Source organism: Intrasporangium sp. (genome assembly GCF_035280925.1).
GTDB lineage: Bacteria > Actinomycetota > Actinomycetes > Actinomycetales > Dermatophilaceae > Intrasporangium.
In genome coordinates this window covers 1-52,011 of the sequence record NZ_DATEEY010000114.1, presented here as the reverse complement: position 1 = coordinate 52,011, position 52,011 = coordinate 1, and the positions used below count along the sequence as shown (strand labels likewise).

Sequence of the window (52,011 nt, the reverse complement as noted above, 5' to 3'; positions counted from 1 at the left end):
GTCGTCGAGACCGGATGTCGGCCAGTTCGAGCATCCGCCTGCTGAAGAACCGGGGCTCGCACTCGTCCAGCGTCAGCGCCTCTCTGGGGACGCTCAGCAGTCCCGCGATGCGCAGGACGAGCTCCCGGCGAGCGTCGGTTGAGTGGACGTCCTCCTTCCAGACCAGGACGACCTCCCAGTCGTCATCGCGGAACCCGGAGTGTCGCGCGTCGTCCCGTTCCCGGTCCTTCTGCTCCGTGTGAAACGCTTCGCCCTGGTACTCGATGAGCACCCTGTGATCGCGCCACATCAGGTCGGGCCGCCCCAGCCAGATCCGTTCGGAGGTGATGATCGGTTGGTTCAGCACTGGTTCGGGCAGCCCGGACCGAACGAGGACGAGTCGGGTCCGCGTCTCGCCCGGTGACTGCGCGCCGTATCGGATCCACTCGAGCGCCTCGATCAGGGTGAGCTTGCCCCGGGGTCGTACGCGCTTCTCGAGCGCAGCTCGCAGCGGCTGCACGGAACCGAGACGGAGTGCGATGGCGTCACCGAGAATGATCAGGTCGTCGAGCCCGACCGACTTGCCCGGGCCGATCAGCTCGCCCATGTCGACCCAGGTGTCAGCAAGGCCGGTCACCGGGACTCCTTTGACCTGGCACACTCCCCGGGCCTCGAGGCCTCGGTGCCCAGCGACGCCGGGGCGGCGCGTGCTGCCGTCGAGAGTGTCTCGAACCACGTGGAGTCGCTGATCGTCTTCCATGCCACGGGAGATCGGCAGGTTGTAGAGGCGCGCTGCGGTCAGGTGCGAGAAGGCGAAGCGGTCTTGCAGGGCGGTTGCCAGCGCCAGACACCTGTCGCTGAGCGAGGTCGGCTCCTTCGCACTCCGAACCCCCCACGCAGGCGTGACCAACGCTGTCGACCGAAGCTGATCCGGGGAGAGGCCAAGGGCGACAGCTTCTGCAACGGTGAACGGCCTACCTCGAAGAGCGGCTGACAACGCATCAGGCAGCGGGATCTCTGACATGTGCCGAGGGTCGAGCGCGCTGGCCAGTGGTGAAAGGGTGTCCACACCGCCTGTGGAAAGCCGCGGGACACCGTGAACGGATGTGGACGACACGCCCGAAACATGTTCACTCGATCGGCAGCGCGCCCGAAAGCTGTTCACTCGATCGGGAGGGCGCCCCGAAAGGTGTTCACTCGATCGGGAGGGCGCCCCGAAAGGTGTTCACTCGATCGGGTGCCTGCCCCGAAAGGTGTTCACTCGATCGGGAGGGCGCCCCGAAAGGTGTTCACTCGATCGGGAGCGCGCCCCCGAAAGGTGTTCACTCGATCGGGAGCGCGGCCCCGAAAGGTGTTCACTCGATCAGGATGTGGGGCGGCGGGCGACGAGTGCCCGGCTGACACTGCGGGTCATCGCGATGAAGACGAGCAGCCAGGCAGTGACGGCGACCCAGAGCCAGCTCGACCCGATGGCCTCGACGATCGGCAGCCGGTCGGCCCGTCCCAGGTAGATGCCCGCCACGGCGTACATGCCCAGCGGGAAGATGATGCTCCAGAGCGTCGGGACGTAGACCAGCGGCACCTTGCGGACGTAGTGACGCCACACTCCCGCGGCGACGAGCACCGGGATGAGCCAGGTCGCGAAGGCCCAGAACACCACCGACAGCCCCGCCACCAGCCCCTGCGTCGCGTCCGCCATCGGCGCGGACTCCATCTCGACAATGCGCGCGCCGGCGACCACGGTGATGGCCACGGCCCCCATCGCCACCCAGTACGGCGGGTCGAAGTCCTTCGGGTCGAGCTCGTAGAGCATGATCCGCAGGGCCACGATGATCGCGGAGGCCGCATAGAGGAAGACGCCGACCGACCACGAGAGCACCGCCAGGATGGCCAGCCAGGCCCGGGCATCCTCCATGACCACCTCGAGCGTCGCGGCCGACACCGCGACCGACTGGCTCGCGACGACCCAGATGAACCATGTCCCGTTGGCGAGCGCCACGGCGGGCCGCTGCGCTCGACTGAGCACGGCGCTCCAGGGGATCACGTAGCCGAGAACCAGCCAGACGCTGAACGAGACGACGAGCAACCAGGCAGTCAGCGAGTACCAGCCCTCGGCGGCTGCTCGCGCACCGAGGACGTTGGTGCCTGCCACGAACGTGAAGAATCCGAACGCCCGCTTCGGGTCCTTGAAGTCCTCGACCATGGCGTGCCGGAACGACGCGAACCGCCACAGGTTGAGACCGAGCAGCACGACGTACGCGACGATGCAGACCGCGAAGAGCAGGACGGAGAGAAGGCGGAAGCCGGTGAGTCCCAGTCCGATCGAGATGATGCCGCTGGCCATGACCAGCGCGAAGTAGCCCGGGGTGAGCTTCTCGACCAAGCCACCCACACGACCCGGCGACGTCTGCGGGAGCGAGCCCAGCGGCATACGGCTCATCGCTCTGGCTCAGCCCACCGCGTCCCGGGCGGCGGCGAACGCGTCGACGCACGCGCGGACGTCGTCCTCCGAATGGGCCGCCGAGAGCTGGACCCGGATCCGAGCCTTCCCGCGCGGCACCACGGGGTAGCTGAACGCGATGACGTAGACGCCGTTGCCGAGCATGTGGTCGGCGATCTCGGTCGCGCGGCGAGCGCCGTCCTCCCCGGGGAACATGACGGGACGGATCGGGTGCGTCCCGGGCAGCAGCTCGAAGCCGGCCTCGGTCATGAGCTGGTGGAACAGCTCGGTGTTGCGGCGCAGGACCTCGCGCTTCTCTCCCGAGGACTCGATGAGCTCGAGCGCCCGCATCGAGCCGGCCACGACGGGCGGGGCGACCGAGTTGGAGAAGAGGTAGGGCCGGGAGCGCTGCCGCAGCAGGTCGACGACCTCCTGGTGACTGGCCACGTAACCCCCCGACGCGCCGCCGAGGGCCTTGCCCAGGGTGCCGGTGATGATGTCGACGCGGTCCATCACCCCGAAGAGCTCCGGCGTGCCGCGCCCACCGGTCCCGATGAAGCCGACTGCGTGCGAGTCATCCACGAAGACCAGGGCGGCGAACTCGTCCGCAAGATCGCAGATCCCCTCGAGCGGTGCGTACGACCCGTCCATCGAGAAGACGCCGTCGGTGACGATGACCTTCCGCTTGGCCCCGGCGGCCACGGCGGCATCCAGCTGCGCGCGAAGGTCGCCGAGGTCGGCGTTCTTGTAGCGGTAGCGCATCGCCTTCGACAGCCGGATGCCGTCGATGATGGACGCGTGGTTGAGCTCGTCGCTGATGATCGCGTCCTCCGCGCCGAAGAGGACCTCGAAGACGCCCCCGTTGGCGTCGAAGCACGACGAGTAGAGGATCGCCGCCTCCATCCCGAGGAAGTCCGCGATCCGGCGCTCGAGGTCGGTGTGCTGTCGCTGGGTGCCGCAGATGAACCGCACGGACGCCATCCCGAAGCCCCACTCGTCGAGCGCCCGCTTGGACGACTCGATGATCGACGGGTCGTCGGCCAGCCCGAGGTAGTTGTTGGCACAGAAGTTGATCGCCTCGGCCTTGAGCGTCGTCACGTGCGCCGACTGCGGCGAGGTCAGCTCGCGCTCGTTCTTGTAGAGACCGGCGTCCTCGATCTCCTGCAGGGCCGCGGTGAGCTCGTCCTTGACGGTTCCGTACATCGCTGTCCTTCGCGGGTGGGTCGGGTGACAGAGGTCAGCGTATGCCGCTGAGCTCGCTTCGCGTCAGAGTCCGGTACCAGCGTGGCGGCCTGCCAGACGCGTGGGATCGACCACGACGATGCGTCCTCGGGAGAGCTGCACGAATCCCTGCGCCGCCAGGGCGCGCAGGACCCGGTTCACCGTGGGACGGGTGGCACCCGCGAGTTCCGCGAGGTCGGTCTGCGTCAGTGGGATCAGGACCTGCCCCGATCCGTCGTTCCCGTACTGCTCACACAGGTCGAGCAGCCGACGGACAACACGCTGGTCGCTCGGCACGAACAGTGCCTCCAGCAGGTGGTTCGACAGGCGCTTGACCCGCGCCGCGAGCAGGGTCGCGAGGAGGAGCTGGACACCCGGGTGCTCGGCACAGAGCGCCCGGAACTCGGCGAAGCTGAGGACCAGTGTGGTGGTCGGCTCGAGCGCCACGATCGTCGACGAGCGCCTCGGGTCGGCAGAGACCACGGCGACGTCCCCCAGCACCCGACCCGGCCCGATGACCCGGAACGCCACCGAGTCGCCCGACGCCGTCGTTCGTCGCGCCATGACGCGGCCCTCGGCAACGAAGTGGACCGTGTCAGCGGGGTCGCCCTCGTGGAAGAGGATCTCGCCACGAGCGAACAGCTGTCGCCGGGCCCTTGAGAGGACGGCCCGACGCTCCTCGTCGGTGAGCTCCTGGAGCAGCTGCCACCTCATGGCCCACCGCACCACGCCGGCGTCAGTGTCACGGCGGACACACAGCCACCGTGCCCGGGAGAACAGACCGGAGCGCTCAATTCCCGGATCGTCGAAGCCGGGACGGTTCCGGGATGTTCCGGCTCCGCACGACATGAGGAGGGGCTCATGGACGGCAGGCACAGGCGACGTGACATCGCGCATCACCACCCACAAGTGAGGAAGCACGGCAGCGAGTGGACGTGGACGTGCGACTGTGGGTCGACGTCCTTGCTGTACACGCAGGCTCGCCGCACCTGGCGCCGGGCCATCGTCGAGGCACTCGGGCACTCGACCCAGATCGCCGCGTGAGCCGGAGGGACAGGACCTGGCTCACGCGCGCTCAATCCCGGAGGGCACGCGGGGAGGCCGCCGAGCGGGCCTCCGCAAGGAGGACCCGCTCGGCGCGAGCATAGACGTCGTGTGCTCCCGCGCGCGTGTCACCGACGGCGGTCAGACCGATCCGGCCCGCCTCCGTCACCGAGCTGATCATGTGCAGGACGACACCGGTCTGGGCTGCCGGATCGAAGTACAGGCCCGTCCTCGCGATGACGTCGAAGAGGTCGCTGACCCGCAGTCCACGAAGCGCCGGATCCTCGAGGTGGTCGGTGGCGACGAGATGCTTCTCCCGACCGGCCGGTGTGGCGAAGATCGCCACATCCGCCTGGTACCGGCCGTTGGTCAGGAACTGGAGCGTGAGGAACGGGTGCGTCGTGCCGCCTTTCCGGAGGTTGATCTCGATGGCGTGAGCGCTCCATTCGCCACCGCGCCGAGTCACGACGAAGTCGACCGCGAACCTTCCGAGCACACCCAGCTCGGCGAGGCGGGAGCCGATGGCCTCCGCCTGCCGAGTGATGAGACGCGAGTAGGCGGCAGCCGCTGGGAACACACAGCCGAGGTAGGACTGGCCGGACGGACCGCCGAGGATCTGGTCGTGGGTGGACAGCACCTCGACGGCGCCCAGCGGCGTCACTCGCAGCTGCACGCTGGGGCTGAGCACCTCCTCGCCGAGGAGCCGCTCCTCCACGATGCCGCCATGCTCTGCATACTTTGCGAAGAAGAGCTCATGAGTGACGGCCTCACCCTCGAGCGCCATCGCCTGCACCCGCGCCGCGACCGCTGGACGCTCCCCCGCCGACCCGGGACCCGGCAGGCCGCGCAGGTCGACGACGGCGTTCCCGGCACCGGAGACGCCCTCGTTGAGCTTGACCATGGCTTCCGCGACGTCCCGAGCTCGGCGAAGGCGGAGGAGCGCCTCGACGATGTCGTCGAAGCTGCGCAGGTTCTCCTCGCCGGCAGGGTGGTCCACGCCAGCCTCATCGAAGATGCGGCGGCAACCCGACTTCGTGCCCAGCGCGAGGTGACGCGGGTCCGCGCCGAACATCGGGACGCCGAGCTCGATCGCGAGGTCACGTTCCAGCGTCGTCGTCGTGTAGGGAATGAGGTGACAGCGGGCGCGGTTCGGGATCAAGCCCGCGATCTCGGACAGGAGCCGGGGCCGCTCGAGCAGCTTCTCGGTCAGCGGGCGTGGAGTGCTGTCCCCCACGGAGACCATGAACAGACGGGCCTTGGCATGGCTGGGCACCACCCCGGGCAGGAGCGCCAGGTAGTACTCGACGATGGACGGGTCCACGGGCCCTGATGTCACATAGATCATCCGCAGCCGTGGTTGTCGGAGCAGGAGCAGGAGGAACAGGTAGCGCTCCTCCAGGGCCTGGTTCATCGCCCCGGCCTTCGTGACGAGGCGGTCGAGCGACACGGACGGAACGACGACGACCGACTCGTCGGGCTCGTTCAGCCGCATCGCGCGCCATGCGTCCGGCAGCCGGCCCTGCAGGCGGTCGAACTCCGCGTCCCGCTGCCCCTCGCTCAGGTCGCTGAGGAAGACAGGCGAACGGTTCGGGTCGGCTGCGGCGCCCGCGGTCAACAACGTCATGGCACGCTCCGCGCCGCGTCGAGGCCCAGAACCTCGACCACCTCGATCCTCCGGCTCATGCCACGAAGCTCCAACGGACCGAGCGACCGGGTGACCGCAACGTCGGCGGCTCCGGACTCGACCCGCTGCGTGATGAGGATCTGCCCCGGTTCCGCGTACGCGCACAGGCGGGCACTGAGATTCGTCACGGTGCCGATCGCGCCATAGTCATATCTGCCCTCGAACCCGATCCGGCCCAAGGTGGCGTAGCCCTGGGCGATTCCCACGCCGAAGCTGAGATCGTGTCCGCGGCGACGCCATCCCTCCGCCAGCTCCGCCACCCGGCTGCGCATCGCCACGGCCATGCGCACCGCACGCTCCGGAGCGTCGGGGCACGGGATGGGGTCGTTGAAGAAGACGAGCAGGCCGTCTCCTGCGAAGTGCTCCAGTGTGCCCTCATACCTGAAGACGAGGTCGCCGAGCGCCTCGTGGTAGGCGCGCAGGACCGCCATGACCTCCTCCGGCTCCGCGGTCTCGGCGAAGGCCGTGAAGCCGCGCATGTCGCAGAAGACCGTCGTGATCTCCGCACGGTGGCTCCCAAGGAACGAGTCGTCGCCGCTCTCCATGACGAGCCGCGCGATCTGGGGCGAGAGAAATCGGCGGAGCCGCCCCACCCGTTCCAGCTCGTCAACCTGGGCGGCAACCTTGTTCTCCAGCTGCAGGTTCCAGTCTGCCAGCTCGGCCGCCTGCCGCTCGACCGTGTCGTGGTAGCGCTTGATCCGGACCAGCGACCGGACCCGGGCGAGCAGCTCGGCCTGGTCGAAGGGCTTCTGCACGAAGTCGTCGGCGCCCGCCTCGATCGCACGGAGCTTCTGCTCATTGCCGCTCGCGGTGACCATGACGACGGGAAGGAAGCGGGTCCGGTCTGCCGCGCGAATCCTGCGGCAGGTCTCGTAGCCGTCGATGCCCGGCATCTGGATGTCAAGCAGGACGAGATCGGGGACTCGCTGGTCGAGCCAGACCAGTGCGGAGTCGCCGGAATCGGCGGTGTGCACCTCGAAGCCGCGGGGGGTGAGGATGGCCTCCATCAGCTTGAGGTTGGCCGCGAGGTCGTCCACCACGAGGAGGACCGGAGCTGTCTCAACTGCCTGCTGCTGATCCATCATCACTCCGTCCGAAGGTGTGCCCTGACCTGGTGGGGAAACTGCCGCACGTCGATCGGCTTGACGAGATAGCCCTCGAAGCCGGCGCCGCTCGCGCGTTCCCTGTCCTGCTGCATGGCAAACGCCGTCAACGCGACCACCGGGATCGTCGCGGTCGCGTCATCGCCGCGGAGCCGACGGAGCACCTCGAAGCCGTCCATGCCCGGCAGCTGGAGGTCCATGAGGACGAGATCGGGAAGGGCCTCCCGCGCGCGCAGCACGGCCTCCTCACCCGTCATCGCCACCAGGACGCGGAAGCCGGCGAACTCGAGGACGTCTCGTGCCAGCTTGAGGTTCTTGTCGTTGTCCTCCACGAGCAGGACCACTGCGTCCCTCATGGCCGTCCCTCCGTCCGGCCCGCCGGGGGCCTTGCGATCTCGGCCAGCCTTCCGGCGAGCAGCTTGAGCTCGACGGCATGCTTCGACGTGACGAACTCGATGCGCCCCTCGAGCAACGCCCTGTCGTCGGCGGTCAGGGTCCTGGCGGTGATGACGACGATGGGCACGTCAGCGGTCTGTTCGTCGGCCCGCAGCCGGTCGATCACCTCGAACCCGTCCATCTCCGGCATGAGTAGGTCGACGAGCACGACGGCAGGCTGCGTCTCCCGGACGAGATGAAAGACCTCCTCCGCCCGCTGGCACGCGTGGACCGTCCACCCCGCAGGCTCGAGGGCCAGACGCGCGAGCTCCAGGGCCGCGGGGTCGTCGTCCACCATGACCGCCACCCGGTGGGCCGCCCGGGTGCCGGGCAGGGGCAGGAGGCGTCCAAGGGCCGCCAGCAGCTCCTGTCGCGCCACCGGCTTCACGAGGTACTCCGAGGCTCCGAGCGCCATGCCGCGCCGGCGATCCGGCAGCACGGACACGACCATCACCGGTGTCGCGGCGGTCGCCGGGTCTGCCTTGATCTCGGTCAGCACCTCCCAACCGTCCATCCCGGGCAACCGGATGTCGAGGACCACGGCGTCGGGGGAGACATCCCGGACGGCTTGAAGGCCCTCAGGACCGGAGGTGCAGGTGATGGTCTGCAGACCTGCTGCGCCCAAGTGCAGCGTCAGGAGCTCGGCGGAGCTCGGGTCATCTTCGATGATCACGACCGTGGGCCGCTCGTCGTCCCCAATCCCGGCCCGGAGGCCATCGCGACCGGCCTGAGCGCGGTCCCCGCCGTCGAACGGGATGGTGAATCCGAACGTGCTGCCGTGACCCACCTCGCTGCGGACCCACACCTGTCCGCCGTGCAGCTCCACTATCCGTCTCGTCAGGGTGAGGCCAAGACCGGTGCCCTCAGCCTTCCGCGTGGTGCGCGTGCCCTGCTGGAACGACTCGAAGATGCGCTCCTGGTCCGACGGTGAGATCCCCACCCCCGTGTCGGTGACAGTCACCTCGAGGTCGTCGTCGACGACGCGGGCCGCGACGACGACGGACCCGCCGTCCGGGGTGAACTTCACGGCGTTGCTGAGCAGGTTGAGCAGCACCTGTTTGAAGCGCAGCTCGTCGGCCTGGACGAGGCTCACGTCCGGAGCGATCGTCGTGCGGATCGCGATCCGATGGTTGAGCGCCCGCTCACGGACCATGGCCAACGCGTAGGTGACCGCCTCCTCAACCGAGAAGCTGGTGCGATCGAGCTCCATCTGGCCCGCCTCGACCTTGCTCAGGTCGAGGATGTCGCTGAGCAACGCAAGGAGGTGCCGCCCCGAGCTGAGGATGTCGTTGAGGTAGTCCTCCTGTCGCTCGTTCAGCTCCCCGAACATCCGCTCGAGGAGGACTTCGGAAAAGCCGATCACGGCATTGAGGGGCGTCCTCAGCTCGTGCGACATGCTCGCCAGGAACTCGGACTTGTGGTGGCTCGCCTCGGCCAGCTGAGCACGCTGTGCCTCCAGCTGCTGGTAGAGCCGGGCGTTGGACAGGGCGATCGCCGACTGACTGGCGAAGGCCTCGAGCACCGTACTCGTGACGTCACTGAAGATTCCGCGCCTCCTGCGCTGCACGACGAGGGCACCGATGATGACTCCGGAACGGACCATCGGGACGGCCGCAACGGAGCGCCAGCCGCCATCGCGGAGGATCTCGAGGTGCGGGTCCAGAGGGACGTTCTCCAGGTCACGGACAAGAAGGGTCCGGCGTTGCCGGCAGGCGCGCCCCACCAGCGACTCGTCGATGTGGATACGGCTGCCGCGGAGCTGGTCGAGCAGCTCCGGACTCGTTCCCGTCGCCATCCTGACGCTGAACAACCCGGTCTCTTCGTCGAAGTCGAGCAGGGACCCACCATCAGCACCCGAGAGCTGGACGGCGAAGGCCACGATGGTGCGCAGGACCTCGTCGACGTCGAGACTCGAGTTGAGCGCCTCACCGACCTCCGCCAGAGCCTCGAGCTGGTCCACTCGGCGGGCGAGCTCGGCGGACCGAGCCTCGAGCGATCGCATCAGCTCGACGTTGCGCACTGCGAGTGCTCCCTGTGCCGCGAAGGTGGTCAGGAGGTCGCAGGTTCGTAGGTCGAACGGGGACACGGTGGTGCGCCACACGGACAACACCCCGACCACCTCGTCCCCCACCAGCATGGGGGCGCCGAGGATCGTGCGATATCCCGCCAACCGCTGGATGTCAGGGCGGTGGTACTCGGGGTCCGCCGTCACGTCCACGATCTGCTGGGTCCGCCGCTCGAGCCACACGCGGCCGACGAGGGTGGTCCGGTCCCTGTCGACGGGGCTCTCCTCCTGCAGGTCCACCAGGGCATCGCTCAGCCCCACTCCACTGGTGAGCCGGAAGGCCCCGTCGCGATGGAGATGGACCTGCGCGGCATCCGCATGGCAGAGCACTCTGGCGTGCTCGACAATCGCAGCGAAGACATCCTCTGGTGCGGAGGAGGCTGCCAGGATGGCGAGGATCTCGGAGGTGGCGGCAAGCTCGTCCTGAGTTGCGCGCAGCCGTGTCTCCAGCGCGGAGGTTGACTGTCCCCTCGCTGCTGCGCTCTCGTTCGACGTCTCCACCGAGGCCTCCGCCCGTGGCCCATACCGCGATCAGCTGCGCTGGTGTCTCTCCTGCGAGTGTCCACCGAAGCACCGCACACCTCAGCCGAACGGAGAAATCCGATGGCGGCTGGGTGACTGGCGTCTGTCGCTTGTGGGTGCTGTGAAGGTCCAATCGGTGGGTCGGGATGATCGACTTCGAGACCCGCGATCCGAGCGCCATCGAGCGCGCCACTTTGAGGCAGCCGCAGCCGGCGGGTGACGTCGGCGGGTCTCTCGGTCCGGTCGGGCTCAGCCCCTGTGAGCCGCGTGGAGCCGGGCGAGGGCGGGTGTGGCGTCGACTCCGGCGGTCTCGGCCACGAGGGCGACGAGGGACTCTGCCTCCTCGGCGCAGGCTGGGCACGCGCTCAGGTGGACGAACATCGGGCCCATCGCCTCCGTCCGCGGATCGGCCAGCACGAGCTCGGCGAACTCGTCCGAGAGCGCGAAGCAGTCCTCGCAGGAGAGCCAAGGTTCTGTCGACAGGGTGAGGGCGCGGACGGCCTCGTCGCTGAGATGGCTTCGGTTGGTGCTCATGACACGCCTCGAGAGGTGGGATTCGGCTGTAGGTGGCCGCTCGCGATGAGATGCGCCCGGATCCGGGACCGGGCCACGTGCAGCGTCTTGTAGAGCGCGCCGCGGGTGGTGCCGAGACGGTCCGCCAGGACGTCGATCGGCACCTCGTCGACGAGCAGGGCGATCGCAATCCGGCGCTGGTAGCCGGTCAGGGCGACGTGCATGGCCAAGCGCACGGCCTGCGCCAGATCCGTCGCCTCGGCGATCGCCTCTGGTCCGGCACCCCTCGAGTCTGGGGCGTCGTCGCGCAGCTCCACCTCGCGGACTGACCACGCTTGGCGTCGGACTTCGTTGGCGGCTTGAAGGATGGCGAACTTGTAGGCCCACGTCGTGAAGCGGCTCCGACCCTGGAACGTGCCGACCTTGCCCAGCAGGATCGTCAGCGCATCATCCGCCGCGCAGTTGGCAAGGTCCTCCAAGGACTCCGGGCCGAGCGCAGGCAGCAGGCCGCGCATGCGCCACACCTGGTGCCGTGCCGCCCCCAGGAGGAGGCGGTGCAGGTCCCGCAGGGCAACGTCGCGGTCCCGCCCGGTCGAGGCAAGCGTAGTGAGCCAGTCCCGCTCGACAGGGGCACTGGTCTCGTCGGGTGCGAGCGTGATCGGGTCGCCGTCGGGGACCTTGGCCGGGATCATGACGCAGTCACAGGGGCGCCAGGATCCGGACGGCCAGCTCTGGGGGACAGCCGCGATCGACGAGGTCGAGCAGGGCGTGGACGTCCATCGCCGGGTCCGCGGCAACTCGTCGCGCCAGCTCCTCGTCGAAGCCGGCCTCCACGAGCCGGCATCGCCTCCACTCGATGACGTCCACCGGCGGTCCGAATCCTCGACAGGGACGGGTCGCGCCCACTGGCTGCTTGGGGTGCGCGATGTTCGTGGTCATACCGAGTTCGTGTACGTCGCACCCCACCGTCTTACCGCATGTGGCCTCCCGCTGTCCGCTGTGCTTCCAGGTGACCGGTAAGGAGCGCCGCCCCACCCGACACGAACCCGGCGTCAGGGACGACCGGAAGGACCAACCATGGAAGCCACCCCGACCCGAGGGCCCGTCACACGGACCGTGACGCTCGTGCTCGTCGCGCTCCTCAGCGCCTTCTTCGCGTGGACCCTGCCGAGAGCCGATGCCCAGCCCGTCGTCTCGGCGGCATCCCATGCGCATGCCGGAGCGCAGGCAGCACCCGGCCCCCGGACGGTCGCACAGCAGGCCTTCCACGACGAGATGCGCAAGCTCTGGGAGGACCACGTGACCTGGACGCGCCTGGCCATCGTCACCTTCGCGGCCGAAGGGCAACCCGGCTTCGGGCCCACCGCAGCCCGACTGCTCGAGAACCAGGTCGACATCGGTGATGCCATCAAGCCGTTCTACGGCGAGGCTGCCGGGAACGCCCTGACGGCTCTGCTGACCGACCACATCACCATCGCCGTCGAGCTGCTCCAAGCCGCCAAGGAAGGCGACACGTCAGCCTTCGCCGACGCACAGGAGCGCTGGTACGCCAACTCCGACGACATCGCGGACTTCCTCGCGGAGGCCAACCCGCGGTTCTGGCCCCAGTCCGAGATGCGCGCGGGGATGCGGATGCACCTCGACCAGACCTTGGCCGAGGCGGCACACGAGCTCGGGGGCGACTACGCGGCCAGCGTCGCCGACTACGACGAGATCCACGAGCACATCCTCGACATGGCTGACCTCCTGAGCAACGGGCTCATCGGCGCCTTCCCCAAGCTCATCCGGTAGGGCGCCGGGCCTGCGGGTTTGCCGTTAGCGTGGCCCGGTGGACTCCGAGCTGCGGCCGCGCTTCGAGGCCGCCCGGGTGGCCCGGCTCGGCACCGTCGCCCCGGACGGCGGGCCGCACCTCGTCCCGGTCGTGTTCGTCCTGGCGCCGGACCGCGACGTCGTGTGGACCGCCGTCGACGCCAAGCCCAAGTCGACGCGGAGCCTGAGGCGCCTGGCCAACATCGCAGCGAACCCACGCGTGAGCATCCTCGTGGACCATTACGACGAGGACTGGACACGGCTCTGGTGGATCCGGGCTGATGGCCACGCGAGGACCATGGTCCACAGCGATCCGGAGGCTTCGGCCGCGCTCGACGCGCTCGCTGCGAAGTACCCGCAGTACTACGACGACCGACCGGGCGGGCCGGTCATCCGCATCGAGATCCACACCTGGCGGGCCTGGGCGTCCGCCTCCCACCCGATCGAGTGAACAGGAATCGGGCAGCCCCCCACCCGATTTGCGTTCACTCGATCAGGGGGAGGGGGTGCCTCACCGGGCGAACGGGCCGACGTACATGAGGATGAGGTTCAGCACGACCACGGCCCCGAACAGAACCGCCCAGATCAGGGGCAGGATGGTGAAGCCTGCCGCGACGGCAGCACCCAGCACGACGACCTTGACGAGGAACGTGAGCCACGGAACCCGGAACCGCGCCCGCGGCGCCGCGAACAGCCCCCAGGCAACCGACGCGACGAGGACCAGGCCGATGGCGAGGGCGACCTCGGCCCAGAGCGGCCCGCCGGCGCGGTAGCCCCACAGCCCGATGAGGGCCAGCGCCACCAGCTCGACCAGGAAGGCCACGACGTCGTTCGCATTGACGTCCAGCTGCCCGGTGCCGTCGGGGTTCATCGAGCGGCTCAGGTCTCGCTGTCGAGGAAGGCCCGCGTCAGCTCGGCCAGCTCGCGTGGGCGGTCGACATTGAGGAGCGGGCCTGCGCCGTCGATCGTCTCCAGGCGAGAGCCGCCCACGTCCTCGACGACCTGCCGCGCCGCGACGAGGCCGGCCCGGTCACGACCGCCGACGACGACGAGCGTCGGTGCCGCGATCCGGGCCAGCGCATCCCGTCCGTCGAACGTGCGCAGGGCGTCGAAGACGGCGAGCATCCGCGGCCGCGAGACGCCCATGTCCAGCAGCTTGCTCTCCGGCACGAGCCGCAGGGCCAGCTTCTGCATCCGCAGTGCACCCGCGGAGGGCCGCACGATCGGTCCGGCGAGCACGAGCCCCCCGACGAGATCGGGCCGCTCGACCGCCAGCCGCATCGCCACCGAGGCCCCCACCGACACACCGAGCACGTCGGCTCGCCGAATCCCTTGTAGCTCAAGCTCTTCCCAGAGCCCGGCAGCCGCGGCTCCCAGGTCGAAGCCCACCGGGTCCTTCGGCCGCAGTCCAACCATCCACGGGGCGTGCATCGGCCGCCCCGCGCCAAGGGCCGACACGAAGTCCTGCCAGACGATCGGGCCCTGGCCCAGGCCGTGCAACAGCACGAGCGGCCGGGGGCGCGCCTCCGGCGGACCCGACCCGGCACTCAACGGCAGCTCGGCACCTCGCGAGCTCAGCGGCATACGGTCAACTCCAATCGAGGACGACCTTGCCGCACTGGCCGGAGCGTGCGGTCTCGAAGGCCTCCTCCCACTTCGCGGCGGGGAACCGGTGGGTGATCACCTGGGTCACGGCTGTCCGGAAGCGCTCCGACGTGGCGATCATCTGGGACATGGCATACCAGGTGTCGAACATCTCCCGGCCGTAGATGCCCTTGAGGGTGAGCATGTGCGTGATGACCTTGCCCCAGTCGAGGTCATAGGCCTCGTGCGGCAGGCCGAGGAGCGCGATGCGGCCGCCGTGGTTCATGTTCGTGATGAGGTCGCTCACCGCCGGTGCGGCGCCCGACATCTCGAGCGCGATGTCGAAGCCCTCCTTCATGCCGAGCCGGCGCTGCGCGTCGGCGAGGCTCTCCCGCGTCACGTTGACCGTCAGGTCGGCACCGGCCGCCTCCGCGAGGCGAAGTCGGTAGTCGCTCGTGTCCGACACGACGACGTAGCGGGCCCCCGCGTGGCGGGCGATGGCCGCCGCCATGACCCCGATGGGCCCGGCTCCGGTGATGACGACGTCCTCGCCGACCATCGGCCACTGGAGCGCCGTGTGCGTCGCGTTGCCGAGTGGGTCGAAGACCGCGCCCAGGTCCGGGTCGAGGTCGCGCGGCTGGACCCAGACGTTGCTCCCCGGGATGACGACGTAGTCGGCGAAGGCGCCGTCCCGGTTGACCCCGATGCCCTGCGTGCGGTTGCACAGGTGGCGCCGGCCCGCGCGACAGTTGCGGCACACGCCGCAGACGATGTGACCTTCGCCGGACGAGCGGTCACCGACCCGGACATGCTCGACGTCCTCACCGATCTCGACGACCTCGCCGTAGAACTCGTGCCCGATCACGAGCGGCGGCCGGACCGTGGCGGCAGCCCAGTCGTCCCAGTCCTGCAGGTGCAGGTCGGTCCCGCAGAGGCCGGCGCGCAGGACGCGGATCTTCACGTCGGCCGGGCCACACTGCGGCTCAGGACGGTCGACGAGCTCGAGGCCGGGACCGGCGGTCAGCTTGGTGAGAGCACGCACGTCCGCAGTCTGCCACCCCTCGGGCTCCCGGCTCGCCTGGACCGAGCCGCCCTCCCGTGGCATCGAGCAGTTTTCGAGAAGCCTCCGAGCTGGTCGGCTTCCTACGATCGAGTCATCCCACTCGGAACGACGCAGGAGGAAGCTGTGATCACCAGGCTGGATGTCGCCTCGATCTACGTGCTCGACAAGGATGAGGCGCTCGATTTCTACGTCAACAAGCTGGGGCTCGAGAAGGGCAACGACGTCCGGCAGGGCGACTATCGCTGGCTGACCGTTCGGGTTCCCGGCGAGCAGCCCACGGAGATCTCACTGGAACAGCCGGGTCCGCCGCTGCACGACGAAGCGACGGCCGAGAGCATCCGCGAGCTCGTCAGCAAAGGCGCTCTCGGCGGCCTCGTCTTCATCACCGACGACGCCCATGCCTTCCATGACGAGCTCCGGGAGCGTGGCGTCACTGACTTCACACAGGAGCCCACCGAGCACTTCTACGGCATCGACATGGGGATTCGCGACCCCTTCGGGAACCCCATCCGGGTCCTGCAGCAGGGAACCGGCGCCGGATAATGGCCGGGTGAACGCGCACACGGACACCGACCGGGTCGAGGCCACCTTGGCCCGCCTTCGCGAGCTCGGCGAACGGATCACCCCCGCCCGGCAGGCCGTCCTCCGCGTCATCGATGCCGCCGACCGGGCGGACGAGCACCTTTCCGCGGAGCACATCGGCGAACGCGTCTCGACCCTGGAGCCGTCGGTCCACCGGGCGACCGTCTATCGCACGCTCACCGCCCTCACCGGCGCCGGCGTGCTCACGCACGTACACCTCGGCAGCACCGGCACGGTCTACCACCTCGCCACCCCCGGGAGCGAGGCTGCGCTGGAAGCGAGCCCAGCGGCATACGGCAAAGAAGTTCGCCAGCCACACGGCCACGGCCACGCTCACGTGCAGTGTGTCGTGTGCGGGCGAGTGCAGGACGCGCCGTCCGGAGTCCTGGACGAGGCGGCCGGCGCGCTGCGCGAGGCTCTCGGGTTCGAGCTCGACACGAGCCATGCCGCGCTGCTCGGGAGGTGCGCCGACTGTGCCGGTCCCGCCTAGGTTCGCCGCCGCCGTCGCTCTCCTCAACGTGAAGCCAGGCGACACCGTGCTCGAAGTGGGCGGGGGGACCGGGATCTCCGCGGCCCTCATCTGCTCGAGGCTGGACGGTGGCCGGCTGGACGGTGGCCGGCTGATCGCCCTCGACCGATCGGCCACCGCGACCGCACGCACCGTGGACCGGAACCGCGACCACGTCGCCGATGACCGCCTCGAGGCCCTGACAGCAGCCCTCCGCGACCTCGACGGCCACGACGACACGGTCGACCGGGCGCTGGCGCTCAACGTCAACGCGTTCTGGACCGGCCCGGCGGATGCAGAGCTCGAGGTGCTGCGCCGGGTGCTCCGGCCCGGGGGGTTCGTCGTCCTCGCCTGGACCAGGAACGGTCCACAGCCAGGGTCGCGGATCGTGGAGGCGGCGAGGGACGGGCTGGCACGGCACCGGTTCACGGACATCGAGGCGATCGCCGACCCACACCTCATCGGCGTGACCGCCCGCAACGGCTGACCGTCAATCGGCCCACGCGAGAGCGCCGACTGGCTAGGGTGCGCCCATGACCGGGGCGGCGACTCGAGCAGGCGGGCTCGACCCCTCGGTGCGCCGCGGCTACGGCGTCGGCTCCGTGGCGACGGGGGCGTTCGGCACGGTGCCCGGCCTGCTGTTGCTGCCCTACCTGACCGACCACATCGGCATCGCCGCCGGGATCGCCGGCGTCATCGTCTTCGCCCCCAAGGCGTGGGACGTGGTCCTCAACCCGATCGCCGGACGGGTCAGCGACCGCTCGCAGCACCCGGACGGCAAGCGTCGCCCGTTCCTCATCCGGGCCGGGCTGCTGCTGGCGGCGTGCTTCGTCCTCCTCTTCGCCGGGCCGACGTCCCCGGTCTGGGCGGGTGCCGCGTGGGTCGCCGTGGCGTACCTCGCGTGCGCCACGGCGTACTCCTTCTTCCAGGTGCCCTACGTCGCCATGCCGGCGGAGATGACCGACGACTACGACGAGCGAACCCGACTGATGACGTGGCGCGTCGCCATCCTCGCGCTCGCCATCCTCGTCAGCGGCGGCGCGTCACCGGCGATCCGGGACGCGCTGGGCCCCGAGTGGGGCTATCGCGCCGTCGGCCTCTTCGTCGGCGGGCTCATCGCCCTCGGCGCGTGGGGCGCTTGGCGCGGCACCCGGTCTGCGCCGGCCCTGCACGAGGCGCCGGCCGAGGTCTCCTTCGCCGACCAGCTGCGGGTGGTCAGATCGGACCGGCCGTTCCGGCTGCTGCTCACCACTTTCGTCGCCCAGGCCCTCGCCACGGGGGCCATGCTCGCTGGGGTCGACTACGTCTCCCGCTGGATCCTCGGCACTCCGTTGTCCGCCACGCTGCTCTTCGTGTGCTTCGTCGCGCCGGCACTGCTCGTCACGCCACTGTGGCAGCGCTACGGCGTGCGGTTCGGCAAGAAGCGCGGCTACCTCATCGCCTCGCTGTTCCTGGGCGCCGGGGCCCTCGCCCTCGTCCTCACCAGGTCGCTGCCACACGGCGTCGTGTACGCGTGCGTCGCCTTCGTGGGCGTCGGCTACGCCGGGGCGCAGATGTTTCCCATGGCGCTGCTGCCGGACGTGGCGAGCCGCAGCGCCGATGCGCGGACGCGCATCGGCCTCTACACGGGAGTGTGGACAGCTGGAGAGACGCTCGGGCTGGCTCTCGGACCTGGGCTGTATGCCGCTGTGCTCGCTCTCGGAGGCTACGTGTCCTCGACCGCGGGGTCGGCTGTCGTACAGAGCGACTCGGCGCTGAGGGCCATCGTCGTCGGGTTCTCGGCGGTGCCGGCCGTGCTCGTCGCGCTGTCCTGGCTCTCCCTGCGCCGCTTCCCCGACTGGAAGGAGAACGCGCGATGAGCGCGATGGACCTCGATGAGATCAGGGCTCGGGTCGATGCCCTGCGCGGGCAGGACCTGCCGACGCACGGGGGTCGGACGCTCGCCTATGTCTACGACTCGGGTGTGGCGTCCGCCGATGTGATCGGGCGCGAGGTCCTCGCGGCGTTCTCGTCGACCAACGGCCTGGATCCCACGGCCTTTCCCTCGCTGCTGCAGATGGAGAACGACCTCGTCGCGATGGCCGGCCGGCTCGTCGATGCGCCCCCGGGCTTTGCCGGCGTTGCGACGTCAGGGGGGACGGAGTCCATCCTGTTGGCGGTGCTCGCCGCTCGAGACGCCCGTCCCGGGATCCGGTCACCGCGCATGGTCCTGCCGACGACGACGCACGCCGCGTTCCACAAGGCCGCGCACTACTTCGGTGTCGAGCCGGTCGTCGTCGACGTGGACCCGGAGACCAAGCGTGCGGACCCTGGGGCCATGAGCGCGGCGATCGACGAGGACACCGTGCTGGTTGTCGCCTCCGCGCCCTCCTACGCCCACGGCGTCATCGACCCCGTCGGTCCGATCGCCGCCGCAGCGGCCGCGGCGGGGGCCCGCTGCCACGTCGACGCGTGCATCGGCGGCTGGGTGCTGCCCCACCTGCGAAGCGACGAACCGGACCAGGAGCCATGGACCTTCGCCGTCGAGGGCGTCACGAGCGTGTCCCTCGACCTGCACAAGTACGCCTACACGCCGAAGGGCATCTCGATCCTGCTCCACCGCTCGGCGGCCCTGCGCCGGTCGCACCTCTTCGCGTCCGCCCGGTGGCCGGGGTACACGATGCTCAACACGACGATGCAGTCGACGAAGTCCGGCGGCCCGGTTGCGGCTGCATGGGCGGTCGTCAACCACATCGGCGAGGAGGGCTACGCGTCGCTGGCCCGACGTGCCCGCTCAGCGACGCTGGAGGTCGCCAACGCGGTGGCGGAGATCGAGCACCTTTCCCTTGCCGCCCAGCCGGACTCGACGCTCCTCGCGGTCACGGCGGACGAGAGGTGCGACGTCTTCACCATCTCCGACGAACTGTTCGCACGCGGTTGGTACGCGCAGCCGCAGATGTCGTTCGGCGACCTCCCGGCGACGCTCCATCTCACGTTGAGCGCCGCCACGGCCGACTCGGTCGGTCACCTGGTCACGGATCTTGCCGACGCCACGGCGGCCGCCGTCGAGGTCGGCCCGACGGCGCCGCCCGAGGAGCTCGTCGTCGCGGCCAGCTCAGTGGATCCAGAGAACCTCGACGAGGAGACCTTCACCGGGCTGCTCGCCGTGGCAGGCCTGTCCGACGACTCGGGTCAGCTGGCCCTTCCGGTGCAGATGGCCCCGATCAACGCGCTGCTCGATGCCTTGCCTCCGGGGCTCCGTGAGGCGCTGCTCCTCGGCGTCATCGACCGCCTGACCCGGCCGGCCTGACACTCCTCTGCGGGAGAGCCGACGGGGACAGGTCGAGGCGGTAGACGAGCAGGTCGATCCCGGGCATCGGCTGCCAGTCCCGCTCTGGCGCGCGGACGAAACCGAGCCGCTCATAGACCCGGTGGGCCGCCCGCATCGACGGCTGCGTCGACAGGGCGAGGCCCGCCAGCCCGAGGGCACGCGAGCGCTCGATGCAGCGGACCATGAGGGCCTCGCCGATCCCGCGTCCCTGCGCCGACGGATCGACCGCGAGCATCCGCACGTCGCCCTCCTCCGCCATGGCGATCTCGTGGAAGGCGGTGCCGGGCGGCGCGAACGTCACCGTCCCGAGCACCTTGCCGTCGTCGTCCGCGGCCACCCACAGCTGTGCGCCCTCGGCACGACCACGGGCGTCTGCCAGCGTCTGGACATAGGTGGAATCCTCCGCCAGATGCCCGCCGTCCAGGTACGCCCGCACCGTGATCTCGCCGACAGCCTCGAAGTCGTCCGGCCCGGCCGGCCTGATCGTGAGCGCCATGGGCTCGATTGTCACCCAGCCGGCGCCCTCAGTGCACTCGCGTCCACGAGCGGGCCCAGCGGCATACGGCCAACGCCTTCGGGCTCGCCGACGTGAAGGCCGGCTCCTACTCGGCGTCGTACTTGAACGAGACCCGCAGCTTGGTCCGGTACAGGAACGAGCCGTCCTCGTCGATCGCGATGTCCTGCTCGACGACTTCCGCGACCCTGAGGTCCCGGAGGGTCTGCTGGGCCTGCGTGAGCGCAATGCCCGCCGCGTCCTCCCACGACTGCGAGCTGGTGCCGATGAGTTCGGTGACCCGGTAGACGCTCATGAATCCTCCTCGACCGACGGGACTGAGTGCCAGCCATGATTCTCCCGCTCCCCACGGGGCGCAAGGGTCGCCCGTGAGTGCCAGACGCGCGGCATGACGCGCCTGGCACTCACGGGTCATCCAGCGGTCACTCCGCGGTCAGGTGCCGGGGCGTCACGCCGAAATGATGAGCCCCTTGGTGGCTCGGGCCCGCTCGAGGCGCTGGGCGACGTCCTGCCAGTTGACGATGTTCCACCACGCCGTGACGTAGTCGGCCTTGACGTTCTCGTACTGCAGGTAGAACGCGTGCTCCCACATGTCGAGCTGGAGCAGCGGGATCTGGCCGACGGGGATGTTGCCCTGCTGGTCGAACAGCTGCATGATGTGCGGCCGCTCGGCGAGGGTGTCCCACGACCAGATCGACCAGCCGGAGCCCTGGATCGCGTTGGCGTTGGCGTTGAAGTGGGCCTGGAACTTCTCGAAGCCGCCGAAGTACTCGTCGATCGCCGCCTTGACCTCGCCATCGGGCTGGCCGCCGCCGTCCGGGCTCATGTTCTTCCAGAAGACGGAGTGGTTGGTGTGGCCACCGAGGTGGAAGGCGAGGTTCTTCTCGACGCCGTTGACCGCGGCGTAGTCGCCGGAGTCGCGCAGCTCCTCGAGCTTGGCCACCGCGGCGTTGGCGCCGTCGACGTAGGCCTTGTGGTGCTTGCTGTGGTGCAGCTCCATGATGCGAGCGCTGATGTGCGGCTCGAGAGCCGCGTAGTCGTAGTCCAGCTCGGGAAGCGTGTAAGCCACTGTCATTCCTTTCGTCGAAGACCTGCCGGCTCCAACCACTCTATGCCGCGCCTGAACAGGCCAAACAGGGTGTCCGCGCGGGGTCACGTACCCGCTGACCGCATCCTTGGTCCTCAAGCCGGCTTGAGGTCAAACCGATCTGCCGTATGCCGCTGAGCCCGGTGATCGGGTCACCGCGACGTGGGTGGTCGGTTAGGTTGTGCCGTGAACTTTTGTTCACCCCAAGCTCCAGGAGTGGCCGTGACCAGCACGACGACCGCGCGGCCCGACCAGCGCGAGCGGGCCAGCCTGCCGACGGGCCTGGTCATCACCGTCCTCGCGTTGTGCGGGACGCTCGTCTCGCTGCAGCAGACCCTCGTCCTGCCGCTCCTGCCCGAGTTCCCCGAGATCCTGGGCACGACGAGCGAGAACGCCTCGTGGCTCGTCACGATCACCCTGCTGACGGGTGCGGTCGGGACGCCGATCGTCTCCCGGCTCGCCGACATGTTCGGCAAGCGCCTCATGCTCATCGTCTGCCTCGGGGCGGTCATCGTCGGGTCCGCCGTGGCGGCGATGAGTACGTCGCTCGCGCTCGTCGTCACGGGCCGCGGCCTCGCCGGCATCGGCACGGCCCTGGTCCCCGTCGGGATCAGCATCATGCGCGACCACCTGCCGGCCGACAAGGTGGGCTCGGGCGTCGCACTGATGAGCGCGACCCTCGGGATCGGCGGCGCGGTCGGCGTGCCGCTCGCGGGCGTCATCTCGTCGAACCTCGACTGGCACGCTCTCTTCCTCGTCTCGGGCGGCTTCGCCGTCGTGATGCTCGTCGCTGTGCTCCTCGTCGTGCCGGAGTCCACGGTCCGGGCCGGCGGCCGCTTCGACTACCTCGGTGCGGCACTGCTGTCGCTGGCCCTGACCTGTTTCCTGCTCGCCGTGTCGAAGGCGGGCGCCTGGGGCTGGGCCGACCGGAGGACGCTCGTCCTGCTCGTCGTCGCCGCGCTCACCGTGGCCGCCTGGGTGCCGATCGAGCTGCGATCGGGGCAGCCCCTCGTCGACATCCGGACCTCGCTCCGGCGCACCGTCCTGCTCACCAACGTGGCGTCGATCCTCGTCGGCTTCGCCATGTTCGCCAACTTCCTCAGCGCCACGCAGCAGGTCCAGATGCCCGTCGAGTCCGGCTACGGCTTCGGCCTGTCCGTCGTCGAGACCGGCCTCGTCCTGCTGCCCAACGGGATCCTCATGGTCCTGCTGTCGCCGGTCGCCGCGGCCCTGATCCAGCGGTTCGGGCCGCGGGCGATCCTCATCGCGGGCGCGATCGTCATGGCGGCCGGCTTCGTCATGCGCAGCTTCCTGCACGCCACGCTCCTCGAGGTGGTCGTGGCCGCGGGCGTCTCGTCCGTCGGGATGGTCCTCGCGTTCGCGGCGATGCCGACCCTGATCATGCGGTCCGTGCCGATCACCGAGACCGCCTCGGCCAATGGACTCAACACGCTGCTCCGGGCGATCGGCACCTCCAGTGCCAGCGCAGTCCTGGCGGCGATCTTCTCGGCCTTGACCATGGAGGTCGGCGGCGCTCCGATCCCGACCTTCGGCGCCTACCAGCTCGTCTTCTGGCTCGGCGCCGCCGCAGCCCTCATGGGTGCTGCGGTGGCCGGCTTCATCGTCCGGCCCACGGTCGTCGAGGAGGGGCCCGGGCAGGTCGAGGCAGAGCCGGGCATCGTCGCGGCGGGCGAGCGCGGCGCCGTCAAGCCGGTGGACACCCGGCACGAGATGCTGGTCCGCGGCCTGGTCAGGAGCCGGTCCGGCAAGCCGATCCGACAGGCTGTCGTCACGGTGCTGCACCCGGACGGGCGGCACGTCGACTGGGGCCGCACCGACAACGAGGGCAGGTACGCCCTGGCGCTGCCGTCCGTGGGCCGGTACCTCGTCGTCGCCTCCGCGGACGGCTGGGCGCCGCAGTCCGGCCTGGTCGAGATCGGCCAGGGCGACCTGGAGACGATCACCATGACGCGCCGGCTGCTGCTCAGTGGGCGGGTCACGGACCACGCCACGCCACTGGGGGGTGTCATGCTGTCGCTCATCCGGCACTCAGGGGAGTACGTCGCGACGGCCCACGCGGGCCCCGACGGGACGTACGAGATCGGGCTCCCTCCGCCGGGCCGCTACGTCCTGACGGTCGTCGACCACGGTACGGGTCGGACCCGGTCGCGCGCGGTCCAGATCGGCAGCACGTCGGCGACGCTCGACGTGGACATCGTGACCGGGGTCCCGCAGGCCGTGGAGCGGGCGTCATGACGGCTCTCGGCCATCGGCGCCGGCCGGGCAGTGCGGCGGCCGGCAGCGGGTCGTCCCGCGAGGCCATCCTCCACGCCGCGCGACGGCTGTTCGGCGAGCGCGGCTATGCCGCCACGACGATCCGCGAGGTCGCGGCAGAGGCCGGCGTCAGCCCGGCCCTGGTGATGAAGACCTGCGGGAGCAAGGAGCGCCTCTACGCCGACGCGACGCCGCTCGAGCCGACCCCGATCGACGCAGACCAGTCCCTCGACGGGCTGGGCGAGCTCCTCGTCCGACGGATGCTCGAGCGGCGCACCGACGACGTGGCCGAGCCCTGGCTGCGGGGGCTCTACCTGATCTCCGGGGCGCCGGATCCCGCCGAGGCCCGGGCGGAGTTCCGCGAGCGGATGCTCCGGCGGTTCCCCGTCACGGACGCCGCGGCGCGTCGGCGCGTCGACCAGCTGGCGTGCCTGCTCATCGGCCTCGCTGCCGGGTCCCGGGTGGTTCGCCTCCTCGATCCGGCGGAGACGGAGCTGGGCGAGGTGGTGCGCGAGTACGGCGCGTTGGCCCAGCAGCTCATCGACCGCATCGCGACCAGCGACGGTGGCTGACCTCCTCAACACTGCGCCGGCTGACGGCAGCCGCTACCTCGCGGGTCGCATCCTGCTCCGCCTACCGCAGCAGGATGCGATGCCAGTCCGGCTCGAGGCCGCGACCTGTCGGAGTTGCGGTCGAGCGCCGGTCGAGGGGTCGCGGGGGCCAAGGCGCCAGGGTCGTCATCACACCTGGTCAGCTCGGCAGGTCGAGCAGGTCCTTGACGTCGTCTGCCGTGATGGCGCCCGAGAGGGCACCGCCCTCGTCGACGACACGCTGGAACAGGTCACGCTTGCGCTCCTGGAGGGCGACGACCTTCTCCTCGATCGTCCCCGCCGACACGAGCCGGTAGACGGTGACCGGTCTGCGCTGCCCGATGCGGTGCGCCCGGTCGATCGCCTGCGCCTCGGCGGCAGGGTTCCACCACGGGTCGAGGACGAAGACGTAGTCCGCCTCGGTCAGCGTCAGCCCGAAGCCGCCTGCCTTGAGGCTGATGAGGAACGCCGTTGCCTCCCCGTCCCGGAAGCCCCGGATGACCGACTGCCGGTCCTGCGTCGACCCGTCGAGGTACGACGTCCGCAGGCCCGCTGCCGCGAGGGCCCGCTCGACGATCCGGAGGAAGCCGGTGAACTGGCTGAAGACGAGCGCCCGGTGGCCCTCGGCCTCGAGCTCCTTGAGCTGGTCGACCAGGAAGTCGACCTTCGCCGCAGTGGCCTTGCCCTGGTATGCGTCGTCGACGAGCGACGGGTCGAGCGCGAGCTGGCGCAACCGGGTCAGCGAGGCGAGGATCGCGACGCGGTTCGCCTCCGGGTCACCCAGCAGGCCCAGGACGCGCTGCCGCTCGCGCTGCAGGTGCTGGTCGTAGATGTGCCCATGGACCGGGTGCGGGTCGAGCGGCAGCACCTGCACCTGCTTGGGCGGCAGGTCGAGCGCGACCTGCTCCTTGGTCCGCCGCAGCATGAGGGGACGGATGCGGCGGCGCAGGTGGTCGAGCAGCTCGGGCCGCGCACCGGACTCGATCGGCTTGCGATAGTTCTTGGTGAACACGTCCGGCCGGGGATGGAGGCCGGGCGCGGTGAGCGACAGCAGCGCCCAGAGGTCCATGAGGGAGTTCTCGAGCGGCGTGCCGGTCACGGCGAGGGTGAAGGGGGCCCCGAGGCGCCGCACGGCCAGATGTGTCTTGGCCTGGCGGTTCTTGACGAACTGCGCCTCGTCGAGGACGACGCCACCCCACTCGACCTCGCGGAACGACGAGTCGTCGAGGCGCAGCACGGCATAGGACGTCACGACGACCTGGGCATCCGCGATCGCGTCGGTGACGGGCGTCCCGCGCTTGCGGCTCGTCGCGGTCACCGCCGCGACCTGCAGGTGCGGCGCAAAGGTCTCGAGCTCCCCGAGCCACGTCCCGACCACGCTCGTCGGGGCCACGACGAGGACCGGTCCGCGCCCCTGTGCTGCGGGGACCGACACCCTGCTGCCGAGCTCGCCACGGTCGTGGGCGCGGGCGAGCACGGCGATGACCTGGAGCGTCTTACCGAGGCCCATGTCGTCGGCGAGGATGCCGCCGATCCGCGCGTCCCACAGCCGGGAGAGCCAGTGGTAGCCCTCGACCTGGTAGGGCCGCAGCGTGGCGCGCAGGTCCCTCGGCACCGGCGGCGGCGCGGCGGCCACCTCGGCGCCAAGGGCCCGGACGTTCGCCGCCCAGCGCGCGCTCTGATGGTCGACGACGCCGAGGGCGACGAGCTCCTCCCACAGGTCGACGTGGTGCGGGGACAGGCGCAGCCCAGTCGATGACGGGTCGGCGATCTCGCGCGCCTCCTCGATCAGCTCCTTGAGCCGGCGCAGCTCCGGACGGTCGAGACGGAACCAGGACCCGGAGTCGAGGAGCATGACCTCCTGACCGGCGGCCAGCGCCGCGAAGAGCGGCTCGAACGGAACCTCCTCCCCGTCGACCTCGACCGAGATCCGCAGGTCGAACCAGTCGGTCGGCCCATCCTCGACCGACCGCGACCCATCGCCGTCGCCCCTTCGGTCGTCCGCACCGACCCGGATGACCGGAGCGCTCGTCACCTCCTCGTAGGCCGGCAGCTCCCCCTCGACGGCGACGACGACGTGCTCGTCGGCCTCGAGCTGGCCGAGCTGCTCGGAGACGAACCGCGCGGCGTCGACTCCCTTGAGCTCCAACCGAGTCGCCAGGTGCAGGTAGCCGGTCGAGTCGCGCCACGTGGCTCCTCGAACGGTGTGCAGAGAGGCCGCGGCCTCGAGAGCGGCGCGCTCTGCGGCCCGGTCCCTGACGGTGCCGCCGAACCGCTCCGTCGTGAAGGCTCGGACCCGGCCGTCATAGGCGAAGCCCAGATCGAGCCGCAGCTCCCCCGGCACGTCACCGACCACGTGGACGTGCACCTGAACCCGTTCCGTGACCACCTCGGACTCTCCCTCGGCGGCAGGGAGGGGGATGTCGGACCGGACCCTGACGTGGTCACGGAGGCCGGGTACTGCCGTGGCGAGGAACCGGGACCGCTCCTCGGCCGGCACCCGCAGACCGGCCAGGGCCTGGATGACCGCGGTGCGATCGAGGCCGAGATCCTGTTGGAGGGGCACCAGCGTCAGCGCGCCGTCGTCGCCCTCGATGACGAGGCCGTGCACCGGGTCACCGATGTGGAGGATCTCTCCGACGAGGCCCTCCGGCAGGCCGTCGGTCGTGACCCGGAGGACGAGGTCGCCGGAGCTGTCGTCGGCCCGCAGGACGTGCAGGACCAGCTCGGCGGGCTCGTCGACGAGGTGCACTGGCCCCACGACGCCCTCGCCGGGCAGCAGGGCGACCCCGGCGTCCCGCGCCTCGCGGAGCAGCGGCCACACCTCCGCACTCGCGTCGAGGTTGAGCGGGGCCGCCGCGGTGAAGTACGTCGTGTTGCCGGACCCCCTGCGCGCCTCGTCCCGCAACCTCGTCATGATCCGCTCGTGCTCGGGCAGGTAGCGGATGCCGGACCGCCACTGCGGGAGTGCGTCGTGCCACGTCAGGCTCTGGTGCCAGGTGCCCGTGCGGGTCCGGCGCGTGGCCCGTAGCCCGTAGCCGATCTCCGGCTGCCGCTGCCAGCCGCCGCTCCGATAGATCGCGTCGACGAAGAGCCCGGCCGGCATGAGGTCCCCGCGTGGCTCCGGAGCCGCTGGCACCTCCCGACCCCGCCCTCGCGGTCGGACGTGGCCGAGCACGTCCGCCCAATGCGCCTCCCTGCGTCCAGACGGAGCCGTCAGCGCCCCGCCGCCGAGCATCGCCTCCGCGGCGGCAGAGGACGGACCGGCGTCACTGACCCGGTCCGGGGGCTCCTTGCCGTTGGCGACGTCCCGGGCCAGCAGGAGGAGCGCGACGACGTGCTTGCAGTCCGAGCCGACGGGGCAGCTGCACCGGCCGGACCACAACGGCGCCCGCCCCTTCGGGTGGGGCCTCGCCTCGATGATGGTCTGGTAGGTCTCCGAGCCGGAGCCCTCGACGGTGCCGAGCAGCATCATCCCCTCGGGACGCGCCGCCAGCGACCGGACGCGGTGCTGGGCCGCATAGAGCACCCCCCGGTCGAAGGTGCGCGAGCCGACCTGCTGGGCGATCTCGGGGTCAGTGAGCTCACCGACCCACGTCGCCCGACCCACGCTCCACGCCATGCGACCGACTCTAGGCGGGCCACCCGACACTCTCGATGGCCATCCACGGGCTCAGCGCCAGCCGAGCTCCGGGGCGACGTGCGTCAGTACACTCTCGATGACGTGGGCGTTGTAGTCGACGCCGAGCTGGTTCGGGACGGTCAGGAGCAGCGTGTCCGCGGCCGCGATGGCCTCGTCCTCGGAGAGGGCGGCGACGAGCCGCTCCGGCTCGTCGGCGTAGGTCTTGCCGAACCGCGCGAGGCCGCCCTCGAGCTGGCCGACCTGGTCCTGGCTGCCGGACTCGCGGAAGAAGTACTGCCGATCCAGCTCATTGATGATGGGGAAGATGCTCCGGCTCACAGAGACTCGCGGCTCGCGCTCGTGACCCGCGGCCTTCCACGCGTCCCGGAACCGCTGGATCTGCTCCGCCTGGAGCTGGTGGAACGGCACGCCCGTGTCCTCGGTCAGCAGCGTGCTGCTCATGAGGTTCATGCCCAGCTCGGCCGTCCACTCCGCCGTGGCTCGCGTGCCGGCCCCCCACCAGATGCGGTCGCGCAGCCCGGGCGAGTGCGGCTCGATGCGCAGCAGGCCGGGCGGGTTGGGGAACATCGGCCGCGGGTTCGGCTCTGCGAAGCCCTCTCCCTTGAGGAGCTCGAGGAAGACCTGGGCGTGCTCGCGCGCCATGGAGGCCGCGTCCGAGCCCTCGGCCGGCACGTGCCCGAAGTAGCGGAAGCCGTCGATGACCTGCTCGGGCGATCCCCGGCTGATCCCCAGCTGCAGTCGCCCACCGGAGATGACGTCCGCAGCACCGGCGTCCTCGGCCATGTGGAGCGGGTTCTCGTAGCGCATGTCGATGACGCCGGTGCCGATCTCGATCCGGTTCGTCCGTGCTCCGACGGCAGCGAGCAGCGGGAACGGCGAGGCGAGCTGGCGCGCGAAGTGGTGGACCCGGAAGTACGCGCCATCGGCACCGAGCTCCTCGGCCGCAACAGCCAGCTCGATGGACTGCAGGTGCGCATCGGCGGCCGAGCGCGTCTGCGAATGGGGCGAGGGCGTCCAGTGCCCGAACGACAGGAAACCGATCTTCTTCATCAGACCTCCACGTGCATGGTGATCAGCCCCACTTCTCGGCGAGAGCGGTGATGACCTTGAGATTGCGATTCGTGGCCGGCCCGAGGATCTTCTCAATGGCGGCGTTGGACACCTTTGCTGTGCCGTAGGGAACATCGAGGAGCAGGTGAACCGCCCTGCCGCGCACGTAGATTCGCTCGCCATCGCGCGAAAGTGCCTCAACCCGCTTGACATCCGCTGCAGCGGGAGTGGCCTTGACGAGGCTCACGTACTGGCCGTATGCCGCTGGGCTCGCTTCCGCGAGGACCGTGGCGTCGGCTGCCACCCGGGTCAGCTCTGCGGGGGTGAGCGCGACGGTCGCGACCGAGAACCCGCGATCGGCCTCGAAGAGGGCCTCGAGGGCACTCTCGATCTTGGCTCGGGACCGGACCGGACTGGTCAAACGGACGTTCCCCGTCTGGATGTGCGTCTCGACGTCGCCGTACCCCGCTTGGGTGAGCACGGCGCGCAGCTCCGCCATCGGATACGCACGTCCACCGACGTTGACGGCCCGGAGGAAGACGATCCAGGTGGACATGAATGCAGGTTACGCGGCCAAACGGGCCCGTCGTCGGGCAGGATGGTCAGGTGGTCGATCCGCGCTCTCTGACTCTCTCAGACTTCCCGGTTCACCGTCCCGTGACCACTCGATGGTCGGACAACGACATGTACGGGCACCTCAACAACGCGGTGTACTACGAGCTGTTCGACTCCGCGATCAACGGGTGGCAGGTCGAGCACGTCACCATCGACCCGCTGACGGACCCGACCCAGGGTGTCGTCGCGGAGTCGAGCTGCACGTTCTACGCGGAGGTCGCCTTCCCCACGCCTCTCGTCGTCGGCCTGCGCATCACGCGGCTGGGCACGAGCAGCGTCACGTACCAGCTGGGACTGTTCGTCGACCCGGAGGCGGCCGAGGTCGGCGACGGCCCACCCAAGGCGTTGGGCCACTGGGTCCACGTCGAGATCGACGCCGACACCCGCCGACCCACGCCGATCCCTGAGCACCTGCGCCGGTTGCTCGAGACGGCGGTCGTGGATGTGCGCGCGCTCGACCCGACCTGACCGCCGCAGTGGACAGCACGGACCCGACTGATGAGAGGTGGGAGGCGTGGAGCGCCCGTGTCGCAAGGGAACTCGAGCAGCTCGGTCCGGGCGACTGGCTGACCTTCGTCGTCCACGTCGACTCGGCGGCGGTGGTCGCAGAGGAGAGGCGTGAGGCACGCAGAGGCTGGCGCCGGGCCTTCGCACCCCCACCGCCGCCCCCGCCCGTGCCCGACGTCTTCCTCCAGGCCCGGCCGATCGAGGGCCTGCTCGCCCTCGAGTGCATCGCTGACGCGGAGTTCGAGGGAGTCACCGACCTCACAGCACGCCAGCTGGAGACCCTGTCCGCGCTGGGCTGGGAGCCCGACCGCGACGACCCTGTTCTCTCCGCGACCTTCGACGTGTCGGACGCAGCCGACGCCGCTGACCTGATCGCCGCGAGCCTTCGCGGCGTGCTCGGCGCCGAGTCACCCGGCCGGGTCGACCTCCGTCGGAGCTCCTGATCCGGCGCTCGCGGCGATCCGGGCACCGGCCCTGCGCATCGCCCACCCCTCCATCGAGTGAACAACATCTGTGCCCAAGAGCTGTTCACTCGATCGTGTGGGACGTCGAGGCGATCCGGGCACCGGCTCTGCGCATCGCCCACCGATAGAGTGGCCGGGCGAACCTCTTGGCGCGCCATGCGATTCGGCCATCCCAGTCGGTGAGAATGATGTCCCGGCGGGCGTCGATCCCCCTGAGGACGATGGCGGCGACCTCCTCAGCGGAGCGCCCGGACCGCTCGAGCAGGCGCTTGCCCGCCGCCTCCATCTCGACATCCGCACCGGCGAACGAGGCGCCCAGACTGGTGCGGAAGAACGCCGGGCACACGACTGACACGGCGATCCCGTGCGGCGCCAGCTCGTGGTCGAGCGTCTCACTGATCGCGACCACGCCCGCCTTGACCGCGTTGTACGACCCCATGCCGGGGGCATGCACGAGACCGGCCAGCGAGGCGACGTTGACGATCTGACCACTGCCCTGCTCCTTGAGGAGCGGCGTGAAGGTCTGACAGCCCCGGACGACGCCGAGCAGGTTGATGTCCACGATCCGGTGCCACTCGTCCATCGTGGCCACGTCGATGCGACCGCCCGTGGCGACACCCGCGTTGTTGATGAGCACGTCCAAGCCGCCCCATGAGTCTCGCACGTGCGCAAGGGCGCTCGACCAGTCAGCGTCCAACCGCACATCCAGGGGCAGGTAGTCGACGACGGCGGGAACGGAGTGCGGGCGGGCTCTCCCGACGTCGGTGGCCAACACGCGGTCGCCACGCTCGGCGAGCGCGCGAGCCAGCGCCAGCCCGAGGCCGGAGGCGGCGCCGGTGACGAGGACGCGCCGCGAGGATGCAGGGGCTGGGAGCGAGCTGAGCGGCATACGGCAGAATGTACGGCCCCCGAGCGCCCAGCTCAGCGGACGCGCAACGTGACCTTGCCGAGGGCACGGCGCTCGTCGATCTCGGCCAGGGCCGCCGCAACGTCCTCGAGCGGATGGGTGCTGCCGATCGGCGGGTCGACCGCGCCGCTCTCCAGCAGGGGCACGAGGGCGCGCCACTGGGTGCGAAGGTAGCCCGGCTCGCTGAGCCACATGGCCCCCCAGGCGACTCCGACGACGCTGATGTTGTTCAGGAGCAGCCGGTTCACCTTCACCTCGGGGATCGCCCCGGCGGTGAAGCCGATGACGAGCACCCGGCCCTCTGGCGCGAGGCTGCGCAGGCTGTCCGTGAACCGGTCTCCCCCGACTGGGTCGACCACGATGTCCACACCACGGCCACCGGTGAGCTCCTTTGCCGAAGCGAGGAACCCGCCAGCATGGACGACGTGGTGGGCCCCCGACCTCTCCGCGACGGTCCGCTTCTCGTCCGAGGACACGACGGCGATGACGCGCGCGCCCATCGCCCTGGCCACCTGGATCGCGGCGGTGCCGATGCCGCCGGCCGCGCCGTGGACGAGCACGGTCTCGCCACGCTCGATCTGACCGCGGCGGACGAGGGCGAAGTGGACGGTGAGGTAGTTCATGAGCAACGCGGCGCCTGCGGTGAAGGAGACGCTGTCCGGCAGCGGGAAGACCATGGCCTCCGGCACCGCGACGGTCTCCGCGAAGGCCCCGAGCATCGGGAAGGCCGCGACCCGGTCGCCCGGCTGGAAGGTGCTGTCGGCACCCCCCGCCCGGCGCACGACACCGGCGCACTCGGCACCGGGGATGAAGGGCAGGTCCGGCCTCATCTGGTAGAGGCCCTTGCTCTGCAGCACGTCGGGGAAGCTGACCCCCGCCTCGTGGACGTCGATGAGGACCTGACCCGGCTCGAGAGTGGGCTCCTCGACCTCCTCGACGGTGACGGCACCGGGCCCTTCGAGGACGGTGACTCTGGCTGCTCGCATGTACGGGACAGTAGCCGGGATCGACGGGCGGCGGGCTGTGACCTCGGCTGACCTCGGCACGTCCCTGCGCCCTACGCTGGCCCGGTGATCGAACCGCTGACGCGCCTGCCAGACGGGACCATCAAGCAGGTCAATCCCTTCACCGGCACCAAGGTGTGGACCTTGCCCGGTCGAGGGCGTCGGCCCTTCAACCGCACGCTTCGTGCCCCGCTGCCCATCGACCCCGTGGACAGCGACCGGGTCTGCTCGTTCTGCCCGGAGCGAGCGCTCGAGACGACTCCCGAGATCGCGCGTCTCGTCCGTGACTCCGAGGGGCCGGGGGGTTGGCGCGAGGTGTCCGGCCTGACCGCCGAGGAGGTCTCCGCGAGTCCTGCGGAGTTCCGGCTGGTGCCGAACCTCTTCGAGATCCTCTCCTTCGACTACTGGCACCTGGTCCATGGCTGGCAGCCGACCCACGCCATGCAGGCCCACCAGCGTGCCTACCTCGCCACGCCGGGCGGGCGCGCGCACGTGGCGCGGTTGGCTCGGACCCGGATGGCCGCACGGGCAGCAGACCGCGGGCTCGACGCGTCGGTGGACGAGCCACTTGGAGGCGAGGAAGTCGAGCGCGAGGCGGTGGGGCTCTTCGCCGGCAACCACCTGCTCGTCGTCGCTCGCCACCACTTCGAGCCCGGGGCGCTGGACGACACCCTGCTACGTGGCTCGGGACGGCTGACGCCCGAGGAGCACTGGGGGTACGTCCAGTTCGCGATCACTGCAATGCAGGGTCTCTACCGTGACAACGAGCACGCCCGCTACGTCAGCGTGTTCCAGAACTGGCTCCAGCCGGCGGGCGCCTCGTTCGACCACCTCCACAAGCAGGTCGTCGCCATCGACGAGCTCGGCGCCCAGCTGGAGCGCGAGGCGGAGCAGGTGGCCCTCGAGCGGGACCTCTATGGGCGATGGGGACACGAGTATGCCGCCACGCAAGGGCTGGTCGTCGCCCGGACAGCGACCGCGGTGGCCTTCGTCGGCATCGGCCACCGCTACCCCTCGCTCGAGGTGCACTCCCTCGTCACGGACCGGTGTCCCTGGGAGCTGTCCATCGACGAGGTCAGGGACTTCTCGGACCTGCTGCACGCCTGCCATGCGGCGACCGGCGTCGAGGTGCCGAGCAACGAGGAGTGGCACCACCGGCCGCCGTCCCTCGACCTGCCCATGCCGTTGCGCGCCGTCCTCAAGTGGCGGATCTCGACGCTCGCGGGCTTCGAGGGCGGGACGAAGATCTTCGTCAACACGGTCAGCCCGTGGTCGGTCCACGAGCGCGCGATGGGACGCCTCGCGGCCCTCGCTGCCGCCGGGGAGCTGTCCGACCGGCTGCGCCTCGCGGATGCCGGGGTCAGCGGAACGCCATCGACGCCGTGACGTCGCCACGGAGCAGCTCGCGGCGATCGGGCAGGTAGCTCTGGCGCATCAGCCACGGCGCCCGGTCCCCCTGGTGAGGAAGGCTGCCCTCCGCACGCCGGATGTATCCGGACCGCAACGGCAGCAGCGGCCGCCGGTCCATCCCCTGAGGCGGCTGTGGAACCGCGACGCGCAACCCGTGCTTGTCGAGGTGGGCAAGGAGGCGGCAGACGTAGCGCGCGGCGAGGTCGGCTCGCAGCGTCCAGGACGCGTTGACGTACCCGAGGCTGAAGGCGAGGTTGGGGACACCGCCGAGCATGAGTCCCCGGTAGACGAGAAGGTCCGACTGCGGACATCGCTCGCCGTCCAGGGAGATGTCGATGCCACCCGTGACGAGCAGCCTCAGGCCGGTCGCCGTGACGATGACGTCTGCGGCCAGCTCGCGGCCCGAGGTGAGCCGGATACCTGGTGGCGTGAACCTCTCGATCGTGTCCGTGACGACCTCGACCCGCCCATCCCGGATCGTCTGGAACAGGTCGCCGTCCGGCACGATGCAGAGGCGTTGGTCCCAGGGGTCGTAGCGCGGCGTGAAGTGTTGCTCGACGAGAGCCGGATCACCGAGGGCCCGCACCGTCCCTCGGGTGATCAGGCGGCTCGCCAGTCGGGGCGCGCGCCGACACAGCTCGTAGAACCCGAACGTCAGCAGGGCGTTCTTGTGGCGGACGGCGTCCGCCGCCAGACGGGGTGGCAGCACCCGGCGGCATGCTGCAGCCATGGGGTCACGTCGAGGCCGCGTCATCACCCAGGACGGCGAACGCTGGAGGATCGTGGTGCGCGCCCCGAGCTGGGCGAGCGCCGGAGCGAGCGTGACTGCAGTGGCACCGGATCCGATGATGACGACGCGGCGGTTGGCGACGTCCAGCGCCTCGGGCCAGAACTGGGGGTGGACGATCGAACCGGCGAACTCGGCCTCGCCGGGGAACTCGGGGCGATGGCCCTGTGCGTAGTCGTAGTAGCCGCTGCACAGGAGCAGGAACCCGCAGGTGAGCTGGCGCACCCCGTCCCCGTGCCTGATCGTCAGGGTCCACCGCTCCTCGCTGCTCGACCAGTCGGCGGCGACCACGCGGTGGCCGTGGCGGACCTGCCGGTCGATACCGTGCCTGGCCGCACTGTGTCTGATGTAGGCGAGGATCCGGTCACCGTCGGCGATGGACTCTGCATCGGTCCAGGGCTCGAACGGGAAGCTGAGCGTCCCCATGTCCGAGTCGGACCGCACGCCCGGGTAGCGGAAGAGGTCCCAGGTGCCGCCCATCGCATCGCGTGCCTCGAGGATGGCGAAGCGCTTGGCCGGCAGCTCCGTCTGCAACCGGTAGGCCGCATCGATCCCCGAGATGCCGGCGCCGACGATGACCACGTCGATGTGCTCGAGAGGTGTCAGCGCAGTCACGAACGTCATTGTGACGTATGCCGCTGGGCTTGCTACCCGACAGTAGGTGGCCGATACGCTCGGCCGGGTGAGCGCCTTTCCCCATCTCCTCGAGCCCGTCGACCTCGGCTTCACGACGCTGCGCAACCGCGTCGTCATGGGCTCGATGCACACGGGGCTCGAGGACCGCAGCACGGACTTCGACCGGCTCGCGGCGTACTTCGCCGAACGCGCCCGCGGCGGCGTCGGCCTCATGGTCACCGGCGGGTTCGCGCCCAACCTCGAGGGCACGCTCTATCCGGGGGGCTCGGTGCTCATGACGAGTCGCCAGGCACGGCGCCATCGGCGGATCACGGACGCGGTCCACCGCGAGGGCGGCAAGATCGCGTTGCAGATCCTCCACGCCGGCCGCTACGCGTATCACCCGTTGGCGGTCACGGCGACGACGGGCAAGGCACCCATCTCACGCTTCACCGCGCGAGGGCTGTCCGAGCGGGGTGTCCGCCGGCAGGTGGACGCCTACGCAAGGTGTGCCCGGCTGGCGCGTGAGGCCGGCTACGACGGCGTGGAGATCATGGGGTCCGAGGGCTACTTCCTCAACCAGTTCCTCGCGCCTCGGACCAACCACCGTCGCGATGCGTACGGCGGCACGCCGGAGAAGCGACGCCGCCTCCCGGTCGACGTCGTGCGGGAGGTGCGTGAGGCTGTGGGACCGGACTTCATCATCATCTACCGCCTGTCCATGCTCGACCTCGTCCCCGAGGGCCAGACCTGGGACGAGATCGTGGCGCTTGCCAAGGAGGTCGAGGCCGCCGGGGCGACGGTGATCAACACCGGTATCGGCTGGCACGAGGCCCGCGTGCCGACCATCGTCACGTCCGTTCCGCGGGGCGCCTTCGTCGAGGTGACGGCGCAGCTGCGGCCGGAGGTCGGCATCCCGGTCATTGCCTCGAACCGGATCTCGATGCCCGACCTCGCCGAGCGCATCGTCGTGGACGGCAAGGCGGACCTCGTCTCGATGGCTCGGCCGTTCCTCGCCGACCCGGACTGGGTGCGCAAGGCAGCCGAGGGCCGCGCGGAGGAGATCAACACGTGCATCGCCTGCAACCAAGCCTGTCTGGACCACACCTTCGCGAAGCAGACCGCGACGTGCCTCGTCAACCCGCGCGCAGCCCACGAGACGCTGCTCGTCCTGGCACCGACCCGCACCGTCAAGCGAGTGGCCGTCGTCGGCGCCGGGCCGGCGGGGCTTGCGACGGCCGTGGCGGCAGCCGAACGGGGCCACGACGTCGAGCTCTTCGAGGCAGCGGACGACATCGGCGGCCAGTTCGCCATAGCGATGCGGATCCCGGGCAAGGAGGACTTCGCCGAGACGATCCGCTACTACCGCCAGCGCCTCGGCCTCGAGGGCGTCAAGGTCCATCTCGGGCGGCGGGCGGAGGTCGAGGACCTCATGGACTTCGACGAGGTGGTTGTCGCCACCGGCGTCGAGCCACGCATCCCGGACATTCCCGGGGTGGACCACCCCAAGGTGCTGACCTATGCGCAGGTGGTGCTCGAGGGCGCGCCCGTGGGTCGGACCGTCGCGGTCATGGGTGCCGGCGGCATCGGCGTCGACGTGTCCGAGTTCCTCACGCACCCACCTCACTCCCTCGCGTCGCCGCTCAGCGTCGAGGAGTGGATGGCCGAGTGGGGTGTCGGCGCACCCGACGCCTCGCGCGGCGGGCTCATCGAGGCTGCGCCAGCACCTTCACCACGTGAGGTACACCTGCTGCAGCGGAAGTCGTCCTCGATCGGCAAGGGGCTGGGTAAGACGACCGGATGGGTGCACCGAGCGTCCTTGAAGGCAAAGGGCGTCCACCAGCATGTCGGGGTCAACTACGAGCGCATTGACGACGCCGGACTGCACGTCAGCTTCGGCGAGGATCGACGGGACCCGACAGTGCTCGACGTCGAGACCATCGTGGTGTGCACCGGCCAGGAGTCGGTCGACACGCTCAGTGACGCCCTGGCCGAGCTCGGAGTGAGCGCCCATGTCATTGGCGGCGCCGACGTCGCCGCCGAGCTCGACGCGAAGCGCGCCATCAAGCAGGGCACCGAGCTCGCCGCCCGCCTGTAAGGGCCGCCCACCCCGTCGAGTGTGCACTCCGCGGCGCACCCTTCTCGTCGAGTGTGCACTCCGCGCCCGCACCCCCGGGCGTTTACTGCACACTCGACCAAAAGGGGGTCCGCGAGCAGCCCTCTCGTCGAGTGCGCACTCCGCGCCGCACCCCCGGGCGTTTACTGCACACTCGACCAAAGAGGGGGGCCGCGACCACCCGCCCGTCGAGTGTGCACTCCGCGCCCGCACCCCGGGCGTTTACTGCACACTCGACCACAAGGGGGTCCCGGGCACCCGGTCGAGTCAGCGCTGGGCGCGGTGCGAGCCCAGCGGCATACGGACTGACGGCCTGGGTGGTCACCTCACTCGGGCTGGTTCCCGGCGGCACCGTTGATCACGAAGGGCGTCGTGACGCCGTCGTACATGACGTGGGCGACGAGCCCCTCGACGGCGTGCGGAAGCGTGTGGCAGTGGTCGGTCCAGATACCCGGGTTGTCGGCGACGAAGGCCACCTCGTAGCGCTCGCCGGGATGGACGTCGAGGGAGTCGACCCACCACGGACTCCCTTGGGCGGCAACGTCATCGCGCGACAGCACGACGATGTGATGGCCGTGCAGGTGCATCGGGTGGACCTCGCCCGACTCGTTGGCGAGGCGCATGAGGACGACGTCGCCCTCGCGCACGTGGAACATCGGCACGTCCGGGAACATGCGCCCGTTGATCGTCCAGAACAGGCCCGGCCGGCCGTCGATGAGACCGGGCCGACGACCGATGACATAGTCGTAGGTGCGATCCGGGCGCTCGGGGTCGAAGCCGAGGGGCAGCGGCGAGCCATAGCTGAGCAGGTCGAGGTCCTGCTGGGGATGGCGCACCTTCGCGGCCTCGGCTCCCGGGGGCCCAACCACGACGCTCCGCGCACCGCCCACGTGCACGCGGGCGGCCCCCTCAGCCGGCGCGACGATCTCGACGTCGACGCGGCCACCGGCGGGCACGAGCACGCGTCGTCCGGTGACGTCGCTCGGCTCGTTGACGTCACGACCATCCACCGCGACGACGCGGAACCCCTGAGATGCCCAGACGGCTGCGGTCCCCTGGTCCGTGTTGATGACCCGGACCCTGACCCGCTCCCCCCGCCTTGCCTCGACGTGCTCGTCCTCGACCCGCCCGTTGAGCGTGTGCTGGCCCTCGTAGACGTGCAGGAGGGCGACCGCATCCGCGGCCGTGGGGGTCGCTGGCGTGGCGGGCTCGATGACGACGGCTCCGAGGAGGCCCCGTTCGACCTGCTCGTGCGACAGCTGGTGCGCGTGGTACCAGTACGTCCCCGCGTCGTCGGCCCCGAACCGGTACACGTACCGCCCGCCGACCGGGACCGCGTCCTGGGTGACCCCGGCCACCCCGTCGGCCGCGTTGGGGACGTCCATGCCGTGCCAGTGGAGCGTCGTCCCGCCGGTCACCGACTCGTTGACGAGCGTCACCTCCACGAGATCCCCCTGCCGCGCGCGGATCGTGGGACCGGGCGAGCTCCCGTTGATGGTGAACCCCTCGACGGTGCGGCCACCCGGGAGCTGGATGGGCCCGCTCCCCGCGACGAGCTCGACCCGGACGTCGGCCGGCGCACTCGGGTCAGCGGTCAGCGCCGTCACACTGACTCCGCTCCCGCGCGCATGGCCCACGTGTGCTGCGTCGACGCCCATGGCCAGGACCGAGTACTCGCCCAGCCGGCTCGAGGACCACGCCAGGACCGCGAGCGCCAGCGCCGCGGCGAGCCCCAGACCAGCGAGGAGCCGACGGCTCAGGCCAGCCCCTCGGGCAGCTCGCGCAACGTCAGACCGAGGCACTGGCCGTGACGGTGGAGTCGGTGGGCCGGGCCTGGGCCCGGGCCGCCAGCCGCGCCGCGTAGACGGAGCTGAGCAGGATGGCGAGCGCATTGGCACCGTGGAGCAGGCCCAGGTAGGGCAGGTCCTTGATCGAGTAGCCGGCCATGGCCTGCACGATGACGAGCCCCAGGACGACGGCTGCCCACCTCCGAGCACCGGGCACCTTGACGAGGAACGAGACCGCGACGAGCGCGAGGGCGGCGAACGGGATGACCATCCCGCCGACGATCCCGTGGATGGGGAAGCCGAGCTCCCCGGTGAAGTTGTCGGCGGTGCGGCTCTCGACGAGCGCCTTGTCGACGACGCCGCCCCCCTGGACGTAGCCAGCCATCCCGCCGAAGCCGAACGCGATCGCGGCTGCCTGGACGAAGACCCCGCCCGCGATGATCCACGCGAGCACGCTGTAGGTCTTGCGCATGATGTCCCTCCCTGTGTCCTGCCACCCACCCGGGTGCCACATCCACGGTCCCGGAAAGGCTCGGGGGCCCGGAACGGGGCACTCCCCCGTCCGGATGGAGGCCAGCCCCGGGGGAGACCATGGGGGAAACCCGCTCCCCCGAAGGCACTCCGATGGCGGATCATGAGGTGTGCTCGCACGACGCGCGTGGCTCGTGGTACTCGGTGCGGTCGGCACCGGGTCGATCGGCTATGTGCTGCTCGTCCGCGGGATCATGACTCCGGGGTCGCACCCGGGTGAGGGCCTGGGCTGGTTGCTCTTCGGCGTCCTGCCGCTCTATGCCTTCGGCCTGTGGCTGCTCACCGCCACTTCGTCGCGGCTTGCGGTCTACGTTGCCCTCGGTGCCACCGGGTCGGCTGTCGGTTCCGCGTACGAGACCTTCGTCTGGACGCACCTGGACGTGCTGGAGTCACCGACGTTCGCGCTGTTCAACCAGATCGGCCTGACCGCCGACGGACTGTCCGCCACCGGTTTCCTCCTCATGATCGCGTCGTTCCCGGACGGCATCCTCGAACGGCGGTGGCAGCGGGCGGCGCTGCGGCTCGTGTGGCTGGGCGTCCTTGTCGGGCCGGCCACTCTGCTGACCTACGACCACGTCGTGCTGCCCCAGTACATCGGTCTGGACGTCACACCCATCCCCAATCCCTACGTGGTTCCCGCGCTCGAGCCCCTCCAGCCCCTCGTCGACAACGTGCTGCTCGAGTGGTGGGTGATCCCGCTCCTCGCACTGGTCGTCTTCTACTGGCGCGGCCTCTTCAGCGGTGCCGCCCGGCGCGGCCAGATGCGACTCATGGTCATCGCCGTCACGAGCACCCTGGTCATGTACATGCTGTGGGAGACGTCGACCATCATGGGCATCGACGGGACACCATTCGGCACCGCGGTGACCGTTCTCGTCGCAACGTGCATGGCCGCGTTGCCCGTCGCCGGCATCCACGGGATCCTGCGTTACGGCGCCTACGACATCGCCGTCGCAGACCGCGGCCGCGTGGTCATGCGGTCGTCGACCACCCTCATCACGATCATCTACGCCTGGGCGGTCGCCGCGCCCGGCGTGATGCTCTCGCGGGCACTACCCAGCGCAACCGTCGTCCTGATCACGGCCTGCATCGCCGTGCTCCTGCTGCCGGTGCGTGGCTGGCTCTCGCGCTGGATCCGACGCGCGGTCTTCGGCGACCACCACGAGCAGCTCGGGCTCCTCGGCGACCTCGGCACCCGGCTCGAGCAGGCCGTCGACGTCGACGAGGTGCTGAGCCGGCTGGCAGGGGGAGTCCGTGACGGGCTGGGTGCCAGCTGGGTGCGCATCCGTCTCGCCGCGCCCGACGGCCGCACCGTCGACACCCCGGACGCCGTCGCCGGGACGGTGTCGGGTGAGCCGGCGATCGGGCTGGACCTGACACGCGGCGAGATCGTCATCGGCCGCATCGACCTGGGCCCGGCCCGCAGCGGTGCGTACGGCCTGCCCGAGGTGAGCCTGCTCGAGACCGTGGCGCGCCAGGCGACCACCGCCGTCGCGAACGTCAGGCTCACCGCCGAGCTCGCCGACCAGCTCAGGGAGCTGACCGCGTCCCGCACCCGGCTCATCACCGCCCAGGACGAGGAGAGACGCCGGATCGAGCGCAACCTCCATGACGGCATCCAGCAGAGCGTCGTCGCCTTGATCGCAGGACTACGGCTTGCCCGCAACCGCCTCGGCCGCGGCCAGCTGAGCCAGACGGAGCTCGCGGAGCTCCAGGACCAGGCGAGAGAGACGCTGAGCGACCTGCGCGAGCTTGCCCAGGGCATCCACCCCCAGGTGCTCACGGACAACGGGCTCATCCCGGCGATCGAGTCTCGGACGGGGCGTTACCCGATCCCGCTCACCATCGTCGCGAGTGACGAGGTGCGGCATGGGCGATGGAGCGCGGACATCGAAGCAATCGCCTTCTACACCGTGCGAGAGGCGCTGGCCAACGTCGCCAAGCACTCAGGAGCCACTCACGCCAGCGTCGCGGTGTCAACGACGCCCAACAGCCTGCGGGTCGAGGTCTCCGACGACGGGACAGGATTCGACCTCGCTTCCCGCAACGGCTCGCCCGGCGGTCTGGCCAACATCCGTGACCGGGTGGGTGTCGTCGGGGGGCGCGTGAGCGTCACGAGCACTCCGGGGCACGGCACCCGGCTCACCGTCGACCTGCCCATTGACCTGCCCGTCGAGCGGCCACAGGAGGCCGCCCGTGTCTGAACCGTTGCGGATCGTCATCGCCGAGGACAACTACCTCGTCCGCGAGGGGCTGCGCCGGCTCCTCGAGGACTCCGGCCAGATCACGGTGCTGGCCTGCGTCGGCACGGCGACCGAGCTGCTCGACGCCGTGCGGCGCCTCTCTCCCGACGCCGTGCTCACCGACATCCGGATGCCCCCCACGCACCGGATGGAGGGCATCGAGGCCGCTCACGCCATCCGCGCCACCCACCCTGACATCGGCGTCGTCGTCCTGTCCCAGCACACCGACGAGAGCTATGCCCTCGCGCTCTTCGAGAACGGATCGGCGGGTCTGGGCTACCTCCTCAAGGACCGCGTCGGGGACCTCGAGGACCTCGTCCACGCCCTGACGGAGGTCCGGGGCGGCGGATCGGTCATCGATCCCGCGATCGTCGACACCCTCGTGCGCCGGCGCAGCCGAGGCAGCACGAGCCCCATCGCAGCCCTCTCTCCCCGCGAGCTCGACGTGCTCCGCGAGATGGCCCTCGGCAAGACCAACAGCGGGATCGAGCAGGCTCTCCACCTGTCCTCGTCCACGGTCGAGAAGCACGTGAACTCGATCTTCACCAAGCTGTCCCTGCCGGACACGGGCGTTCATCGCCGCGTGGCGGCGGTCCTGGCCTTCCTCCAGAGTGCCCCCGGCTGAGTTCACACCCCTTCAGGCCGTATGCCGCTGAGCTGGCTTCGCGAGAGCGGCGCGGATCGCGGCCATGGCCTTCCCCACGCCGTCCTCCGCGCGGACTTCCTCTCCGAGGGCGGTGGCCGCCCGCTGCACCTCCGGGCGCGAGGCGGCCCTGATGGCGGCCGCCAGCCGGTCGGCGGAGAGGTGCTTGCGATGGATCGGCGCGGCGCCGACGCCGAGCTCGTGGACGCGACGGCCCCAGTAGGGCTGGTCCGCGATGTGGGGCACGACCACCTGCGGGATCCCTGCCCGCAGTGCGGCCGCCGTCGTCCCGGCGCCGCCATGGTGGATGACGACGGACATCTGCGGGAACAGCACGTCGTGCGGGGCCCCGTCGATGGGTAGGACCGTCTCGGGCAGGTCCTCGGCGTGCAGGCGGCCCCAGCCGGCGTCGAGCACACCGCGCAGGCCGAGCCGCTCGAGCGCCGTGGTGAAGGCCCGCACCACCTCGCCGGGGTCGGCCGTCGCCATCGAGCCGAGCCCGAGATGGACCGGTGGCGACCCGTGGGAGAGGAAGCGGGCCAGGTCGGGTGGCGCCTCCCACGGTGTCGCGCTGTCGACGAACCAGAACCCGGTCGTCGTGAGGTTCGCCCCCCACTCCGGAGCGGGTGGCACGATCCGCGGGCTCACCGCGAGCAGGGTCGGCACCGTCCTGGCTGCGCCCACGTACTCACGGAACGACGCACGCGCCAGGCCGAGCCGGCGCCGGACCACGCCGCCGGTGGAGCGGACGACGTCCCACGCCGCGAAGGCCGCCCCCCAGCCCCAGAGCCGGTTGAGCATCGAGGTCGACCGGGGACGCAATGCGAAGGCGGCCGAGGCCCCAAGGGCTGTGGGCCAGGTCGGCTGGAACATGGCGAAGACGTGGTGCTTGCCGGCCCGGCTCGCGAGGACCTCCATCGCCTCGAAGGTCAGCGGTCCCGAGACGAAGGCATCGGCTCGATCGGCCAGCCGGAGGAGGTCGTCGGCCAGCGGCTCCGCGAGGTGACGGACCGCCTTGCGCATGAGGTATGCCTCGCGTTGCTGGCTGGTGCTGGTGCCGCCGAGCCACTTCTGGCCGAGCTCGCTCCGGACTCCGTCCATGATGCCGAACGAGAAGGGCTCGAAGTCGAGACCGTGCTCCGCGACCAACGGTCCGAAGTCCGCAGCAGCGGCGACCACCACGGTCAGACCCTCGCGGCGCAGGCGTTGCCCGAGCGCCAGCATCGGCTGGACGTCTCCTCGTGAGCCCATCGCGAGGAGCAGGATCCTCACCCGAGCAGCTCGCGGACCCGCGGAGCCACCTCCGTGGCGTAGAGGCGGATGCTCTCCATGCGCTGGTCGTGCGGGAGTGTGCCCACGGAGTACTTGAGCTGGAAGCGCGTCGCCCCGAGCACGCGCATCGTGTCTGCGATCTTCTGTGCCACCGTCTCAGGCGAGCCGCAGTACATCGCACCCTCCGGCCCGAGCTGCTGCCTGGCCTGCTCGATCGTCATCGGAGCCCAGCGACGCTCCCGCCCGAGCTTGTTCATGTACGCCACCGAGTGCGGCAGGAACTCCTCCTGCGCCTGCTCGTCGGTGGCCGCGACGTAGCCGGGCGAGTGGACCCCCAGCGGCCGGGACTCCTTGCCCAGCTCGGCGAGGGCGCGGCGGTAGAGGTCGGCGAGTGGGGCGAACTGCCGGGCCGAGCCACCGATGATGGCGATGACGACGGGGAAGCCGTAGTGCGCGGCACGGACGACCGACTGCGGCGTGCCCCCGACCCCCACCCAGACGGGCAGATGGCCGGACACCGTTGCGGGCTGGACGAACTCGACGTCGACGGGCGGTCGAATCGTCCCCTCCCACCTGACCGGCTGCTCGGCGACGACGGCCGCGAGCAGGCTCAGCTTCTCGTCGAAGAGGGTCTCGTAGTCGGCCAGGTCGAGGCCGAAGAGCGGGAACGACTCGATGAACGAGCCGCGCCCCACCGTGATCTCCGCGCGGCCGAGCGAGATCGCGTCCACCGTCGAGAACCGCTGGAAGACGCGGATGGGGTCGTCCGACGACAGGACCGTGACGGAGGTGCCGAGCCGGATCCGCTCCGTCCGGGTAGCGAGCCCGGCGAGGACCGTGTCCGGCGCAGCGATGGCGTAGTCCCGGCGGTGGTGCTCGCCGACCCCGAAGAAGTCGAGGCCCAACCGGTCGGCGAGCTCGCCCTCGGCCAGCACCTCCCGGATGACGACCGCCGGATGGAGCGGCTGCCCGTCCGGGCCGTTGGCGATGTCGCCGAAGGTGTCGAGGCCGAGTTCGACGTTCATGGACCCATCCTAGGTTTGCGCCGTGGGCCGGGCTCGGAGTCGAGCTTGGACAGCAACGACGCGAGCGTATGCCGCTGGGCTGGCGTGAGTGCCCCGAAGAACTCCGCGGCCCCCTCCTTGCGGAGCGAGTCCGTCTTGGCGAGCACGTCCGTCCCCCGCTCGGTGAGGGCGACCGTCATGGCGCGGCGGTCGGAGGGATCCGGAGCCCGCTCCACGAGGCCACGGGACTCCAGCCGGTCGACGACATCGGTGGCCGACCGCGCGGCGATGCGCAGGTGCTCCGCGACGACACCGAGCCGGGTGGGACCGTGGTGCCCGATGGTCCGCAGCGCCCTCGCCTCGTGCGGCGAGAGCTCGAGCCCGGCGATGTCAGCGAGTCCGGCGGACCAGCGTCGGCGAAGGGCTCGCGCCGCGCCCATGAGCAGCTCGTCGAGCCCCGGCTCGTCGTCTCCGCCACGCTGGGACCTCATGGCGGTGAGCGTAACCAAGCCCAGCGGCATACGGTCAATTTGGAGGGAGACGCTTAATGAGGTAACCTCAGCATCTGAAGGTACGGAGGTGACCACATGACTCAGCTCGAGCACCGCGGCGGCCGCGGCGGCCGCACCCCCGAGAAGGTCGACCCGCAGGACAAGGCACAGCTCGCCGAGTCCCCGGTGTCGCTTCGCCGCGTGGCCGCGCTGTTCCGCCCACACCGGACCCCGGTCGCCATCGTGACGCTCATCATCGTCGCGATCTCGATCATCTCGATGGCGCAGCCCTTCCTGCTGCGTGCCGTCATCGACGAGGCCCTGCCCCAGCAGGACGTGAGCCTGCTCCTCTGGGCCGTCGGCGCCATGCTCGCCGTCACCGTCGTGACGCAGCTGCTCGGCGTCGTCCAGACGTGGATGACGACCTCTGTCGGCCAGCGCGTCATGCACGGACTGCGCACCGACGTCTTCCGCCACCTCCAGCGCCAGTCCGTCGCCTTCTTCACCCGCACGCGCAGCGGGGAGGTCCAGTCCCGTCTGACCCACGACATCTCCGGCATGCAGACGGTCATCACCTCCACCGCGACCTCCATCGCGAGCAACGTGACGACGGCGATCGCCACCACCGTGGCCATGGTGGCCCTGAGCCCGCGGCTGTCCCTGCTCTCGCTCATCGTCATCCCACCGGCGATCTGGACGACCCGTCGGGTTGCCCTGCTCCGCCGGGACATCACGACCCGGCGCCAGCGTCGCCTCGCCGACCTGCACAGCCAGGTCGAGGAGGGCCTCACGGTCAGCGGCGCGACGCTCATCAAGACCCTCGGTGCGTCGGAGCGCGCGGCGGACCGCTTCACCGCGACGTCGACCGACCTCGTCGACCTCGAGCTCCGCTCACAGCTCGCCGGGCGCTACCGGATGGCGACGATGCAGATCATCTTCGCGGCGATCCCCGCCCTCATCTACCTCGCCGCCGGCTTCCCCGCGACGTCGGGCGGCATGACGATCGGCACGCTGATCGCCTTCACCGGACTGCAGGCCGGGATCTTCCGTCCCCTCATGGGCCTGCTCGACGTCGGCGCCTCGTGGATCACCTCGATGGCCCTCTTCAGCAGGATCTTCGGCTACCTCGACCTGCCCGTCGACGTCGCTCCGCCACGGCATCCCGTTGCCCTCGACCTTGCGTCGCTCCGTGGTGAGGTGACCTTCGAGGACGTGAGCCACACGTACGACGGCAAGACGTATGCGGCTGACGACGTCACGCTCGCCGTGCCCGCGGGAACGACGCTGGCTCTCGTCGGCGAGACCGGCTCGGGCAAGTCGACGCTGGCCGGTCTCGTGTCGCGGCTGGCCGACCCGAGCCGCGGTCGGGTCACCATCGACGGGGTCGACCTTCGAGACCTGGCGCCCGAGGACCTGGCCCGGATCGTCGGTGTGGTCACCCAGGAGACCTACCTGGTCCACGCCTCCATCCGCGAGAACCTCCTGCTCGCCGCGCCCGAGGCTACGGATGAACAGCTGTGGCGAGCCCTCGAGACAGCCCAGGTCGCGCTCCTCGTCGCGGGGCTGCCGGCCGGCCTCGACACGGTCGTCGGGGCACGGGGCCACCGCTTCAGCGGGGGCGAGAAGCAGCGGCTCGCCATCGCCCGGACCCTGCTGCGCAACCCGCGCGTCCTGGTGCTCGACGAGGCGACCAGTGCTCTCGACAACGAGACCGAGCGGGAGCTCCAGACGGCTCTGGACCGGCTGATCGCCGGTCGGACGACGATCACCGTCGCCCACCGCCTGTCAACCATCCGCGACGCCGAGCAGATCGCCGTCCTCGACCGCGGCCGGGTCGTCGAGCTCGGGAGCCATGCTGCGCTGCTGGCCCTGGGTGGCCGCTACTCCCGGCTCACGCAGTCCCGGGCCGAGTCCGTGAGCCCGGCGGTCGAGCCTGCCGCCGCCTGATTCGCGACGCGGCCGACCCGACCCGCACCGGGTCAGGCCGGGCCGTAGCCCAGGTGGACGACGCCGTTGTCGTAGACGTCCGTCGCCTTGAGCCGCAGCTTCGTCGGGTCGACACCGTCACGGAAGAGGCGCTCCCCCGTGCCACGCGCGACGGGATAGACGAACAGGTGCAGGTCGTCGACCAGCCCGTCCGCGAGGAGCCCGCGGACCAGCGTGCCGCTTCCGGAGATGTAGATCGTGCCGTCGGTCTCGTCCTTGAGCCGGCGGATCGCATCGGCGTCGTAGGCGCCGAGACGCGTCGAGGGGCCCCAGTCGACGTTGGGCTCGGTCGCGCCCACGACGTACTTGTGGGTGTCGTTGAAGAAGGGGGCGCCCGGGTCGTCCTCGACCGTGCGGGTCGACCAGGCCGGGGCGAACATCTCGTAGGTCCTTCGCCCGAGGAGGATCGCCTTCGCCGAGCCGGTGATCTCGCCAAGGGTCTCGCCCATCCTCGGGTCGAAGCCGTACTCGAACGTCCAGCTCGGGTCCTGATAGACGCCGTCCAGCGCGATGAACTCGTGAACTGCGATGGTGCCCATGCTCGTCCATTCCCTCGTGCTTCTCGACAGTAGCCTCACCCTCGCGAGGTGCGGACTGCCACGTCAACCGTATTTCTCCCATGGCATCGGACGCCTTGGCCTACACATGCTAATGTATGTGCATGTCACTGATGGAGCGCCGACTGCAGGTGCTTCTCGACCAGGACCGGTACGCAAAGGTCGAGGCCGAAGCCCGCGCGAGCGGGCGAAGCGTGGCCGCGGTCATCCGCGATGCGATCGACCTCCTCTTCGACTCCCGGGGAGAGGCCGCCAGGCGCATGGAGTCCGCGCGCCGGCTCCTCGACCTCGCTGACCTCACCGGCAACGAGCCGCCAGCCGGCGACTGGGCCGAGACGAAGCGAGCCATGGACGACGAGCTGGCCGGGAGGCTCGAGAGGTGACGCAGCGGCACGTCTTCATCGACACGACGGTCCTGGCGCACGCGTTCGGTGGGCCGTCGCCGGAACGCACCGTTTCACAGGACATCGTCAGGCGCGCAGCCGCCGACACACTGGTCCTCCACGCCAGCGTCGAGGCGGTCCAGGAGTTCCTTTTCCACCGTCTCCGCCGTTCAGACCGAGGCCCGGCCACTCAAGCAGCGAGGGCGGTGATGGGCCTCTGCGTCCTCCACGACTTCGACGGCGCCGTCCTCGACCGGGCCGTGGATCTGGTGAGCTCTACTCGCCTGGGCGGCCGTGATGCCGTCCACGTGGCCACCGCGCTCCAGCATGGGTTCGACTCGATCGTCTCGTCGGACCGGGACTTCGACGACGTTCCGGGGCTGCGCCGGATCGGGCCGACCGAGGTGTGAAACGGTGGGCCCGTGCAGCTACGTGAGCCCGCGAACCTCGTGTCGCCCAGAGCGATCCGCATGTGGACCGTCCAAGGTGTCATCGTGTCGCTCGTCGTCGGCCTGGCGCAGGTGTTCTGGTGGTTCGTCGACGACGCACCTGAGCGGACGCCACACTACGTCGTGGCGGCGACCTGGCTCGTTCTCGGGATCGCCTACGTGCTCGCCATGCCGCGCTGGCGGTACCGGGTGCACCGCTGGGAGGCCACGCCGCACGCGATCTACACCCAGACCGGCTGGTTCAACCAGGAGCGCCGGATCGCGCCGCTATCGCGGGTGCAGACCGTTGACCTCAAACGTGGACCCGTCGCCCAGCTGTTCCGGCTGGCGAGCGTGACGGTGACGACGGCGTCGGCCGCCGGACCGCTCGAGATCGTCGGCCTCGACCTCGAGGTCGCCCGGCAGCTCGTCGAGAGCCTGACGACCGCTGCCGTGGCCGAGAAGGGCGATGCCACGTGACCGAGCCGACGGCGGGCACGCCGGGCACGCCAGGCAGGGAGGGCAGGGCAGGCACCGAGCAGGAGGCCGAGTGGCAGCGGCTCGACAAGCGCATGCTGCTGATCCATCCGATCCAGACCTTCGTGCGGGCGCTCCCCGCCCTCCTGGCGATCTTCGTCGTCCAGCTCGGCTCCGACGACTCGGACCGCTGGGAGCTCATCGTGCTGCCCGTCATCGTCGCGTTCGGGCTCCTCCGATGGGTCACCACGCGCTACCGGATCAGCGCCGACCAGATCGAGCTCCGGCGCGGGCTGCTCAACAAGCAGACGACGACGGCGCGGCTGGACAAGGTGCGCTCCGTCGACCTCACGGCGGAGGTGCACCACCGCCTCCTCGGCCTCGCCAGGGTCGAGGTCTCGACCGGCTCCGCCGCACGCGAGCGGCTCGTCCTCGACTCGCTCGGCGTGGAGGAGGGACGCCGACTCCGCGCTGAGCTGCTGCACCGCGTCGACCCCGACGTGATCACCCTGCCCCCGCCGACAGGCCAGCCGGCAGGGCTCGAGCCGCCCCGCTCCGCGCCGGGTCCCGCGGGAGGCGACGAGGAGCTGCTGCGGCTCGAGCCGTCCTGGGTCCGTTTCGCGCCCTTCACGATGACCGGTATCGGTTCCGCGGCAGCGATCTTCGGCTTCGCCAGCCAAGGCCTCGGGCGGTTCTCCGAGGAGGGCTACGTCCTCGAGGCCGGGGCCGACTGGGTGCGCAGGCTGGCGTGGTGGGTCGACGTCCTCGGCATCCTCGTCCTCGTCTCCGCGCTGGCCATCGCTGCGTATCTCCTGTCCTTCTGGGGATTCCGCCTGACCCGGAACCGCACGGGCAGCCTGCACACCCGTCGGGGGCTGCTCACGAGTCGCGAGGTCGGCATCGACCACACTCGGGTGCGCGGTGTCGAGCTGGGCGAGCCGCTCGGGCTGCGCCTCGCGGGGGCCCGGCGCCTCAAGGCCGTCAGCACCGGCCTCCAGGGCGAGACGGGCGGAGGCTCCGACTGGCTGGCCCCACCAGCCCCGAGGGCAGTGGTCCTGCCGGTCGCGACGGCCGTCACCGGAGACGCCGAGGCAGTCTCCGGGCCACTGGTACCGCATGGTCCGGCCGCACGGCGCCGGCGCCTGACGCGCGCGATGCTCCTCCCCGTCGTCGTCGCCCTCGCCCTCGGCACAGGCCTGCCGCTGTGGGACTGGCCGGGGTGGCTGCTGTGGGTCGTCCTGCCGCTCGGGGTTGCTGGCTGGTTCCTCGGGTTGGATCGCTATGCCGGCCTGGGCCACGCGGTGACGCCTGCGCACCTGGTCTCCCGCAGCGGATCACTCGACCGGAACCGCGTGGTCCTCACGCGCAACGGCGTGATCGGGTGGAAGGTTCGGCAGTCCTTCTTCCAGCGCCGGGCCGGCGTGGTCACCCTCGTCGCGACGACGGCGGCCGGCCAGCAGCACTACGACCTTCTCGACCTGACCACTGACCGAGCCTACGAGCTCGTCGACGAGCTCAGCCCCGAGCTGTTTGCCCAGTTTCCTGATGCCTGCGCCACGGCTTGACGCCGCTTGGGAATCTGGCGCAAAGTTGAGTCGTTATCACTCAAGAAAGGTGCGCCTGCGCGGCTCCCGGCCGCGCGGCTGTTCGATTCAACTGAGGAGTGACTGTCACATGGCAACGACCTTCGACCCGTTCCGGGAGATGGACCGGCTCTTCGGCCAGGGCTACCGCACAGCGGGACCCGGCCCGATGCCGATGGACCTGTACAAGCGCGGCGAGACGTTCATCGCCGAGATCGACCTCCCGGGCGTCGACCCGACCTCGATCGACATCGACGTGGAGGACCGGACGCTCACGGTTCGCGCGGAGCGCGTTCGGGAGAACCTCGACGACGTCCGCTGGCTCTCGCATGAGCGCCCGACCGGGACGTTCGCCCGCCAGCTCTCGCTCGGTGGCGGGCTGGCCCTCGACCACATCGAGGCGAAGTACCACAACGGCGTCCTCACGCTGACGATCCCCGTCGCCGAGGAGGCCAAGCCCCGCAAGATCACGGTGTCGCACGGCGACGACACGACGGCCATCCAGGGCAGGGCCGAGGCGAGCTGATCGCGATGGAGCCGGAGCCCCGATCTCCACACGGAGGTCGGGGCTCTCGCTATGGTGAGCAACTCCCCGAGCAGGAGGCACAATGGTCGATCGCGCTCGGCGCTGGCACGTCACGCGGAGTCCCAGGTACCTCCGGCTCGCCATTCCCGGTCTCGTGCTCGTCCTGCTCTCAGGTGACTTCTGGGGACAGGGCTGGTGGCCATACCTCGCGCTCCTGCTCGGTCTGGCACTCATCCGATTGCCCCTCCCGACCACGCCGAAGAAGCGGGACATTCCTACGGAGCCGCCGCAGCCGCCGCCCGGCAACTGGACGGGCACTCGCTAGCGCGCCCCCTGCAGGATCCGCACGATCGCGTCGAACCCTCGCGAGCGCGCGTGCTCGATCGGCATGACGCCATCCCTGTCGCCGATCGCCGGGTCCGCATCGGCATCGAGGAGGATCCGCACGATCTCCTGGTGCCGCCGGCCGCCGTCGCCGAGGACCACGGCCTCCAGCATGGCTGTCCACCCCAGGTCGTTGACGTGGTTGACATCGATCCCGGTCCGGACGACGCGCCGCACGTAGTCGACGGGGCCCCGCTCGCTCGCGGGAATGACGGACACTCCACCGAACCGGTTCCGGATCGTCAGGTCCGGGTTCGCCGGGGGCAGCGCC

Annotated in this window: 52 protein-coding genes and 1 pseudogene; 23 read left to right on the top strand and 30 right to left on the bottom strand. The window is 70.2% G+C overall.

Annotated features, from left to right (window positions below; all coding sequences use genetic code 11):
• The 4 genes and pseudogenes from VJN29_RS11195 to VJN29_RS11180 all read right to left on the bottom strand — a co-directional run.
• A pseudogene (locus VJN29_RS11195) lies at window positions 1–616 on the bottom strand (hypothetical protein); the annotation flags it as partial.
• Between the two features lie 726 nt (window positions 617–1,342).
• Window positions 1,343–2,410, bottom strand: a complete 1,068-nt coding sequence (locus tag VJN29_RS11190; RefSeq protein ID WP_324143711.1) for a tellurite resistance/C4-dicarboxylate transporter family protein — start codon at window positions 2,408–2,410, stop codon at window positions 1,343–1,345.
• Window positions 2,411–2,428: 18 nt separating this feature from the next.
• Window positions 2,429–3,622: a glycine C-acetyltransferase gene (locus VJN29_RS11185; protein ID WP_324143710.1), complete on the bottom strand. Its 1,194-nt coding sequence runs from the start codon at window positions 3,620–3,622 to the stop codon at window positions 2,429–2,431.
• Window positions 3,623–3,685: 63 nt separating this feature from the next.
• On the bottom strand, window positions 3,686–4,354 hold the full coding sequence (locus tag VJN29_RS11180; RefSeq protein WP_324143709.1) for a Crp/Fnr family transcriptional regulator: 669 nt from the start codon (window positions 4,352–4,354) through the stop codon (window positions 3,686–3,688).
• 147 nt (window positions 4,355–4,501) lie between these two features.
• Between VJN29_RS11180 and VJN29_RS11175 the strand changes: the two genes are divergently transcribed.
• The gene (locus VJN29_RS11175; RefSeq protein WP_324143708.1) at window positions 4,502–4,684 is read left to right on the top strand and encodes a hypothetical protein; all 183 of its coding nucleotides are present in this window, start codon (window positions 4,502–4,504) and stop codon (window positions 4,682–4,684) included.
• A gap of 31 nt (window positions 4,685–4,715) precedes the next feature.
• Here VJN29_RS11175 and VJN29_RS11170 read toward each other — a convergent pair whose 3' ends face one another.
• The 7 genes from VJN29_RS11170 to VJN29_RS11140 all read right to left on the bottom strand — a co-directional run bounded on the left by VJN29_RS11170 (window position 4,716) and on the right by VJN29_RS11140 (window position 11,945).
• On the bottom strand, window positions 4,716–6,308 hold the full coding sequence (locus tag VJN29_RS11170; RefSeq protein ID WP_324143707.1) for a peptide ligase PGM1-related protein: 1,593 nt from the start codon (window positions 6,306–6,308) through the stop codon (window positions 4,716–4,718).
• Window positions 6,305–7,453 (bottom strand): response regulator, encoded by a 1,149-nt coding sequence (locus tag VJN29_RS11165; RefSeq protein WP_324143706.1) that lies wholly within the window; start codon window positions 7,451–7,453, stop codon window positions 6,305–6,307. Before VJN29_RS11165 ends, VJN29_RS11170 begins: the two co-directional genes overlap by 4 nt.
• Window positions 7,453–7,827, bottom strand: coding sequence for a response regulator (locus tag VJN29_RS11160; protein ID WP_324143705.1), 375 nt, complete (start codon window positions 7,825–7,827; stop codon window positions 7,453–7,455). The genes VJN29_RS11165 and VJN29_RS11160 overlap by 1 nt, the downstream gene beginning before the upstream one ends.
• Window positions 7,824–10,472, bottom strand: a complete 2,649-nt coding sequence (locus VJN29_RS11155; RefSeq protein ID WP_324143704.1) for a response regulator — start codon at window positions 10,470–10,472, stop codon at window positions 7,824–7,826. The genes VJN29_RS11160 and VJN29_RS11155 overlap by 4 nt, the downstream gene beginning before the upstream one ends.
• Before the next feature lie 270 nt (window positions 10,473–10,742).
• Window positions 10,743–11,027 (bottom strand): hypothetical protein, encoded by a 285-nt coding sequence (locus VJN29_RS11150; RefSeq protein WP_324143703.1) that lies wholly within the window; start codon window positions 11,025–11,027, stop codon window positions 10,743–10,745.
• Entirely contained in the window at window positions 11,024–11,698 is a 675-nt protein-coding gene (locus VJN29_RS11145) for a sigma-70 family RNA polymerase sigma factor (RefSeq protein ID WP_324143702.1), read from the bottom strand. Before VJN29_RS11145 ends, VJN29_RS11150 begins: the two co-directional genes overlap by 4 nt.
• A gap of 7 nt (window positions 11,699–11,705) precedes the next feature.
• Window positions 11,706–11,945 carry a hypothetical protein gene (locus VJN29_RS11140; RefSeq protein WP_324143701.1) on the bottom strand — a complete coding sequence of 80 codons (240 nt, stop codon included), beginning with the start codon at window positions 11,943–11,945 and terminating at the stop codon, window positions 11,706–11,708.
• Window positions 11,946–12,083: 138 nt separating this feature from the next.
• On the opposite strand from VJN29_RS11140, the gene VJN29_RS11135 reads away from it, so the two are divergent.
• Both VJN29_RS11135 and VJN29_RS11130 read left to right on the top strand, forming a co-directional pair.
• Window positions 12,084–12,797 carry a hypothetical protein gene (locus VJN29_RS11135; RefSeq protein ID WP_324143700.1) on the top strand — a complete coding sequence of 238 codons (714 nt, stop codon included), beginning with the start codon at window positions 12,084–12,086 and terminating at the stop codon, window positions 12,795–12,797.
• A gap of 37 nt (window positions 12,798–12,834) precedes the next feature.
• Window positions 12,835–13,266 (top strand): TIGR03668 family PPOX class F420-dependent oxidoreductase, encoded by a 432-nt coding sequence (locus VJN29_RS11130; RefSeq protein ID WP_324143699.1) that lies wholly within the window; start codon window positions 12,835–12,837, stop codon window positions 13,264–13,266.
• Window positions 13,267–13,326: 60 nt separating this feature from the next.
• Here VJN29_RS11130 and VJN29_RS11125 read toward each other — a convergent pair whose 3' ends face one another.
• Genes VJN29_RS11125 through tdh form a run of 3 tightly spaced genes read right to left on the bottom strand, consistent with a single transcriptional unit; the run spans window position 13,327 to window position 15,441 of the window.
• Window positions 13,327–13,686, bottom strand: a complete 360-nt coding sequence (locus tag VJN29_RS11125; RefSeq protein WP_324143698.1) for a YrdB family protein — start codon at window positions 13,684–13,686, stop codon at window positions 13,327–13,329.
• 8 nt (window positions 13,687–13,694) lie between these two features.
• Window positions 13,695–14,399: an alpha/beta hydrolase gene (locus VJN29_RS11120; RefSeq protein ID WP_324143697.1), complete on the bottom strand. Its 705-nt coding sequence runs from the start codon at window positions 14,397–14,399 to the stop codon at window positions 13,695–13,697.
• 4 nt (window positions 14,400–14,403) lie between these two features.
• Window positions 14,404–15,441, bottom strand: coding sequence for an L-threonine 3-dehydrogenase (tdh, locus tag VJN29_RS11115; protein WP_324143696.1), 1,038 nt, complete (start codon window positions 15,439–15,441; stop codon window positions 14,404–14,406).
• A 144-nt stretch (window positions 15,442–15,585) separates the two neighbouring features.
• On the opposite strand from tdh, the gene VJN29_RS11110 reads away from it, so the two are divergent.
• From VJN29_RS11110 to VJN29_RS11090, 5 genes are read left to right on the top strand one after another with little or no spacing between them, the layout of a single operon-like run.
• The gene (locus VJN29_RS11110; protein WP_324143695.1) at window positions 15,586–16,005 is read left to right on the top strand and encodes a VOC family protein; all 420 of its coding nucleotides are present in this window, start codon (window positions 15,586–15,588) and stop codon (window positions 16,003–16,005) included.
• 7 nt (window positions 16,006–16,012) lie between these two features.
• Window positions 16,013–16,534 (top strand): Fur family transcriptional regulator, encoded by a 522-nt coding sequence (locus tag VJN29_RS11105; protein ID WP_324143694.1) that lies wholly within the window; start codon window positions 16,013–16,015, stop codon window positions 16,532–16,534.
• Entirely contained in the window at window positions 16,518–17,039 is a 522-nt protein-coding gene (locus VJN29_RS11100; RefSeq protein WP_324143693.1) for a class I SAM-dependent methyltransferase, read from the top strand. Before VJN29_RS11105 ends, VJN29_RS11100 begins: the two co-directional genes overlap by 17 nt.
• Before the next feature lie 46 nt (window positions 17,040–17,085).
• Window positions 17,086–18,411, top strand: coding sequence for an MFS transporter (locus VJN29_RS11095; protein WP_324143692.1), 1,326 nt, complete (start codon window positions 17,086–17,088; stop codon window positions 18,409–18,411).
• Window positions 18,408–19,841 (top strand): pyridoxal phosphate-dependent decarboxylase family protein, encoded by a 1,434-nt coding sequence (locus VJN29_RS11090; RefSeq protein ID WP_324143691.1) that lies wholly within the window; start codon window positions 18,408–18,410, stop codon window positions 19,839–19,841. The genes VJN29_RS11095 and VJN29_RS11090 overlap by 4 nt, the downstream gene beginning before the upstream one ends.
• On the opposite strand, the gene VJN29_RS11085 is transcribed toward VJN29_RS11090, so the two are convergent.
• The 3 genes from VJN29_RS11085 to VJN29_RS11075 form a co-directional block, all read right to left on the bottom strand.
• Entirely contained in the window at window positions 19,813–20,358 is a 546-nt protein-coding gene (locus VJN29_RS11085; RefSeq protein WP_324143690.1) for a GNAT family N-acetyltransferase, read from the bottom strand. The two genes, VJN29_RS11090 and VJN29_RS11085, sit on opposite strands and share 29 nt — an antisense overlap.
• A gap of 106 nt (window positions 20,359–20,464) precedes the next feature.
• A complete protein-coding gene (locus tag VJN29_RS11080) occupies window positions 20,465–20,671 on the bottom strand; it encodes a dodecin family protein (RefSeq protein ID WP_324143689.1) in 207 nt (68 codons plus the stop codon).
• A gap of 153 nt (window positions 20,672–20,824) precedes the next feature.
• Window positions 20,825–21,451 carry a superoxide dismutase gene (locus tag VJN29_RS11075; protein WP_324143688.1) on the bottom strand — a complete coding sequence of 209 codons (627 nt, stop codon included), beginning with the start codon at window positions 21,449–21,451 and terminating at the stop codon, window positions 20,825–20,827.
• A gap of 234 nt (window positions 21,452–21,685) precedes the next feature.
• Between VJN29_RS11075 and VJN29_RS11070 the strand changes: the two genes are divergently transcribed.
• Both VJN29_RS11070 and VJN29_RS11065 read left to right on the top strand, forming a co-directional pair.
• Window positions 21,686–23,719, top strand: a complete 2,034-nt coding sequence (locus VJN29_RS11070) for an MFS transporter (protein WP_324143687.1) — start codon at window positions 21,686–21,688, stop codon at window positions 23,717–23,719.
• Entirely contained in the window at window positions 23,716–24,309 is a 594-nt protein-coding gene (locus tag VJN29_RS11065) for a TetR/AcrR family transcriptional regulator (RefSeq protein ID WP_324143686.1), read from the top strand. The genes VJN29_RS11070 and VJN29_RS11065 overlap by 4 nt, the downstream gene beginning before the upstream one ends.
• 178 nt (window positions 24,310–24,487) lie before the next feature.
• Here the strand turns inward: VJN29_RS11065 and VJN29_RS11060 are convergent, their stop codons facing one another.
• The 3 genes from VJN29_RS11060 to VJN29_RS11050 are packed head-to-tail and all read right to left on the bottom strand — an operon-like array spanning window position 24,488 to window position 29,576.
• Window positions 24,488–27,949, bottom strand: coding sequence for a DEAD/DEAH box helicase (locus VJN29_RS11060; RefSeq protein ID WP_324143685.1), 3,462 nt, complete (start codon window positions 27,947–27,949; stop codon window positions 24,488–24,490).
• Window positions 27,950–28,000: 51 nt separating this feature from the next.
• Window positions 28,001–29,020, bottom strand: coding sequence for an LLM class flavin-dependent oxidoreductase (locus VJN29_RS11055; RefSeq protein ID WP_324143684.1), 1,020 nt, complete (start codon window positions 29,018–29,020; stop codon window positions 28,001–28,003).
• Between the two features lie 22 nt (window positions 29,021–29,042).
• Window positions 29,043–29,576 carry a DUF1697 domain-containing protein gene (locus VJN29_RS11050; RefSeq protein ID WP_324143683.1) on the bottom strand — a complete coding sequence of 178 codons (534 nt, stop codon included), beginning with the start codon at window positions 29,574–29,576 and terminating at the stop codon, window positions 29,043–29,045.
• A gap of 101 nt (window positions 29,577–29,677) precedes the next feature.
• Here VJN29_RS11050 and VJN29_RS11045 point away from each other — a divergent pair, with 101 nt between their 5' ends.
• Both VJN29_RS11045 and VJN29_RS11040 read left to right on the top strand, forming a co-directional pair.
• Window positions 29,678–30,103 carry a thioesterase family protein gene (locus VJN29_RS11045; RefSeq protein ID WP_324143682.1) on the top strand — a complete coding sequence of 142 codons (426 nt, stop codon included), beginning with the start codon at window positions 29,678–29,680 and terminating at the stop codon, window positions 30,101–30,103.
• A gap of 8 nt (window positions 30,104–30,111) precedes the next feature.
• The gene (locus VJN29_RS11040) at window positions 30,112–30,585 is read left to right on the top strand and encodes a TY-Chap domain-containing protein (protein ID WP_324143681.1); all 474 of its coding nucleotides are present in this window, start codon (window positions 30,112–30,114) and stop codon (window positions 30,583–30,585) included.
• Window positions 30,586–30,670: 85 nt separating this feature from the next.
• On the opposite strand, the gene VJN29_RS11035 is transcribed toward VJN29_RS11040, so the two are convergent.
• Window positions 30,671–31,495, bottom strand: coding sequence for an SDR family NAD(P)-dependent oxidoreductase (locus VJN29_RS11035; RefSeq protein ID WP_324143680.1), 825 nt, complete (start codon window positions 31,493–31,495; stop codon window positions 30,671–30,673).
• A 32-nt stretch (window positions 31,496–31,527) separates the two neighbouring features.
• Window positions 31,528–32,499 carry an NADPH:quinone oxidoreductase family protein gene (locus VJN29_RS11030; RefSeq protein WP_324143679.1) on the bottom strand — a complete coding sequence of 324 codons (972 nt, stop codon included), beginning with the start codon at window positions 32,497–32,499 and terminating at the stop codon, window positions 31,528–31,530.
• Window positions 32,500–32,583: 84 nt separating this feature from the next.
• Here VJN29_RS11030 and VJN29_RS11025 point away from each other — a divergent pair, with 84 nt between their 5' ends.
• The gene (locus VJN29_RS11025) at window positions 32,584–33,903 is read left to right on the top strand and encodes a DUF4921 family protein (RefSeq protein ID WP_324143678.1); all 1,320 of its coding nucleotides are present in this window, start codon (window positions 32,584–32,586) and stop codon (window positions 33,901–33,903) included.
• On the opposite strand, the gene VJN29_RS11020 is transcribed toward VJN29_RS11025, so the two are convergent.
• On the bottom strand, window positions 33,878–35,329 hold the full coding sequence (locus VJN29_RS11020; RefSeq protein WP_324143677.1) for an NAD(P)/FAD-dependent oxidoreductase: 1,452 nt from the start codon (window positions 35,327–35,329) through the stop codon (window positions 33,878–33,880). The two genes, VJN29_RS11025 and VJN29_RS11020, sit on opposite strands and share 26 nt — an antisense overlap.
• 67 nt (window positions 35,330–35,396) lie before the next feature.
• Between VJN29_RS11020 and VJN29_RS11015 the strand changes: the two genes are divergently transcribed.
• The gene (locus tag VJN29_RS11015; RefSeq protein ID WP_324143676.1) at window positions 35,397–37,427 is read left to right on the top strand and encodes an NADPH-dependent 2,4-dienoyl-CoA reductase; all 2,031 of its coding nucleotides are present in this window, start codon (window positions 35,397–35,399) and stop codon (window positions 37,425–37,427) included.
• Between the two features lie 344 nt (window positions 37,428–37,771).
• Here the strand turns inward: VJN29_RS11015 and VJN29_RS11010 are convergent, their stop codons facing one another.
• Together VJN29_RS11010 and VJN29_RS11005 are read right to left on the bottom strand one after the other, a co-directional pair.
• On the bottom strand, window positions 37,772–39,247 hold the full coding sequence (locus VJN29_RS11010) for a multicopper oxidase family protein (protein ID WP_324143675.1): 1,476 nt from the start codon (window positions 39,245–39,247) through the stop codon (window positions 37,772–37,774).
• The gene (locus tag VJN29_RS11005; RefSeq protein ID WP_324143674.1) at window positions 39,234–39,704 is read right to left on the bottom strand and encodes a hypothetical protein; all 471 of its coding nucleotides are present in this window, start codon (window positions 39,702–39,704) and stop codon (window positions 39,234–39,236) included. The genes VJN29_RS11010 and VJN29_RS11005 overlap by 14 nt, the downstream gene beginning before the upstream one ends.
• 169 nt (window positions 39,705–39,873) lie before the next feature.
• Here VJN29_RS11005 and VJN29_RS11000 point away from each other — a divergent pair, with 169 nt between their 5' ends.
• Together VJN29_RS11000 and VJN29_RS10995 are read left to right on the top strand one after the other, a co-directional pair.
• The gene (locus VJN29_RS11000; RefSeq protein WP_324143673.1) at window positions 39,874–41,967 is read left to right on the top strand and encodes a sensor histidine kinase; all 2,094 of its coding nucleotides are present in this window, start codon (window positions 39,874–39,876) and stop codon (window positions 41,965–41,967) included.
• On the top strand, window positions 41,960–42,631 hold the full coding sequence (locus VJN29_RS10995; RefSeq protein ID WP_324143672.1) for a response regulator transcription factor: 672 nt from the start codon (window positions 41,960–41,962) through the stop codon (window positions 42,629–42,631). The genes VJN29_RS11000 and VJN29_RS10995 overlap by 8 nt, the downstream gene beginning before the upstream one ends.
• Before the next feature lie 12 nt (window positions 42,632–42,643).
• Here the strand turns inward: VJN29_RS10995 and VJN29_RS10990 are convergent, their stop codons facing one another.
• Genes VJN29_RS10990 through VJN29_RS10980 form a run of 3 tightly spaced genes read right to left on the bottom strand, consistent with a single transcriptional unit; the run spans window position 42,644 to window position 45,416 of the window.
• On the bottom strand, window positions 42,644–43,921 hold the full coding sequence (locus VJN29_RS10990; protein ID WP_324143671.1) for a glycosyltransferase: 1,278 nt from the start codon (window positions 43,919–43,921) through the stop codon (window positions 42,644–42,646).
• Window positions 43,918–44,946, bottom strand: coding sequence for an LLM class flavin-dependent oxidoreductase (locus VJN29_RS10985; RefSeq protein ID WP_324143670.1), 1,029 nt, complete (start codon window positions 44,944–44,946; stop codon window positions 43,918–43,920). Before VJN29_RS10985 ends, VJN29_RS10990 begins: the two co-directional genes overlap by 4 nt.
• Window positions 44,943–45,416, bottom strand: a complete 474-nt coding sequence (locus VJN29_RS10980) for a MarR family winged helix-turn-helix transcriptional regulator (RefSeq protein WP_324143669.1) — start codon at window positions 45,414–45,416, stop codon at window positions 44,943–44,945. Before VJN29_RS10980 ends, VJN29_RS10985 begins: the two co-directional genes overlap by 4 nt.
• A 96-nt stretch (window positions 45,417–45,512) precedes the next feature.
• On the opposite strand from VJN29_RS10980, the gene VJN29_RS10975 reads away from it, so the two are divergent.
• On the top strand, window positions 45,513–47,363 hold the full coding sequence (locus VJN29_RS10975) for an ABC transporter ATP-binding protein (RefSeq protein WP_324143668.1): 1,851 nt from the start codon (window positions 45,513–45,515) through the stop codon (window positions 47,361–47,363).
• A gap of 32 nt (window positions 47,364–47,395) precedes the next feature.
• On the opposite strand, the gene VJN29_RS10970 is transcribed toward VJN29_RS10975, so the two are convergent.
• Window positions 47,396–47,941, bottom strand: coding sequence for a dihydrofolate reductase family protein (locus tag VJN29_RS10970; RefSeq protein ID WP_324143667.1), 546 nt, complete (start codon window positions 47,939–47,941; stop codon window positions 47,396–47,398).
• A 122-nt stretch (window positions 47,942–48,063) separates the two neighbouring features.
• On the opposite strand from VJN29_RS10970, the gene VJN29_RS10965 reads away from it, so the two are divergent.
• From VJN29_RS10965 to VJN29_RS10940, 6 genes are all read left to right on the top strand, one after another.
• The gene (locus VJN29_RS10965; protein ID WP_324143666.1) at window positions 48,064–48,342 is read left to right on the top strand and encodes a ribbon-helix-helix protein, CopG family; all 279 of its coding nucleotides are present in this window, start codon (window positions 48,064–48,066) and stop codon (window positions 48,340–48,342) included.
• On the top strand, window positions 48,339–48,752 hold the full coding sequence (locus VJN29_RS10960; RefSeq protein WP_324143665.1) for a type II toxin-antitoxin system VapC family toxin: 414 nt from the start codon (window positions 48,339–48,341) through the stop codon (window positions 48,750–48,752). Before VJN29_RS10965 ends, VJN29_RS10960 begins: the two co-directional genes overlap by 4 nt.
• A 12-nt stretch (window positions 48,753–48,764) precedes the next feature.
• Entirely contained in the window at window positions 48,765–49,250 is a 486-nt protein-coding gene (locus VJN29_RS10955; RefSeq protein WP_324143664.1) for a PH domain-containing protein, read from the top strand.
• Window positions 49,247–50,812 carry a PH domain-containing protein gene (locus tag VJN29_RS10950; RefSeq protein ID WP_324143663.1) on the top strand — a complete coding sequence of 522 codons (1,566 nt, stop codon included), beginning with the start codon at window positions 49,247–49,249 and terminating at the stop codon, window positions 50,810–50,812. Before VJN29_RS10955 ends, VJN29_RS10950 begins: the two co-directional genes overlap by 4 nt.
• 109 nt (window positions 50,813–50,921) lie before the next feature.
• Window positions 50,922–51,356 (top strand): Hsp20/alpha crystallin family protein, encoded by a 435-nt coding sequence (locus VJN29_RS10945; protein ID WP_324143662.1) that lies wholly within the window; start codon window positions 50,922–50,924, stop codon window positions 51,354–51,356.
• Between the two features lie 82 nt (window positions 51,357–51,438).
• Window positions 51,439–51,681, top strand: coding sequence for a hypothetical protein (locus VJN29_RS10940; protein WP_324143661.1), 243 nt, complete (start codon window positions 51,439–51,441; stop codon window positions 51,679–51,681).
• Here the strand turns inward: VJN29_RS10940 and VJN29_RS10935 are convergent.
• Window positions 51,678–52,011 (bottom strand): ankyrin repeat domain-containing protein (locus tag VJN29_RS10935; protein ID WP_414654342.1); only part of this gene is annotated, 334 nt, incomplete at its 5' end. The two genes, VJN29_RS10940 and VJN29_RS10935, sit on opposite strands and share 4 nt — an antisense overlap.

Bases quoted from the DNA above. Each gene is read 5' to 3' on its own strand.
- VJN29_RS11075 (WP_324143688.1), bottom strand. From the start codon at position 21,451: ATGACAGTGGCTTACACGCTTCCCGAGCTGGACTACGACTACGCGGCT.
- VJN29_RS11140 (WP_324143701.1), bottom strand. From the start codon at position 11,945: ATGACCACGAACATCGCGCACCCCAAGCAGCCAGTGGGCGCGACCCGT.
- VJN29_RS10940 (WP_324143661.1), top strand. From the start codon at position 51,439: ATGGTCGATCGCGCTCGGCGCTGGCACGTCACGCGGAGTCCCAGGTAC.
- VJN29_RS11125 (WP_324143698.1), bottom strand. From the start codon at position 13,686: ATGAACCCCGACGGCACCGGGCAGCTGGACGTCAATGCGAACGACGTC.
- VJN29_RS11065 (WP_324143686.1), top strand. From the start codon at position 23,716: ATGACGGCTCTCGGCCATCGGCGCCGGCCGGGCAGTGCGGCGGCCGGC.
- VJN29_RS11095 (WP_324143692.1), top strand. From the start codon at position 17,086: ATGACCGGGGCGGCGACTCGAGCAGGCGGGCTCGACCCCTCGGTGCGC.
- VJN29_RS10975 (WP_324143668.1), top strand. From the start codon at position 45,513: ATGACTCAGCTCGAGCACCGCGGCGGCCGCGGCGGCCGCACCCCCGAG.
- VJN29_RS11090 (WP_324143691.1), top strand. From the start codon at position 18,408: ATGAGCGCGATGGACCTCGATGAGATCAGGGCTCGGGTCGATGCCCTG.
- VJN29_RS11190 (WP_324143711.1), bottom strand. From the start codon at position 2,410: ATGCCGCTGGGCTCGCTCCCGCAGACGTCGCCGGGTCGTGTGGGTGGC.
- VJN29_RS11150 (WP_324143703.1), bottom strand. From the start codon at position 11,027: ATGAGCACCAACCGAAGCCATCTCAGCGACGAGGCCGTCCGCGCCCTC.
- VJN29_RS11080 (WP_324143689.1), bottom strand. From the start codon at position 20,671: ATGAGCGTCTACCGGGTCACCGAACTCATCGGCACCAGCTCGCAGTCG.
- VJN29_RS11180 (WP_324143709.1), bottom strand. From the start codon at position 4,354: ATGAGGTGGCAGCTGCTCCAGGAGCTCACCGACGAGGAGCGTCGGGCC.
- VJN29_RS10970 (WP_324143667.1), bottom strand. From the start codon at position 47,941: ATGGGCACCATCGCAGTTCACGAGTTCATCGCGCTGGACGGCGTCTAT.
- VJN29_RS11135 (WP_324143700.1), top strand. From the start codon at position 12,084: ATGGAAGCCACCCCGACCCGAGGGCCCGTCACACGGACCGTGACGCTC.
- VJN29_RS11055 (WP_324143684.1), bottom strand. From the start codon at position 29,020: ATGAAGAAGATCGGTTTCCTGTCGTTCGGGCACTGGACGCCCTCGCCC.
- VJN29_RS10985 (WP_324143670.1), bottom strand. From the start codon at position 44,946: ATGAACGTCGAACTCGGCCTCGACACCTTCGGCGACATCGCCAACGGC.
- VJN29_RS11050 (WP_324143683.1), bottom strand. From the start codon at position 29,576: ATGTCCACCTGGATCGTCTTCCTCCGGGCCGTCAACGTCGGTGGACGT.
- VJN29_RS10965 (WP_324143666.1), top strand. From the start codon at position 48,064: ATGTCACTGATGGAGCGCCGACTGCAGGTGCTTCTCGACCAGGACCGG.
- VJN29_RS11160 (WP_324143705.1), bottom strand. From the start codon at position 7,827: ATGAGGGACGCAGTGGTCCTGCTCGTGGAGGACAACGACAAGAACCTC.
- VJN29_RS11120 (WP_324143697.1), bottom strand. From the start codon at position 14,399: ATGCCGCTGAGCTCGCGAGGTGCCGAGCTGCCGTTGAGTGCCGGGTCG.
- VJN29_RS10945 (WP_324143662.1), top strand. From the start codon at position 50,922: ATGGCAACGACCTTCGACCCGTTCCGGGAGATGGACCGGCTCTTCGGC.
- VJN29_RS10980 (WP_324143669.1), bottom strand. From the start codon at position 45,416: ATGAGGTCCCAGCGTGGCGGAGACGACGAGCCGGGGCTCGACGAGCTG.
- VJN29_RS11170 (WP_324143707.1), bottom strand. From the start codon at position 6,308: ATGACGTTGTTGACCGCGGGCGCCGCAGCCGACCCGAACCGTTCGCCT.
- VJN29_RS11145 (WP_324143702.1), bottom strand. From the start codon at position 11,698: ATGATCCCGGCCAAGGTCCCCGACGGCGACCCGATCACGCTCGCACCC.
- VJN29_RS11030 (WP_324143679.1), bottom strand. From the start codon at position 32,499: ATGCGAGCAGCCAGAGTCACCGTCCTCGAAGGGCCCGGTGCCGTCACC.
- VJN29_RS11035 (WP_324143680.1), bottom strand. From the start codon at position 31,495: ATGCCGCTCAGCTCGCTCCCAGCCCCTGCATCCTCGCGGCGCGTCCTC.
- VJN29_RS11085 (WP_324143690.1), bottom strand. From the start codon at position 20,358: ATGGCGCTCACGATCAGGCCGGCCGGGCCGGACGACTTCGAGGCTGTC.
- VJN29_RS11165 (WP_324143706.1), bottom strand. From the start codon at position 7,453: ATGATGGATCAGCAGCAGGCAGTTGAGACAGCTCCGGTCCTCCTCGTG.
- VJN29_RS11185 (WP_324143710.1), bottom strand. From the start codon at position 3,622: ATGTACGGAACCGTCAAGGACGAGCTCACCGCGGCCCTGCAGGAGATC.
- VJN29_RS11175 (WP_324143708.1), top strand. From the start codon at position 4,502: ATGGACGGCAGGCACAGGCGACGTGACATCGCGCATCACCACCCACAA.
- VJN29_RS11060 (WP_324143685.1), bottom strand. From the start codon at position 27,949: ATGGCGTGGAGCGTGGGTCGGGCGACGTGGGTCGGTGAGCTCACTGAC.
- VJN29_RS11005 (WP_324143674.1), bottom strand. From the start codon at position 39,704: ATGCGCAAGACCTACAGCGTGCTCGCGTGGATCATCGCGGGCGGGGTC.